Raw genomic sequence first — 56,541 nt, 5'->3', positions numbered from 1 at the left:
GAGGGTGCGGACCTGCTGGGCCTTGCCGTAGTAGGCGTCGTAGTAGCCCGAGGAGAGGGCATAGGTGCCGAGGATGATGCGGCGCTTCACCTCGGGGCCGAAGCCGGCCGCGCGGGTGAGGGCCATGACCTCTTCGGCCGAGTGGGTGCCGTCGTCGCCCACGCGCAGGCCGTAGCGCATCGCGTCGAAGCGGGCGAGGTTCGAGGACGCCTCGGACGGGGCGATGAGGTAGTAGGAGGACAGCGCGTAGTCGAAGGCCGGGCAGGAGACCTCGACGACCTTCGCGCCGAGCGACTCCAGCAGCTCGACGGTCTCGTTGAAGCGGTTGAGGACGCCGGGCTGGTAGCCCTCGCCGCCGAACTCCTTGACGACGCCGACGCGCAGGCCCGCCACGTCGCCCTGCTTCGCGGCGGCGACGACCGCCGGGACCGGCTCGTTGATGGAGGTCGAGTCGCGCGGGTCGTAGCCGGAGAAGGCCTCGTGCAGCAGCGCCGCGTCCAGGACGTTCCGGGCGAACGGCCCCGGCGTGTCGAGCGAGGAGGCGAAGGCGACAAGCCCGTACCGGGACGATCCGCCATAAGTCGGCTTCATCCCGACCAGGCCCGTGACGGCGGCCGGCTGGCGGATCGAACCGCCGGTGTCGGTGCCGGTGGCCAGCGGCGCCTGGTAGGCGGCGACGGCGGCCGAGGAGCCGCCGGAGGAACCGCCCGGGATGCGGGTGAGGTCCCAGGGGTTGCTGGTGGTCTTGTAGGCGCTGTTCTCCGTGGAGGAGCCCATCGCGAACTCGTCCATGTTGGTCTTGCCGAGGATCACCAGGCCCGCGGCGCGCAGCCGCTCGGTGACCGTCGCGTCGTACGGCGGCACCCAGCCTTCGAGGATCTTCGACGCGCAGGTGGTGGGCATGTCCTTGGTGGTGAACACGTCCTTGTGCGCGACGGGGACGCCGGCGAGCGGGCCCAGCTCCTCGCCCGCGGCGCGGCGGCGGTCGACCTCGGCGGCCTGCGCGAGCGCGGACTCGGCGGCGACGTGCAGGAAGGCGTTGACCTTGCCTTCGACCTGCTCGATGCGCTCGAGGTGCGCCTGCGTGACCTCGACGGAGGTCGTCTCACCGGACGCGATGAGGGCGCCCAGCTCTGCTGCGGTCTTGAAGATCATTAGTCCTCCTCCAGGATGCGCGGCACCCGGAACCGCTCGGCCTCGGCCGCGGGGGCGCCGGAGAGCGCCTCGGCGTTCCCGAGCGACGGGCGCACCTCGTCGGCGCGGAAGACATTGGTCAGCGGCAGCGCGTGGGTGGTCGGCGGGATGTCCTCGGCCGCCACCTCCTGCACCCGCGCGACCGCGGACACGATCGCGTCAAGCTGGACGGCGAAGTGGTCGAGTTCGTCGTCGCCGAGCGCCAGCCTGGAGAGCCGGGCGAGATGCGCGACCTCGTCACGGGTGATGGACATGAGTTGAGTGCCGTTCCGGAGTGATCGACTGGGATTCCCTCCCATCCTATGGCCACCCGGCCCGCGGCCCGGTGCGAACGGGCCTCAGCGCGGGGCGGCCGCCTCCGACAGCCGCAGGCGCCCCCGCATCCACTCGGTGGCCTCCGCGGGTTCCATCGGACGGCCCAGGTGCCAGCCCTGGCCGCTGTCGCAGCCCATCTCGGCGAGCCGTTCCGCGGTCTCGGCATCCTCGACGCCCTCGGCGACCGACCGGAGCCCGAGGGTGCGCACGAGGTCGATGATGGACCTGACGATGACCGCGTCCTCGGCCGAGTCGGTGAGCCGCCGGATGAAGGAGGCGTCGATCTTGACCTCCTTCACGGGCAGCCGCTTGAGCCGGACGAGCGAGGAGTAGCCCGTGCCGAAGTCGTCGAGGCTGAGGGGGATGCCGAGGTCGGCGAGGGACCGGACGGTCTCGGAGGCGTAGGCCGACTCGTTCATGAGGATCCGCTCGGTGATCTCCAGCCCGAACGCGGCGGCGGGCAGCCGCCGGGCCATGAGCTCGCCGGTGATGGTCTCGGCGAGCTGGCCGTCGAGGAGATCGCGGCCGGAGACGTTGACGCTGACCTGGACGGTGAGGCCGTCGGACCACCAGGCGTGCGCCTGGGCGAGGGCGTCGCGCACGACGGAGTGGGTGATCGCCTTCATCAGGTAGGTCTGCTCGGCGAGCGGCAGGAACTCCTCGGGGCCGAGGAGCCCGCGCTCGGGGTGGCGCCACCGCAGCAGGCCCTCCATGCCGAGGAGTTCCCCGTCCGCGAGCTGGACCTTGGGCTGGTAGTGCAGTTCGAGTTCGTGCCGGTCGATGCCGCGGCGCAGGTCGCCGAGCAGGCCGAGGCGGGCGGGCGAGTTGCGGTCGCTGGCCGGGGAGTAGATCTCGACGCCGGAGCGGGACTCCTTGGCGACGTACATGGCGACGTCGGCGCGCTGGAGAAGGAGTTCGAAGTCGGGGGCGTGGTCGGGGCTGAGCGCGATGCCGACGCTGCCCTCCAGGTCGAAGCTCATCCCGTCGAGCCTGACGGGTTCGCTGAGCGCGGCGCGGAGCCTGACGGCCACCTCGCGGGCGGCGTGCACGTCGCGGACCGAGGGGAGGAGGACGGCGAACTCGTCGCCGCCGAGCCGGGAGACGAGGTCGCCGGGCCGGACGCTGTGCGTGAGGCGGTGCGCGATGATCTGGAGCAGCCGGTCGCCGGTGGGGTGGCCGAGGGTGTCGTTGACCTCTTTGAACCGGTCCAGGTCGATGAGGAACAGCCCGACCTTCTGGAGCCGGTCGCCGCGCGCCTCGCGCAGCTGCCGGGCGGTCAGCGCCTCTTCGGCGCGCAGGAACAGCAGCTTGCGGTTCGGCAGGCCGGTGAGCCCGTCGTGCAGGGCCTGGTGCTCGCGCCGGACGGACGCGGCCGCGGTGAGGTAGACGGCGGTGAACGGCAGGATGATCAGCGGGATGAACGCCGGGGACCGGTCCACGACGACCACGACGATCGGGGCGAGGCCGAGCAGCGCGAGGTGGGCGAGCACCTGGTAGGCGAGGTCGCAGCGGAGCACCCGTACCAGGTCGACCCGCTCGTGCAGCGCGACGGCCCCGGCGACGAGGACGTCGTTGAAGAGGAAGTAGGTCATCCCGGCGAGCATCACCGGGGCGAGGTCGGAGCCGTGCGGCACCCACACGTTGGACGGGTCGGCGCCCAGGCCGAACCCCCACAGCACCGTCGCCGCGGCGGCCTGGGCGAGCGAGTACTGGGCGACGTTGAAGGCGGTCCGGTGCGGGGAGTGCCGGCGGAACACCCCGCAGATCACCAGTGCGACGCCCTGGAGCAGCAGGGACATCGGCAGGCCCGCGTACAGCAGGGTGGCGAAGGTGAAGGTGGTGGAGGTGGACGCGCCGTTGTTCTCGTTGGACCCGGGCGTGATGATCGGTTTCAGCTCGCCGAAGACGACGAACCCGGCGAGCAGCCAGAAGCGCGGCTCGGTGAGCAGCGTCTCCAGGTCGTGGCCGCTGAGCTGGGGCAGGGTGAACAGCAGCAACAGGGTGCCGGCGGCGGTGACCGCGGTCAGGTAGCTCCACAACGGCGAGCCGAGGCGGGGCCGCGTGTCCCGCGTGTTGTTCGGGTCCTTCATTCAGCTTCCTCAGGGACACACCGGATTGAGGTTCAAACAGGTGCTCATGAGGAGAGTACGGCTTTGACTCAGCTTTACGAAACCGGATGCGTACGTTCTGTTACTCACTGATTGATAGCGAAATCGGCATTTGTGCCGGTTTTTCGGCTATCCCCGGGCCCTTCCCCACCGTAATCCGGTTACTCCTTGTTCAGGGTTACGGCTTTGGCCGCATCCGGCCCCTGATTGATCAGAATCTGAAATCCCGCCTCGTCGAGGAGGGGAACGCCCAGCTCCAGGGCCTTGTCGTGCTTGGATCCGGCGTTCTCGCCGACGACGACGAAGGAGGTCTTCTTCGACACCGAACCCGCGGCCTTCCCACCGAGGGTCTGGATCGCCTCCTTGGCCGAATCCCGGCTGAAGTGCTCCAGCGAGCCCGTGACGACGATCGTCAGGCCCGCCAGCGGGCGTGGGAGGTCCTCGGCGGTGGTGTCCTCCAGCACGACGCCCGCCTCCCGCCACTTGTCGACGATCCCGCGGTGCCAGTCCACCTTCCACCACTCGGTGATCGAGTGCGCGATCGTCGGGCCCACCCCGCCGACGGCGGTCAGCTCCTCCTCGGTGGCGCTGAAGATCCGGTCGAACGAGCGCAGCTCCCGGGCGAGGTCCTGGGCGGCGCGCGGCCCGACGTGCCGGATCGACAGCGCGACGAGGAACCGCCACAGCGGCTTGGTCTTGGCCTTCTCCAGCTCGGCGAACAGGGTCTCGACGACCTTCTTCGGGCTGCCGTCCTTGTTGACGAAGAAGGTGACGACCTTGTCCTCACCCGTCTTCGGATCGACCTTCGGCGTGCCGGAGTCCTGGTCGAGGACGAGGCTAACGATGGGCAGGAGCTTTTCTTCCGTCAGACCGAACAGGTCGCCCTCGTCCTTGACGGGCGCGTCCGTGGGCTCCAGCGGCTGGGTGAGCGCGGTGGCCGCGACGTAGCCGAGCGCCTCGATGTCCAGGACGGTGCGCCGGCCCATGAAGAAGATCCGCTCGCGGAGCTGGCCGGGGCAGTGCTGGGAGTTGGGGCAGCGGATGTCCTTGTCGGCCTCCTTGGCGGGGGCCAGCTCGGTGCCGCACTCCGGGCAGTGCACCGGCATGACGAACTCGCGCTCGGTGCCGTCGCGCAGCTCCACGACCGGGCCGACGATCTCGGGGATCACGTCGCCGGCCTTGCGCAGCACGACGGTGTCGCCGATGAGGACGCCCTTGCGCGCCACCTCGTACTTGTTGTGCAGGGTGGCCCGCTCGACGGTCGAGCCCGCGACCGAGACCGGCTCCATCAGGCCCCACGGGGTGACCCGGCCGGTGCGCCCTACGCCGACCTTGATGTCGAGGAGCTTCGTGCGCACCTCCTCCGGCGGGTACTTGAAGGCGATCGCCCAGCGCGGGGCCCGGCTGGTGGAGCCGAGCCGCCGCTGGATCGCGAGGGAGTTGACCTTGACCACCACGCCGTCGATCTCGTAGGCGGGGTCGTGCCTGTGCTCGCCGTAGTAGGCGATGTACTCCTTCACCGCCGCGATGTCCTCGACGACCTTGTAGCGGTCGCTGACGGGCAGGCCCCAGGCCGCCAGCAGGTCGTAGACGGCGCTCTGGGCCTCGGGGACGCCCGGACCCCCCTGCCAGGCCCCGAAGCCGTGCACGATGAGCGTGAGGGGCCGCTGGGCGGTGATCCGCGGGTCCTTCTGGCGCAGCGCGCCCGCCGCGGTGTTGCGCGGGTTGCGGAAGGGCTCCTCCCCCGCCGCCGCGCGGGTGGCGTTCAGCTCCTTGAAGACCTCGACGGGCATGAACACCTCGCCGCGGATCTCCACGAGCTCGGGGACGTCCTCGCCGGCCAGCACCATGGGCACCGACGGCATGGTCTTGATGTTGTTGGTGACGTCCTCGCCCACGACGCCGTCGCCGCGGGTGACGCCCCGGACGAACCTGCCGTTCTCGTACGTCAGCGCGATGGCGAGGCCGTCGATCTTCAGCTCGCACAGGTAGCCGCCGACGGGCGCGCCCTCCAGGGACGCCTCAAGGCGCTCGGCCCAGACGGACAGCTCCTCGAAGTCCATCGCGTTGTCGAGGCTCTGCATCCGCTCCAGGTGCGCCACCGAGGTGAACTCGGTGGTGATCGGCGTGCCGACGTGCTGGGTCGGGGAGTCGGGCGTGAGGAGTTCGGGGAACAGGCGCTCGATCTCCTCGATCTCGCGCATCTTCAGGTCGTAGTCGATGTCGCTGAGCGTCGGGTTGGCGAGGATGTAGTACTGGTAGCTCGCCTCGCGCAGCTCCCTGGAGAGCTCCGCGTGCCGTTCGGCGTACTGCTCGGCGTCCATCCTGCGAACCTCCTGCTCGACATGCGGCGCCCGGCCGCGACCACACCCCTATCCTCTCGCCCGGGTCCGACAGTTTCCGCCGGTCACTCAGGGGTGTCGGCCAGTGACTTGGCGGCTTTGCCGCAGTGCGCGAGCGCCTGCCGGACATACCTGGGCGAAGCTCCGGCCATGCCGCACGCGGGCGTCACCACGACCTGGCCCGCGATCGACCCCGGCGGGAAGCCGAGGCGCCGCCACAGGTCGCGGACGGGCTCGACGGACCTCGCCGGTTCCGGCAGCCTCGCGTCCACCCCGGGCACGACCCCGAACAGGAACCCGATGCCCGCCTCGATCGCCTCGCCGATCACGTCGTCGTCGCGCGCGGGGATCGCCGAGATCTCGACGGACAGGGCCTTGGCGCCCGCTTCGAGCAGCACCCCGAACGGGACGTCCTTGGCACAGCAGTGCACGATCGGGAAGGCCCCGGACGCCTCGAGGACGGTGCGCAGGCGCTCCGCGGCGACGGGCCCGGCGATCGAGCGCAGGGTGCGGAAGCCGCTCGCGGTCGGGACCCGCCCGGTGAGCACGGCGGGCAGCGCGGGCTCGTCCACCTGGAGCAGGACCTCGGCGCGCGGAAGGCGGCGGCGCACCTCGGCGACGTGCCGTGCCACTCCTTCGGCGAGGGACTCCGTGAGGTCGCGGACGGCTCCGGCGTCGCGCAGCGCCCGCGCGCCGGACCGCAGTTCGATGGAGGCGGCCAGGGTCCACGGTCCGCACACCTGGATCTTGACGGGTCCCTCGGCCGCGTGCTCCTCCAGCAGGTCGAGGTCCCATTTGAGGAAGTCGTGGGCGCGGCGCAGGTCGAGGCCGGGACGGTCGGCGAACCGCCAGCCGGAAGGCTGGAGGTGGACCGGCAGCTCGACCAGCAGCCCCGCCGAGCGGCCGACCATGTCGGCGCCAGGCCCGCGTTCGGGCAGTTCGGGCAGATGGGGCAGTGACAGCTCACCGAGGGCGATCTTGGCGACCTCGGCGGCGTCGGTGCCGGGATAGGAGCCGACGCCGGTGGCGCTCGCCTCGGACCAGGGAAGACTCACCGCCCCATTGTGCCCGTCGTTCCGCGCGCCTCCGCCCTGCGTTCCACCAGGCCGGGCCCGTGCCCTATCCTGCGTCGCCATGCGCGCCTCCTGGCCCGGCTCGGCCCTTCGGACGGCCCTGCGGAGATCCTGCACGGCGATCTGCCTCGTCCTGGTGGCGGGGTGCGGCGGGTACACGCCCACCGGGCGGCTCGACGCCGCGCCCCTGCCGACCCCCGATATCTGCGCCGGGCTCCCCCCCGACCTGGTGAAGGCCACCTTGGGCGCCGCGCCCTCCGCCTGCGATTCGGGCACTGAGGGCGGCACGCACGGCGCCCGGTTCACCGCGGGGAAAGGCGCGAACGCCGTTGTGCTCGTCGTCTCCTACCTCAGCCGGTACGACGTCGACACGGGCCTGGACCTGTGGCAGGTCTACGGCTATGTGGAGCAGAAGCGGGTGTCGCTGATCGGGGTGGGCGAGGACGGCGTCTACGACCCTGAGACGGGCATCGCCTCGGCCGTCGAGGCGCAGTTCATCGTCCGGGTCGCCGTGCAGAGCTCCGCGGGCATGCAGAACCACGACGGCGAGGGCGAGAAGCTCATGCCCGTGCTGGAGGCCGCGCTGGGCCTGGGCCGCGCCTTCACCGCGGCGTCCACGCCGTCCCGGGGCCCGTCCGCTCCCGTAATAGTCCCGTAACGATGAGTTCTCATGTCCGTATCCTGCCTTATGCCGGACATGTGAATGTGACGCGGGTTACTCTCCTGGAACGGTCCCAATACTGGACAAGGCCGACGAAGGGAGTTGCGTGTCATGACGAGCCTCGGACTGCTCGCCGGAGCACTGACCACGGGTTGCTGGCTCCCCCAGCTGCTGCGCTCATGGCGCACCCGTTCCACCGATGACATCTCCTGGACGTATCTGGCGCTGCTCGGCACTGGCATCGTGCTGTGGCTCGCCTACGGCCTCCTCAGCGGCGACCTCGCCCTGATCGCCGCCAACGGCGTCACCCTGCTGTTCATCACGACCATCGCGGGCATGAAGTCCCGCGAGACCGCCCGGCCCCGCGTCGCCGACCCCTCGGCCGACACCCTCGCGGGCCCCTGACCCCGCCTTCTCCCCGCATCCCCGCCGCAGCGCGGACCGGACGACCCCGCCCGGTCCGCCCCCAGAACCCTCAGGAGACGGGTGCCGGGCGCGACGCGGAGACGATGGTGGCGGAGCCCAGGACCCGGTCGCCCGCGTACAGGACCGCGGCCTGGCCGGGCGCGACGCCCTGGGCCGGGGCCAGCAGGCGCAGCCGCAGTTCCCCGTCCTCCCGCAAGGGCTCGCACGGGTAGACCTCGCCGTGCGCGCGCAACTGGACAGCGCAGCGCTCGGGCAGCTCCCCTTCGAGCCCGATGATCCGGTCCGCGACGATCTCGGTGACGTCCAGGGCCTCGCGCGGCCCCACCCGGACCGTGTTCGTCACCGGCGAGATGTCCAGGACGTACCGGGGCTTCCCGTCCGGGGCGGGGGTGCCGATCCGGAGGCCCTTGCGCTGCCCGACGGTGAAGCCGAACGCCCCCTCGTGCTCACCCACGACCGTGCCGGACTCGTCCACGATCGGGCCCTTGGCGGCGCCGAGCCTGGCGGCCAGGAAGCCGCGGGTGTCGCCGTCGGCGATGAAGCAGATGTCGTGGCTGTCCGGCTTGTCGGCGACGAGCAGGTCGCGCCGGGCGGCCTCCGCGCGGATCTCGGCCTTGGTGGTGTCGCCGAGCGGGAACATCGCGTGGCGCAACTGCTCGCGGCTGCACACCGCGAGCACATAAGACTGGTCCTTGCCTTCGTCGACGCCCCGGCTCAGCACCCCGTCGGACACCTGCGCGTAGTGGCCGGTGCAGACCGCGTCGAAGCCCAGCGCCAGCGCCCGGTCCAGCAGCGCGGCGAACTTGATCTTCTCATTGCAGCGCAGGCAGGGGTTCGGGGTGCGGCCCGCGGCGTACTCGGCGACGAAGTCGTCGACCACGTCGGAGGAGAACCGTTCGGCCATGTCCCAGATGTAGAAGGGGATGCCGATCACGTCCGCGGCGCGCCGGGCGTCACGGGAGTCCTCGACGGTGCAGCACCCGCGGGCGCCGGTGCGATAGGACTGGGGATTGGCCGACAGGGCCATGTGGACGCCGGTCACGTCGTGGCCGGCCTCGGCGGCCCGGGCCGCCGCCACGGCGGAGTCGACGCCGCCGGACATGGCGGCGAGCACGCGAAGAGTCATGGTGTCTCAAGGATATCGGCGCCGTCCACCCGATTACCTGCCGAGCTTGGGCGAGGGCGCCCGCGGAGGCCTTAGCATGGGCGGCGATATGGGCATCTTCAAGCGTTCACGTGACACCTCCCCGGCGGCCGCGGCCATCGCCGAGTTCTGGGATCGGTGGCCTGAGCTGCGCGAGCGGATCGCGGCGGCGGGCGAGTCCCTGCCGACGGACCTGCACGAGGAGATCACCCTGCTGGTCCACCGGATCCACCCGGACCTCGTGTGGGAGATCGACCCCGAAGCACCCGCCTTCACCATCAGCGGGCAGGGCGCGGACGAGCTGCGCGGCCTCGCCGAGCGCTGGCGCAAGGGCAGGCCGCGGCGCGACCGCTGGACCTTCCACGCCGCCCGGCAGGCCGACCCCGAGGCGCTCGGCACCAAGCTCGCCCTCGGCGACCACGAGTTCGATCTCTCCTACGTCAAGCTCGGCATGCGGGTCGACCAGGGGAAGGCGCGGATCGACATCGCGGCCTACCACCCGGACTTCCTGTTCGTGGACGAGCAGACCCGGCTCCAGGTGGCCGGGACCGTCCTGGTGTGGGCGCTCGGCGAGGACGACGTGGCGCGCTGGATCGGCGATGTGACCATCGCGATCGAGGCCCCGATGGACGCGCTGCCACCGAACCTCCTGGCCTCCGTGGTGGAGCAGATAGCCGAGCCTTTTAGGCAAGGGGCGTGGCTCAAGGGCGAAGGCCGCACCCCGCGAGGACATCCCGCCCAGATCACCGTCAGGTTCCCGCTGCACCGGCAGGACCACCCGCTGTTCGACCTGCACGTGAGCATCACGCTCCCCTACGCCCACTCCGGGCCGGACCGGCTGCCGGTGGCGCCGTCGTCCGAGGCGCTGCGCGCGGTCGAGGAGCGGATCGAGAAGCTGGACGGCGCGGTGCTGTTCCTGCGCGAGACCGGCGACGGCCTGCGCGTCTTCCACCTGTACGCCGACCCCGACTCCGCGGTCGTGGCCGAGCTCGACCAGCTCGCGGCCGCCTGGCCGGAGGGCAAGGGCAAGGTCGAGTCCCGACACGACCCGGCCTGGCGGACGGTCCAGCCCTACCGCATCTGACGGTCCGGCTCATCGACGGCGAAGCCCGCCGGACGCGTGCGTCCGGCGGGCTTCCGCGGCTTCGCGTCCCCTGTGTCCTCGCCTCTTCGGCGGCTCCTGATCAGGTGAGGCCCGCGCGGCGGGCGCGCTCCACCACGGCGCCGATCACCGCGGTGAGCGCCCGCACGTCGTCCTCGGTGGAGTCGTGGCCCAGGGAGAAGCGCAGGCTGCCGCGGGCCTGCTCCGAGCTCATCCCCATGGCCAGCAGCACATGGCTCGGCTGGGCGATCCCGGCCGAGCAGGCCGAACCCGTCGAGCAGGAGACGCCCCGGGCGTCGAGCAGCATGAGCAGGGCGTCGCCCTCGCAGCCGGGGAAGGAGAAGTGGGCGTTGCCCGCGAGCCTGTCGGCGGGATCGCCGTTCAGCACCGCGTCGGGGACCTCGGCTCGCACCAGGTCCACGAGCAGGTCGCGCAGCGCGCCGACCCGGCGGACGGTCTCATCACGCCGGGCGACGGTCGTCTGGACCGCCGCGGCGAATCCGGCGATGGCCGGGGTGTCGAGGGTGCCCGAGCGCACGTCGCGCTCCTGGCCGCCGCCGTGCAGCACCGGGGTCGGGTCGACGCCCTTGGCCAGCAGCAGCGCCCCGACGCCGAGCGGACCGCCGAGCTTGTGCGCGCTGAGAGTCAGGGCGTCGGCGCCCTCGGCGAGGGAGACGGGCAGGAACGGGGCGGCCTGGACGGCGTCGGAGTGGAACGGGACGCCGCGGCCGCGCGCGTGCGCGGCGAGCGCGGCGATGGGCTGGACGGTGCCGACCTCGTTGTTGGCCCACATGATGGTGACGAGGGCGGTGTCGTCGGTGAGGGCGGCCTCGAGGTCGGCGGGGGCGACCCTGCCCAGGCCGTCGACGGGGAGGTGGACGACTTCGGCGGCCTCGTGCTCGGCGAGCCAGTGGACGGCGTCGAGGACCGCGTGGTGCTCGATCGCGCTGGTGACCACGCGGTGGTGGCCGAGGTCGCGGCGCTGCCAGTAGAGGCCCTTGATGGCGAGGTTGTCGGCTTCGGTGCCGCCGCTGGTGAAGATCACCTCGGACGGCCTGGCCTGGAACGCCTCGGCGATGATCTCGCGGGACTCCTCGACGACCCGGCGGGCGCGGCGGCCCGCGGCGTGCAAGGAGGAGGGGTTGCCCACGCGGCCCAGCTGCTCGGTCATCGCGGCGATGGCCTCAGGGAGCATCGGCGCGGTCGCCGCGTGGTCGAGATACGCCGCGTGATCTCCGTACGGCAACGGGGCTTCCTTCCTAGCAGTTCGCCTCATCCTATCCGCCGCCCGGAGGACCCGCATTTGCTTACTGTACCGTCCGGACGGTACAGTAAGCGGCATGAAACGGGATGCCCTCCTCGACGCCGCGGAGGCCGTGCTCTGCGAGCTCGGCAGCCAGGCGCTGACGCTGAACGCGGTCGCCGAGCGCGCCGCGGTCAGCAAGGGCGGGCTGCTCTACCACTTCCCCACGAAAGAGGCCCTGACCGGCGCGCTCGTCGGCCGGGTGATCGACGAGTTCGACGCGCTCGTCGCCGAGCACGCCGCCCGCGGGGGTTCCTACACCCGCGGTTTCGTCGAGGCGAGCTTCGAGATCCTCGCCGCCCCGTCCGGAGAGCGCACCGCGCGCCGGTGGGCCGCGATCACCGCCGCCGCCTGTTCGGCCGAACTGCGCACGCCGCTCTCCGAGGCCATGCACCGCTGGCACCACCGCGACCCCGGTGAGGAGCCCGACCCGCTGACCGCCTCGGTCGTCCGGCTGGCGGCCGAGGGCCTGTGGGAGGTCTCCGCGCAGGACCCCGGCGGGTACTCCGCCGAGCAGTACGCCGCCCTGCGACGACGGATGCTCGACCTCCTGTAAACCAGCGGCCCCCTCTTCCCTCTTCCAGCGCGTCCGGGTGATCCCGGTCGCGCTTTCGCGGGCTCTCCGCGTCCTCCCCCCGAAGCACCACGCATCATCACGTCTCGTCTTGCCAGGAGTCGCATCATGCTGTTCCGCGCCCGTTGGGGCACGTTCTCGACCTTCGCGCTCGCCGGACTGCTCTCGGGGGTGTGGGTCACCCGGATGCCCGCGCTGAAGGACACGTTCGACCTGGGCGCGGGCTCGGTCGGCGTCGTCCTGCTGGTGTGGGGGCTCGCCGCGATCGCCGCCATGCAGGGCCTGCGCGCCTTCATCACGCGGATCGGGAGCCGGGCCGTCCTGCGGGTGTCCACACCGGCCACCGCGGCGGCGGTCGCGCTGCTGGGCCTCGCGCCGAACTTCGGCACGCTGCTCGGCGCGGTCGCCCTGTTCGGCATGGCGTTCGGCCTCACCGACGTCTCCATGAACGCCCAGGGCTCGGTCGTCGAACGCGCGGAACGCCGTCCGATGATGAACCGGATGCACGCGGGTTGGTGCGTCGGCGCGATGTCCGGCGGCCTGCTGGGCGCGGCCACCGCGGCACTCGGCTGGTCGTTCGGCGCCGCGGTGCTGACCGTCGGGATCGTGGCGCTGCCGCTGGCGCTGGCGCTCGGCGGCACCTACCTGCCCGACCCGCCCGCCGAGGCCGCGGCGGGCGCCGGACGCCGCCGCCTGCCCGGCGTGGTCTACCTGATCGGCGCGATCACCTTCCTGGCGTTCATGGCCGAAGGCGCGGTCGCGGACTGGAGCGGGCTGCTCCTGCACGACGACCTGGGCGCGACCCAGGCCGTCGCGGCGCTCGCCTACCCGGCGTTCGAGGCGGCGATGCTGCTCGGCAGGCTCATCGGCGACCGCGCGCGGGTGGTGCTGGGCAGCCGCGGCCTGCTCACCGCGGCCGGGACCGGCACGTTCGCCGGCATGCTCGTGGTGCTGTTCGCGCCGGGCGTCCCGGTGGCGCTCGCCGGGTTCTTCCTGACCGGGCTCATGGTCAGCGTGATCGTCCCGACGATGATCTCGCTCGCGGGGACCGCGGCGCCCGGCCGGTCGGCCGCCTCGGTGGCCCAGGTCGGCGCCATGGGCTACGGTGGCCTGCTGCTCGGCCCGGTGCTGATCGGCGGGATCGCCGAGGGCACCTCGGTGCACGCGGGCATGGCGATCGTCCTGGTCCTGTCCGTCGCCATCGTGCTCGCCGTCCGGCGCGTCCCGATGCGCGCCTCCGCCGACATCGCCGCCGCGCCCGCGCCCCGATCGGACGCCGAACTCCAGGCGGCTTGACGGGACGCCTGAACCGGGTGGACGCCCGGGGGCGCGTCTTGGCAGGATTCCGAACGGAACTCACCCGTCTGCGGAGGCCGTCTTTGAATCTGCGTCCGATCGGCCCCGGCGACGACCGGCTGCCCACCGCCCGTCGCCGGGACACCCCCGTGCCGTCCGCGCAGGGCGCGCCCGTGCACCGGGCGGAGCCGCTCGGGCTCGGCGGCACCCGGCTGCGCGACGCGTGCTGGGAGGCCCTCAGCCCCAAGGTCCGCGCGCTCCTGGAGCAGAGGGCGGGGTCCACCCTGGCCTGGTTCGCCTCCGACGACCCCTCGGACGCCGACGGGCGGCCCATGGCCGTGGTGTTCGGGGAGTCGGCGCTGTGCATCGCCCGGCCCCGGCTCAACGCCGACCACCGCCCGGTCTACACGCTGTCCTCCTACCGCCTCGGGCCGATCCGGCACCGGGACGTCGACCACAGGCCGCCGCCCGCCCACCCCCGGGCCGGCGCGGCGGGTCCCGGGCACGGCGGCGCCCCGGCGGGCCCCGTCGGCCTCTCCGCCGCGGCCCGCGGAGTCCTCGGGAACCTCCCGGAGAAGGCGCAGACCCTTCTCCAGAGCCCGTTCTCCGACTCCCCCGTCTCCTTCCACGACTGGTACTACCAGGGCTACGACCACCATCTCGAGGTCTTCGTGCTGGTGCTCGCCGGGGCGCGGGACCTGACGCTCGCGGCGGGGTCGAAGATCGTCCCGGCGGGGCACAGCGACGCCACCGCGCACTGGGCCCTGCGCTGCTACCGGGCGCCGGTGGTCGGCCGCGTAGGCGCTTGATGGCCCGCGGCTTCGCCGACCTCGCGGGAAACGACGCCTATGCCGTCCTCGGCCTCGCCCCGGACGCCACCGAGCGGGAGATCCACGCCGCGCACCGCGGCCTCGTCTTCCGCCACCACCCCGACCGCAACGGCGACTCCCCCGCGGCACGCGAGCTGACCGCGCTGCTCAACACGGCGCGGCGGATCCTCACCGAGGACCGCGCCGCCTACGACCGCTGGCGGGCCTCGGCCGACGACGGGTCCGCCGCGGGCCCCGCGGACACGGGACCCGCGGACGACGACCCCTGGGACGAGGATCCCTGGGACGACCCGTCCTTCGGGGCTGCGGACTCGGACGCCCCGCCCGGACAGGCCGATGCGCGCGCCGCCCACGACCCTTGGGACGACGACCTCTACGACGATCCCGATGACGACCCGCCGGACGACCCGTGGGACGACGCGGTCTCCTCGCCCTACTCGGCCCCGTTCGTCCCGCCGTCGTACGTGCCCCCCTCGTATCCTCCCCCTCCTTACGCCCCGCCGTATGTCCGCCCGGCTCCGCCCTACCACCGGGTTCCTCCGCACCGCCCTCCCGCCGCGAAGCACCGGCTGCGCCTGTGGCAGAAGACCGCGATCGCGTTGGCCGCCCTGTTCCTCGGCGGCCCCGTGGTCGTGAGCCTCCTGGACGGCTCCGGGTCCCCCGACCCCGCCCCCGAAGTGCCCGCCGAACTCCAGGGCACCTGGACCGGGACGATCCGCGATATCTCCGACAAAGAGCGCGACCCCTGGAAGATGCGGGTGACCCTCACCCGGGACGGGGGCTCGACCTCCTATCCCGGGCACAAGTGCACCGGGACCCTGTCCGTCAGGGACGTCGCCGCGCGGAAGGCCCTGATGGACGAGCGCACGCCCAGCGGCACCTGCACCGACTCGGTGATCCGCTTCGGCGCCAACGCCGCGGGCGATCTCCGCGTGGACTTCTGCACGGACACCCGATGCTCCGCCCTCACCTGGACCGGCGTACTGAAACCCGCCTCGTAAGACGCGAAGAGGCCCCCGCCCCTCCAGAGGGAGGCGGGGGCCTTCGGGGACCGGCGCAGACTACTTGCGCTTGCCGATCTCCTCGGTGAGCTGCGGGACGACCTGGAACAGGTCGCCGACCACGCCGTAGTCGACCAGCTCGAAAATCGGGGCCTCAGGGTCCTTGTTGATCGCGATGATCGTCTTGGACGTCTGCATGCCCGCGCGGTGCTGGATCGCGCCGGAGATGCCGGCGGCGATGTACAGCTGCGGCGAGACCGTCTTACCGGTCTGGCCGACCTGGAACTGGTGCGGGTACCAGCCGGCGTCGGTCGCGGCGCGAGAGGCGCCGACGGCCGCGCCGAGGCTGTCGGCGAGCCCTTCAATGATCTTGAAGTTCTCGGCGCCGCCGACACCGCGACCGCCGGAGACGACGATCGAGGCCTCGGTCAGGTCGGGGCGCTCGCCCTTCTCCTGGACGACCCGGTCGGTGATCTTCGCGGCCTTGGCCGCGTCCGACAGGGCCACCGAGACCTGCTCGACGGCCGGGCTGCCGGCCTGGGCCGCCAGCGCGATCGCGTTCGGGCGGACCGCGATGATCGGGGTGCCCTTGGTGACCTTGGCGTGCGCGATGACCCCGCCACCGAAGATGGAGTGCTCGGCGACCAGGTCGCCGGTCACGCCCACCACGTCGGTGAGGACACCGGAGTCGAGCCGCACGGCCAGCCGGCCCGCGATCTCCTTGCCCTCGGCCGTGGCCGGGACGAGGATGGCGCCGGCACCCGCGGCGAGCTGCTGGAGCACCTCGACCTTGGGGGCCGCGACGTAGTCGTTGAGCTCGGCGTCGGCGGCCACGTAGACCTTGGCCGGGCCGTACTCGGCGATCTTGTCGGCCGCCGCCTCGTAGCCAGGACCGATCCAGACCGCGGACGCCTCACCCAGGGAGCGGGCGAGGGTCAGGAGCTCGAAGGTGACCTTCTTGACCTCGCCGTTGGCGTGGTCGACGAGGACCAGAATCTCTGCCATGTGCCTACTCCCCTTACACGAACTTCTTGCTGGCGAGGAAGTCGGCGATCTTCACGCCGCCGTCACCCTCGTCGCCGACGACCTGGCCCTTGGCGCGCGCCGGCGCGTCGGCGTGGTCGACCACGGCGGAGTAGGCGTTGGCGACGCCGACCTGGCCCGCGTCGATGCCCGCGTCCGCGACGGACAGGGACTCGACCGGCTTCTTCTTGGCCGCCATGATGCCCTTGAAGGACGGGTAGCGCGGCTCGTTGATCTTCTCCACGACGGAGATGACCGCGGGCAGCGAAGCCTCGACCTTGTCGAAGCCGGTGTCCGTCTGCCGCTGGATCGTCACCGCGGTGCCGGCGATCTCGACCTTGTTGGCGAGGGTGAGCTGCGGCCAGCCGAGACGCTCGGAGAGCATCGCGGCGAGGACGCCGGTGCGGGCGTCGGTGGACTCGGAGCCCATGATCACCAGGTCGGCGCCGGCGCGGCCCACGAGCTGCTGGAGCGCGTAGGAGGTCTGGAGCGCGTCGGAGCCGACGAGGGCGTCGTCCACCAGGTGGACGGCCTTGTCGGCGCCCATGGCGAGCGCCTTGCGGATCGACTCGGTGGCCTTGTCCGGACCCATGGTCAGGACCGTCACCTCGCCGCCGTGCGCCTCCTTGATGAGCAGCGCCTCCTCGATGGCGTACTCGCAGAGCTCGTTGATGACGCCGTCCGCAGCAGCGCGGTCGAGAGTGTTGTCATCGGACTTCAACTTGCGCGGGCTCTCCGTGTCGGGAACCTGCTTCACGCATACGACGATGTTCATGGCCGCTGGCCGACCTCCCTGCAACTTCATCTGTGGGGCTGACTGGATCCTTGTTGGCTACAGCCTGCCAAACGCCCGAACGTCCTTCGGATCCGGGGGTCAGTCAGACCGTACCCCGATGTTACTCACCGGTAGCACGCGCCCGGCACCCAGGGGCCCCCGTACAGGGGATCTCGCGCCTACAGGTGGCGGGGATCACACTAACGTGTGCGCGCGAGTACCCGCGGATCTTGCCCGTCCCGTGGGATCCCCGGGCCTAGCCGAAGTCCTCCACCCAGCCCTTGACCGTGCGCCAGGCGTCCTCCAGCCAGTCCGCGAACGGCCCGAACGCGCCGGGGTCGGGGGCGCTGTCATAGACCATGAGGGCGAGCACGGCGACCGCGGCGCCGACGCACAGCACCGCGATCAGCGCGGGCTCGCGGCGCGGCAGGACGCCGCCCCAGATCCGGGCGAGCTGCCGCCGCGAGCCGGTGCCGCCCATCCCCCAGAACTGGAGGAAGACGGCGAGGACCACGCCGATCGTCACCGCGGTGTTGCCCCGCTGCCCGGCCACCACGAGGCCCGTGGCGACCAGCATGCCGAGCAGCAGGTTCGCCAGCGTGATCACGGCGGTGCCGATCAGGGTGCCCGGCAGGTGCAGCGGGGTGCGCAGCAGGGTCCCGGCGAGATCGGAGTCCCGCTCGCCGCGCCGGACCCGGCGCGACTCGGTGCCCTGCGCGGCCTTGTCGCCCGCGCGCAGCAGGGTCGCCGCGACGAACGCGATGACGAACGCCGTCGACGGCACCGCCCACGCCAGCGCCAGGATGCCCGCCAGCAGCAGGAACCCGAGCGCCTGGTAGAGGCCGAAGGGCTTGGGCTCCGGAGGCCGCTCGGCCCGGTCGGGGTCGGGTCTGGTCTCCGGCCCGCGCGCCTGGTCGGCCCACGGCTGGGGCTGCTGAGGCTGCTGGGGCTGCGGCGGATACTGCGACGGGTAGGGCTGGCCGCTCCCGTACGGGTTCTGGTGACCGCCCTGCGGCCCGCCCCACGGCGGGTCCGCCTGCGTCGACGGCGGCCCGTACAGGGCGGACGACGGAGGCGGCGGCGCGTACGGGCGGTCGTCGGTCGTGGCATAGGGATCAAAGGGGTTGGTCCCGGTGAACCGCCGGGTCCCGTGCGGATCCTGCTGCCCCGGGTAGGGCTCGGGCGGCGGCGGGGCCACCGGAGGGATCTGCCCGATGAAGTCGCTCGGCTGCGGCAGGCGCGCGTCGCCCGCCGGCTGGCGCGGGATCTCCCGCACGTCGCGCGGCGGCGACACCGGCGGCGGAGGCTGCGGGCTGCGGGCGGGCCGGTCGTCCAGTAGCGTCTGGTCGAACATGGTCATCTCGAGGTCGATCCGCTCGACCAGGCCCGCGACGTGCTTGGCGGTGGGGCGCTCCGCGGGGTGCTGCGCCATCGCGCTGCGCAGCAGCGGGAGCAGCGGCGCCGGGACGCCGTCGAGGTCGGGCGTGCCCTGGATGATCTTGGCGAAGATCTGCTCGAACGTGCCGTTGCCGAACGGCGGACGCCCGGTGGCCGCGTAGATGACCGTGCCGGCCCAGGCGTGGACGTCGGCGGGCGCCCGGAAGTCGTCGCCGCTCAGCAGCTCGGGCGCGAGGTAGCCGGGCGTGCCGATCACCATCCCCGCCGAGGTCAGCCGGGTCGCGTCGACGGGCTGGGCGATGCCGAAGTCGATGAGGATCGGGTCGCCGTTCCCGGCGAACATGACGTTGCCGGGCTTGAGGTCGCGATGCACGATGCCCGAGGCGTGGATCGCCGCGAGCGCCTCCGCCAGGCCCCAGGCCAGCCGCTTGAGCGCGAAGCCCGCCAGCGGTCCCGAGTCGTCGATCGTCTGCTCCAGGGTCTTGCCCTGGACGTACTGGGTGACGATGTAGGGCGGCTCGTGGGTCACGTCCGCGTCGATGATCTGCGCGACGAACGGGCTGCGCACGCGCCGCATCGTGTCGACCTCGCGGGCGAGGCGGCGCAGCGCGGTCTCGTCGGAGCCGCCGCGCAGCAGCTTGACCGCTACCGACCGGCCCGCCGGGTCGGTTCCCCGGCGCACGACTCCCATGCCGCCCTCGCCGAGCACCTCGGCGAGCCGGTACGGGCCGATGGTGTCCCCGGACGTGGCACTACTCCGATCGCTTCGGCCTTGCTCACTTCGGCCTTGCCGACTCATCGCGGCCAACCCTACCCCCGGAACATCACGGCCGGGGTGGCACGGACGAGGCCCCGGCACCCGTCTCCTCAGTGAGACGAAGCGCCGGGGCCTTTGGTTTCGTCGCGTCCCGATCCCGCGGGAACCGGGAGGTCAGCCGCGGGCGGCGATGCGGGCCCGCCGGGCCTCGCGGCGCTCCTCGAACTTGGTCGCCGCCTCGTCGAGGGCGGTCATGAACTCGGAGAGCTCCTCACGGGCCTTCTCGCCCTCGCCGTCCAGGCCCTCGATCTCGAAGACGCCCCACTTGCGCAGGACCGGCATGAGCACCTCGTCGTGGTGCAGCCGGAGGTCGTAGATGCCGGCGTTGGCGATCGCGACGGACTTGCGGAGGAATCCGTCGATCGTGTAGCCGGGCATCTGGAAGCCCTTGACGACGTCGGCGACGGCCCGCATGGCCGCGTTCGGCGCGACCTCGAAGGAGGCGCCGAGCACGTTGCGGTAGAAGATCATGTGCAGGTTCTCGTCGGCCGCGACGCGCTGCATCATCTGCTCGCACAGCGGGTCCTCGGACGCCCTGCCGGTGTTGCGGTGCGAGACGCGGGTGGCCAGCTCCTGGAAGGAGACGTAGGCGACGCCGTGCAGGACCTTCTCGCCGTGGTCGGGCTCGTAGCCGATCTCCATGTGCTGCATCCGGGCCTTCTCCAGCACCACCGGGTCGACGGCCCGGGTCACGGTGAGGAAGTCGCGGATGACGATGCCGTGGCGGTTCTCCTCGGCGGTCCAGCGGTTGACCCACGTGCCCCAGGCGCCTTCACGGCCCATGATGCGGGAGATCGCCGAGTGGTAGCCGGGCAGGTTGTCCTCGGTCAGCAGGTTGACCAGGAGCGCCTCGCGCGCCGCGTCGCTGACCTTGGAGTCCTCGGGCACCCAGTCCTCGCCGCCGAGGAAGGCATAGTCACGGCCCTTGCCCCACGGCACGTACTCGTGCGGGAACCACTCCTTGGCCATCGACAAGTGCCGGTTCAGCTCTTTCTCCACGACCGGTTCGAGCTCGTTCAGCACCTGAATGTCAATAGCTTCCGGCATACCTGGACCTTTCGGATCTCGTTGATCGGCCAGGGCGGGGACCCCGGGCCCGGGCGCCCTCGCGCCAAGGCGCCCCGACGACAGCGTCGGATGTGACGACGGTCAACATGCTAGGGCGGCGGGCGGCGCACCGATATGAGCGGCGGCTACAAGTCCTCCGGGCAGGGTTTGGGGGTAGCTCACAAGTCTCGCCGCCGCTCGGCCTCGAGAAGCCGCCGCCACAGAACACCAGAAACCGTGCGGCGCAGGCCCGCCGGCACCAGGGCGAGCACCGGCACCAGCGCACGGTACTGCGCGCCGGGCACGCACCTGTCTTTGCCCCGCTCGACGGCGGCCAACCCCGCGGCGGCCACCTTCTCCCGGCCGAGCCAGACGAGGCCGGTCGGGGCGCCGTCCTCGGTCCGGGTGAAGCCGGGGCACAGGGCGGTCACGTGGACCCCCGCGGCCTTCGCCTCCACGTGCAGGCTCTCGGTGAACGACACGACGAACGCCTTGGACGCCCCGTACACGGCGCTGCCGGGCGAGGGGGCGTAGGCGGCGACGGACGCGACGTTCAGGATGCCGCCGCGTCCCCGGGCCGCCATCGCGCCGAGCGCCGCGTGACTCAGCTCCATGAGGGCGGTCACATTGAGCGTCACCTGCCTGCGGTGGTCGTCGGCGGGCAGCTCGGCGAATCCGCCGAAGGCCCCGAACCCGGCGTTGTTCACCAGCAGATCCACTTCCGCCGCCCGCGCGCGCACCCGGGCGAGATCATCCGGCAGCGTCAGGTCGGCCGCCAGGACCTCCGCCCGCACGCCTCGTCCGCGCAGCTCCGCCGCCAGCGCCTCGAGCACCTCACCGCGCCGCGCCACGAGCACCAGGTCCGCGCCGCGCGCCGCGAGCAGCCGCGCGAAGGACTCCCCGATCCCGCTCGACGCCCCGGTCACCATCGCCGTCCGCCACATGCGCCCGCACCCTAGTCCCCGCGGACCTCCGGCAGAAGACCCCGAACGTCCCGACGCGACCCCGCGGGCTCGGGCGGAACCGGCAGGGGCCGCGCCGCCCTGCCGGTTCTGTCGGAGGGCGCTGGTAGCTTCGCGGGCATGCTTGTGGCGCACGGGGTGTGGCATGGCGGGGCGCTGTGCCTGTGGGCCGAGCACGACGGGGAGCGGGCCGCCGCCGTCGGCGTGCATCCGTTCGCGACGCGGGAGTTCGGCGGGACGGCGCTGGAGGGGCGGGTGCGGGGGGCCGCGCGCGTCACCCTGGAGATGCTGCTGCCCAGTGCGGAAGGGGTGCCACTGCCTTCGGGCGAGCTGGGGGTCTCCGCCGCGGCGGACTCTCCGGCGCTCGCGGTGTGGAAGGTGCCCGCGCTGGTCCTCGATCCCTTCGCGGCGATGGGCGTGCTGAACGCGCCGTTCTGGCGCGCGGCCTCCGCGGAAGACGGCGACGAGGACGAGGGCGGAGAGACCGGGGAAGACGGCGCGGGACCGAGGCTGGTGGCCGGGACCGATCTGCGGTTCCTCGCGGTCGTCGCCGAGGACGCGCTGGCGCTGGCGCGGCGCGGCAGGGTGCTGCCCGCGCTGCGCGAGGAGGACCGCGAGTTCGTGGCGCACTGGCGCGCGGTCGCCGATCCGGGACGGCTGGCGCGGCTCGCCGCGGCGATGCCCGCCGCCTGCCGGGCCGCGGTGCCCGGCGGTCCGGCCGCCCGGGTGCTCGCCGAGGCGCTGGACGGGCTGGTCGACACCGCGGTGCGGGCCGCCGCCCCGCATCCGCTGCTGCCCGCCCGCACCGGGAAGGCGCCCGAGCACATCCCGCTCGCCGAACGCTGGGTCGAGGCGCTGACCGGGCCGTCCGGGCTCGTCGCGCGCGAGCCCGGCGACGACCCGGCCGACCTGCGCGCCGAACTCGACTCCTGGTTCCGCGCCGCCCGGCCCGCCGAAGGACTGCTGCGCCTCACTTTCCGGCTGGTCGAGCCCGCGCCCGACCCCCTGGGGTCCGCGCCCGCGTCCGCCCCGCCCGGACCCGAGCGGCGATCCGGGCTCTTCGAGGCCGCGCCGACGACGCTCGCCGAGTCCGAGCCGCCGTCCGGGCGGCCCGTCGAGGAGGATCCGGGGGACGGCGCGGCGTGGACGCCGTGGCGGGTGGAGTTCCTGGTGCAGGGCACCGAGGATCCGAGCCTGCTGGTGCCCGCGGCGCGGATCTGGGACGGCGACACGTTCCTCGAAGGGGCCGAGGAGACGCTGATGGCGGGGCTCGGCCGCGCGCTGCGCGTCTTCCCCGATCTCGCGGCGGCGCTGGACTCCCCCGTCCCGGCCGAGCTGCCGCTGGACGTCGCGGGCGCGTTCCGGTTCCTCAAGGGCGCGGCGCCGCTGCTGGCGGCCGCCGGGTTCGGCGTGCTGCTGCCGACGTGGGCGGGCAAGGAGCGGCTCGGCCTGAAGCTGCGCACCGAGGACCCGGGCGCCGACAATCCCGACGGCGCGTCCGCCAAGTCCGGTTTCGGGCTCGGCGACCTCGTGGAGTTCCGGTGGGAGGTGGCCGTCGGGGAGGAGACCCTCGCCGAGGACGACCTCGCCGAGCTGGCCCGGTTGAAGACGCCGCTCGTCAGGCTGCGCGGCCGCTGGGTGGAGCTGGACTCCGAGCAGCTCGACACGGCCCTGGAGTTCCTGCGGCACGGCGGCTCCGGCGCGATGACCGCGGGCCAGGTCGTGCGCGCGGTCATCCACGCGGGCGAGCAGTCGCTGCCGCTGGTGGCGGTCGAGGCCGGAGGCGCGCTCGGCGACCTGCTGTCGGGCGAGGCCGACCGGCGCGTCGCCCCCGTCCCGACGCCCGAGGGCATCGCCGCGACGCTGCGCCCCTACCAGGAGCGCGGGCTCGCGTGGCTGGCCTTCATGGAGGGCCTCGGCCTCGGCGCGCTGCTGGCCGACGACATGGGCCTCGGCAAGACCCTGACCGTCCTGTCCCATCTGGTGCGGGCCGTGGAGTCCGGGCAGCAGGCGCCGACCCTCGCGGTCGTGCCGATGTCGCTGGTGGGCACCTGGCGGCGCGAGGCCGCCAGGTTCGCGCCGAAGCTGCGCGTCCACGTGCACCACGGCGCGGGCCGGCACAAGGACGCCGAGGCGCTCGCCGCCGCGGCGGCGTCCGCCGATCTCGTCCTCACCACCTACGGCACCGCCGCGCGCGACGCCGACGCCCTCGGGTCCGTCAAGTGGGCGCGGCTCGTGTGCGACGAGGCGCAGGCGCTCAAGAACAGCGCGACGCGGCAGGCCAAGGCGCTCAGGTCGATCCCCGCGCCGAGCCGGATCGCGCTCACCGGCACTCCGGTGGAGAACCACCTCGGCGAGCTGTGGTCGGTGATGGACTTCGCCAATCCCGGGCTGCTCGGCCCCAAGCAGGCGTTCCGTGAGCGGTTCGCGGCGCCGATCGAGGCCGAAGGCGACGAGGTGGCTGCCGCCGCGCTCCAGCGCGCTACGAGGCCGTTCATCCTGCGCCGTCTCAAGACCGACAAGTCGATCATCACCGATCTGCCGGAGAAGCAGGAGATGAAGGTCTACTGCACCCTGACGGTCGAGCAGGCCTCCCTCTACCAGGCGACCGTGGAGGACATGCTGGAGCGGATCGCCGAGGCCGATCCGCGCAAGAAGCGCGGCCTGGTGCTGGCCACGATGGCGCGGCTCAAGCAGGTCTGCGACCATCCGGCGCTGCTGCTGAAGGACGGCTCCCGCCTCCAGGGCAGGTCGGGGAAGCTGGAGCGGCTGGAGGAGCTGTGCGGGCAGATCCTCGAGGCGGGCGAGAAGGTCCTGGTCTTCACCCAGTACGCGGAGTTCGGCACGATGCTCCAGCCGTACCTGGAGGCGCGGCTGGACCGTCCGGTGCTGTGGCTGCACGGCGGCACCACGCGCGACCAGCGCGACGCGATGGTCCAGCGGTTCCAGGGCGAGGAGGGGCCGTCGGTGTTCCTGCTGTCGCTGAAGGCCGCGGGCACCGGGCTGACCCTGACCGCCGCCAACCACGTCGTGCACTTCGACCGGTGGTGGAACCCCGCGGTGGAGGACCAGGCGACGGACCGGGCGTTCCGGATCGGCCAGACCCGTGACGTCCAGGTGCGCAAGTTCGTGTGCGCGGGGACGATGGAGGAGCGCGTCGACGAGATGATCGAACGCAAGAAGGCGCTGGCCGAGGCCGTCGTCGGGGCGGGCGAGGACTGGCTGGGCGAGCTGTCGGTCGCCGAGCTGCGCGAGGTGCTGACGCTCTCGCCGGACGCGGTGGGCGGCTGATGGCCAGGCCGATCCGGGTCCGCAAGGTGACCCCGCGCGCCGCCGCCTCCCCGGAGGACACCTGGTGGTCCCGGCGGTTCCTGACGGCGCTGGCGGGCTTCACCGGCACCGGGCCGCTCGCCCGCGGCGTGGCCGCCCGCGACCGCGTGCTGCGCCTGGACGTCCGCGCGTACGAGGTGACGGGCCTGGTGCAGGGTTCCCGCGAGGAGCCCTACCAGGTGACGCTGGGGCTTCCGGAGATCGAGGGCTGGGACGAGATCGAGGGCGAGCTGGCGCGGCGCTCGGTCGTCCGGGCGCGGATCCTCGGCGGTGAGCTGCCGCGCGAGGTGGAGCGGGTGTTCGCCGACTGCGGGGTGCCGCTCTTCCCCGAGTCCGCCGAGGACCTGCACGTCATGTGCGACTGCCCGGACTGGGGCGGCACCTGCGACCACGCGCTCGCCGCGCTGGCGATGCTGGCCGAGGCGTTCGACGACGACCCGTTCCTCATCCCGGCCTGGAACGGCAGGACCGCCGAGGAACTGCGCACCGCGCTGCGCCGCCGTCCGGCGGAGTCCGCCGCGGCGACCGAGCCGGCGGGCCCGCCGCTGACCGCGGAGGGCTTCTGGGCCCCGCCCGCGGGCCTCGCCGCGCTGCGCGAGGGCCAGGCGGCGCCGCCCGCCCCGCCGGACCTCCTGCTGACCCTCCTGGACCCGCCAGAGGTGCGGGTGCGACGGCGCAAGCTCACCGAGGTACTCGGGCCGCTGTACCGCGCGTTGGGCGAGTGACGTCCCGGGCGCACCCGAGTGACGGCAGTGAATCCCAACAAGATCCACCAAATCACAGCAAATACGAATAGCCACACATCACGACCAGATCCGGACGTGATCCACTTTTTCCGGCGCGATTTACCTGCTCACTCCGGGTTCGCCGGACGTCTTCAAGATCCGTACGAAGATCTGTCCCCGGCGTCATATACCGATTCCTGCGGGAATGCACAGTGCCGATCCCCCCTTGCGCTAGGCCACCACGCATTCAAGTGACGAGTCAGGGGCCCCTGCACGCCCGAAATGTGCACGGCATACCACCATCAACCGCCCATTTCCATAACACCGGGGGCTACCAACCCGTTGTAGTCGACCCCTGACTGTCCGCATGGATCCGCTGGTCGTAGGATGGCCAACGTCACCTAAGGGATGGCCTTCCGCGTACATCTGAACATCATGAGGGTGGCCTACATCAAACAGAGCAGATACCCACTCCGCACGGGGGCCCTCATGAACACCCAGCACTCCCTCGGGCCGGCGATGCTGTCGCAGACCGCCCGGCGCAACCGGCTGGATCTGTCCAGGCGGCGGACCCAATGGCCCACGGTCACCGCCGTGATCCCTACTCTCAATGAAGCCGACAATCTCCGATGGCTGCTGCCACGGCTGACCGCGGTGGACGAGGTCGTCATCGTCGACGGGGAATCGACGGACGGCACCGTGGAGATCACCCGGCTGCTGCGGCCCGACGCGGTCATCATCGTGGAGCCCCCGACGGGGAAGGGCACCGCGATGCGCACCGGAATGGCCGCGGCCACCAGCGAGGTCATCATCATGCTCGACGCGGACGGGTCGATGGACCCGGCCGAGTTCGACAGCTTCCTGTCCCTGCTCTGCCGGGGCTTCGAGTTCGTGAAGGGCTCCCGCTACAACTGCGGCGGCGGCTCCGACGACCTCACGTGGCTGCGCGACAAGGGCAACCTCTGGCTCACCCGCACCGCCAACATCCTCTACGGCCAGAAGTGGACCGACCTGTGCTACGGGTACGTCGCGATGCGCCGCAACGTGGTCGAGAAGCTCCAGCTCCAGTCGACGGGCTTCGAGATCGAGACCGAGATCTGCGTCAACGCGGTCCGGGCCGGGCTCAAGGTCGCCGAAGTGGCGAGTCATGAGTCCCATCGGCGATTCGGCGAGTCGAACCTCAACACCTTCCGGGATGGTTGGCGGGTGCTGAAGACGATGTTCAAGCTCCGGTTCGCCGGCAAACTCGACAATTCCCACCTGAACACATCTTTCGAGCCGGTCTCCGTCGGCAGTCTGGCGGCGGCGAGGGCCAAATGAGGACCCACGTCGTCCGGCCCTCCGAGCTGGGCGAGCCGGAGCTGCGAAGGTGGCGGGAACTGCGCGGAGCGGACCCGTCCCTGAGCAACCCGTTCCTCGCCCCGGAGTTCACCCAGGGCGTCGCGCGGTTCCGTGACGACGTGCGGGTGGGGGTCGTCGAAGACGGCGCGGGGGTCGCCGCCTTCTTCCCGTTCGAACGCCACCGGGGCGGCGTCGGCCACCCGGTGGGGTTCGGGCTGACCGACCTCCAGGGCATCATCGCCGATCCCGCCTTCGACCTGCCCGCGAGCGAGCTGCTGCGCGCCTGCGGGCTCGGCGTGTGGGACTTCGACCACCTCATCGCGGCGCAGCGCGTGTTCGCCCCGTACCACCAGGTGGTGCGGGTCGAGCCCATCATCGATCTGGCCGCCGGCTTCCCCGCGTGGGAGGCCGAGGCCAGGGCGATGGCCCCCAAGACGCACAAGACGATCCGCTACAAGGAGCGCAAGCTCGGCCGGGAGGTCGGCGAGCTGAGTTACGACTTCGCCTCCGCCGAGCCGGACGACCTGCGCCTGCTCATGCGCTGGAAGTCCGCCCAGTACCAGCGGACGGGGCGCACCGACAGGTTCACCCGGCCCTGGATCGTCGGCCTCATGCGGCACTTCCACGAGACGGGCTTCGGCGTGCTGAGCGTGCTGCGCGCCGGGGGCCGTCCGGTCTCGATGCACTTCGGACTGCGGGACGGGGCGTCGATGGCGGGCTGGTTCCCCGCCTACGACACCGAGTTCGCGCGCTACTCGCCGGGGATGATCGGCCATCTGCGGCTGGCCGAGGGCGCGTCCGGATCCGGCCTCGACGAGATCTGGATGGGCCGCGGCGGCAAGGAGTTCAAGGAGTGGCTGAAGAGCCGTGAGATCCCCATCGCCGAGGGCCGGGTGGCCCGTCCGTCGGCCGGGGCGGCCCTGCACTGGGTCCGGCACGTGCCGCTCAACCGGCTGCGCGACAAGGCGCTGGACAATCCGAAGTTCTACCGGCAGGCCGACCGGGTACTGAAGGGCTACGCCAAATTGCGGGGGCGGTCGGCATGACGACACCCGGCGCCGGGACCGGCATCTCGGTCGTGATCTGCGCCTTCACCGACAAACGCTGGGACGACGTCCTCGCGGCCGTGGAGTCGGTCCGCAGGCAGCGGCATCCGGCCCACGAGATCATCCTGTCGGTCGACCACAACACCGAGCTGTACCGGCGGCTGAGCGAGGCGCTGCCCGACGTGCGGGTGGTGGAGAACGCCGAGGCGCGCGGCCTTTCCGGTGGCAAGAACACCGGGGTCTCCCTGGCCGAGGGCGACGTGGTGGCCTTCCTCGACGACGACGCCGTCGCGGCGCCCGGCTGGCTCGCGGCGTTCGCCGCGGCCTACGCCGCGGACCCGAAGGTGCTGGGCGTCGGCGGCCGGACGCTCTCGCTGTGGCCGGGCTCGCCCGGCTCCGCGGAACTGCGGACGCACCTGGAGAAGGGGAGGCCTCTGCGGATCCAGACCGGAGACCCCCATCTTCACCCCGACTCCGCAGAGGCCTTCACCGTGCAAACGGGGAAAAGGCCGCGATGGTTCCCGGACGAGTTCGAATGGACCGTCGGCGGAACCTACCGGGGCATGCTGCCCGGACCCGTACGCAACGTCCTCGGTGGCAACGCCTCGTTCCGCAAGGAGGCGTTCGAGGTCGCGGGCGGCTTCTCCAGCGACATCGGCCGCACCCACGCCATCGACCGGCCGCTCGGCTGCGAGGAGACGGAGTTCTGCATCCGGCTCGGCCAGCGCAGGCCGGACGCGGTCCAGCTCTTCGAACCCGAGGCCGTCATCTGGCACCGGGTCCCGGTCGAGCGCACCCGCTTCGCCTACTACCGGTCGCGCTGCTACGCCGAGGGCCTGTCCAAGGCGCTGGTGGCCTCGATGGTCGGCAGCCAGGACGGCCTGTCGAACGAGCGGGCGCACGCGTTCAAGACCCTCCCCAAGGGGGCGCTGCGCGGCGTCGGCGAGGCGGTGCGCGGCGACGTCGCCGGGCTCGGCAGGGCCGCGGCCATCACCGCGGGCCTCGGGTTCACCGCCACCGGGTACCTGGTGGGCAGGCGCGCCGTCCGCAAGGGGGGCTGAGATGCCCGGCGTCCCGATCCTCATGTACCACTCGGTGCGCGCCGACCCGCCGCCGGAGACCGCCGGACTGTCCGTGGACCCCGGCATGTTCGCCGAACAGCTCGCCGTGCTGCGGGACCGGGGGTTCACCCCGGTCCCGCTGTCGGGACTGGCCGGCCTGCACGCGGCGCCCGGCAGCGGCCCGTACGCCGACGCGCCCAAGCCGATCTGCATCACCTTCGACGACGGTTACGCCGACTTCCACGCCGAGGCCCTGCCCGTCCTGGAGTCCTTCGGGTTCCCCGCGACGGTGTTCGTCACCACCGGGTGGCTCGACGACGCCGGGCCGGACGCGGCGGGCCGTCCGCTCGACGCGATGCTCTCCTGGGCGCACGTGAAGGAGATCGTCGCGCACGGGATCGAGGTCGGCGCGCACAGCCACAGCCATCCGCAGCTCGACCAGCTGCCCGACGGCGCGCTGCACGACGAGCTGACGCGCAGCAGGCTCCTGCTGGAGGACAGGCTCCAGCAGCAGGTGGCCACGATGGCCTATCCCTACGGTTACTCCAGCGCCCGCGTGAGGCGGGCCGTGGCGCGCGCCGGATACGCCTCGGCGTATGTGGTCGCCAACGACATCGCGCAAGTGCGCTCCGGCTACGCGATCCCCAGGCTGACGGTGCAGCGGTCCACCTCCCTTGATCTTTTCGGGAAGATCGCCGAAGGGGGGCATGGGTTCTTCCGGGAGAAGGCACTGACGAAGGGGTACGCGCTCGTACGCCGGTCCAGGTACCTCTACCGGAAGACGATGCACCATGGCTGACCCGAAGGCCGTCGACGCGGCCGCGGCAGGATCTCCCGCGCCGGAGACGGGCGAGGACGTCACCGGGCTCCTCGGGCCCGAGCACCTCGGCCCCGCCCCGCGCGGGCCGCGGCTGGCGTGGCTGCGCGGGGAGCTGGGCAACCCGCTGTTCCGCAACGCCTACGCGCTCATGCTGAACGGCGGGCTCACCGGCGTGCTCGGCCTCGGCTTCTGGATCGCGGCCGGGCACTTCTACGGGCCCGCGGACTTCGGCCGCAACGCCGCGGTCATCCAGGCGGTCATGTGCATCGGCGGCATGACCACGCTGAACTACGTGCTGATGCGGTTCATCCCGCAGGCGGGCCGCTCGTCCGGGCGGCTCATCCTCGCCACGTACCTGTTCGGCGCGGTGCTCGCGGTGCTGCTCGGCGTCGGCTTCGTGCTGTCGCTCGCCTGGTGGGACAGCCCCAACTACGACCAGCTCGCCGATCCGGCGCACGCGATCCCGTTCATCGTCTTCATCGCCGCGTGGAACGTCTTCACCCAGCAGGACGCGGCCCTGACGGGGCTGCGGCACGCCGGGTGGGTGCCGGTGAAGAACACCGCGTACGGGCTGGTGAAGTTCCTCGTCCTCGCCGGGCTCGCGTGGACGTTCGCGCCGTCCGACGGCATCCTGCTCGCCACGATGATCCCGGTGATCTTCCTGGTGCTGCCGATGGACTGGCTCGTCTTCCGGCGGCTCCTGCCCGAGCACGCGGAGCTGACCAAGGACCGCCACCACACGCCGACGCCCGGTGAGATCGGCCGCTACCTCCAGGGCGACTTCATCGGCACCGTCGCCTCGCACTCGGCCATCAACTTCATCCCGCTGCTCGTCGCGGCGAAGGTCAGCGAGGCGGCCAACGGCTACTTCGCGATGGCCTGGATCTTCGGCCTGATGCTCGACCTGCTCGCGCTCAACATGGCGATGTCGCTGACCGTCGAGGGCTCGCACGCCGCCGATGACCTCGCCGGGACCACCCGCGACGCGCTGCGCCGCACGCTCATGCTGCTGGTACCGGTCTCGCTGCTGGTCGCATTGGCCGGGCCGTACCTGCTGAACCTGCCGTTCCTGTTCGGCCCGCACTTCGGCGACGAGGCGGGGCTCGTGCTCGTCCTGCTGGCGCTGTCGACGCTGCCGAAGGCGCTCATCGAGCTCTATGTCGGCGTGCTGCGGGTACGGTCGCGGACCCGGCTCGTCGCGCTGATCCAGGTGTTCAGGTTCGTCGGCGTCGTCATCGGCGTCGGCGTCTTCGTGCACGACGACCACCTCGCGGCCGTCGGCTGGTCGGTGCTGCTGGTGCAGACCGCGGTGGCGCTCGCGGTGCTCCCGCCGCTGCGCCGGGCGGCCAGGGCGGGCGCGCCGGGCAGGCCGCCCGCGCCGCCGGCGCAGGCGCAGTCCCCGGATCCGGTAGGGCCGCAGGGCCCCGACGCGCCGCAGGCCGCGGCGCCGCGGTCAGCCACGGAAGGTGGAAAGTGAGCGTGACGACGACCCGCTCGGCCGCCGAGCCAGAAGTCCTGCCGTCCGATCCGCTGGAGAAGCTGCCCGTCGTCCTGCTGAGCCTGTGCGTGGGGCTCGGCGCGGTCCTGTACTGGGTGCCGCTGCGCGGGGTCACCCCGCGCGACGCGACGGGCCTCGGCCTCATCAGCGTGCTCCCGCTGCCGACGCTGATCGGCGCGGCGGTGCTCACGCTCACCTTCGTCGCGACGCTCGCCCAGCGCAGGTCGTCGCGGCTGCTGCTCGGCGCGCAGGTCGTCCTGGTGGTCGTCGCGCTGCACACGCTCGCCCAGATCATGGAGCCGATGGCCCGGTTCCCGACGGTCTGGCAGCACGCGGGGTTCATCGAGTTCATCACCCGCACCGGCAGCATCGGCACCAACCTCGACGCCCGCTTCTCCTGGCCCGCGTTCTTCGCGTTCGTCGGGTTCGTGGCCAAGGCCGTCGGCGTCACCGACCTCGACCCGGTGTTCAAGTGGTCGCCGGTCATCATCCAGCTGCTGTACCTGCTGCCGCTGGCGATGATCGTCCGGGTGATGAAGGCCAACTGGCGGGCCAAGTGGTTCGCGGTCTGGCTGTTCCCCGTCGCCAACTGGGTCGGCCAGGACTACCTGGCCCCGCAGGCGTTCGGGTACCTCGTCTACCTGTTCTTCCTGGCGATCCTGCTCACCTGGTTCCGGCCCGCGGTGCTGCGCACCAGGATCGGCGGCAGGCGCGGCAAGGGCGACGAGCCCGGCAAGCTGTACTCGTTCTTCTTCGGGCCGAAGACGACCGGCGAGGAACCCGTCCGCGAGGTCGGCCTGTGGGAGCGGCGGTTCCTCGTCGTCCTGCTCGTGGTGCTGCTGCTCGTCGGCACCGCCGCGCACCAGCTCACCCCGTACCTGCTCATCGCCTCCTCTGCGGCGCTGGCGCTGGTCGGCCGCAACGAGCTGCGCGGGCTGCCGATCATCGGCGGGGTGATCTACCTGGCGTGGATCTCCTTCATGGCCTACGGCTACTGGCGCTACGACCCGGGCGGCACCCTGTTCGCGGGCGGCGGCAACCCTCTCCAGACGCTCCTGGAGAGCACCTCGGGACGGATCGGGTTCGGCGATCCCGACCTCGGCAAGATCCAGCGGCTGCGGATCGTCATCGTGCTCGTCGTCATGGCGCTGACCGTCATCGGGCTGCTGCGCCGCAGGTTCCGCGGCATCGACGACAGGGTCGCGCTGATCCTGCTCATCGTCCCGATCAGCTCGTTCGGCCTCCAGTCCTACGGCGGCGAGATCGCGCTGCGCACCTACCTGTTCATGCTGCCCGGCGCGGTGTTCCTCGCGGCGTACGCGTTCTACCCCGACCCCAAGCCGGTGCCGGTGGTGCGCTCGGCGCCGCGCCGCCAGCGGCTGCGCCGGTGGGGCCCGACGCTCATGGCGAGCACGTTCGCGGTGCTGCTCATGGGCGGGTTCCTCGTCGTGCGGTACGGCAACGAGGCGTTCGAGCAGGTGCGCCCCGGCGAGCTGCGCGCGCTCGACGCGATGCTCGACGACGCCAAGGGCAAGCCGATCACGCTGGTGTGGGTGTCGGGCGAGGTCGTCACCGAGCCCGCGGCGGCCAGCGCGACCCCGCAGGGGCCATGGGGCTACCGGAACTTCGAGAGTTTCAGCTACACCGCGACGCACTTCGCCCAGGAGCCGTACCGGACGGGACTGCTCCAGACGCCACCGGTCGCGCCGACCAAGCAGGAGGCGCGCGACCGCCGCCCGAACGTCGCCGAGATCATCTCGGCCATGCAGGAGGAGCCGGGCAGCTACCTGTACTCCTCCCGGATGAACGACACCTACCAGGTGCTCAACTTCGGGCTCGCCCCCGACTGGAACCAGCGGCTGGTCGGGGAGGTGAAGGCGTCCGGCAAGTTCAAGGAGGTCTACGCCGGCCCTGACGCTTCGGTCTACAAGCTCGTCGAGCAGGTCGGCGAGCCGGCCGAGCGGCCGACGCCGACCGGGCTCATCGTGGGCATCAGCAACTGGACCCCGGCGGGCCTGATCTACCTCCCCGTCCTCATCGGCGTGCTCACCGCCCGTGAGCTGCGCCGGATCCGCCTCTCCCCCGACCAGTGGACACGGCTGCGCCCGTACACGGTGGTGGCGTTCCCGCTGTTCGTCGGGTTCGTCGCCATCGTCGTCGAGCGCTTCCTCACCCTCAAAGGAACGCAGTGACGGCTCCCCCTCCCCAGACCGCGACGGCCTCCCCCTCGGTGGGGATCGTCATTCCGACCCTCGATCGGCCGCTGCTGCTCCGGGAGACCCTGGACTCGGTGCTCGGGCAGGACTACCCCGGGGTGGTCAAGGCGGTCGTCGTGTACGACCGGAGCGAGCCGGACACGTCGCTGGCTTCCGACGATCCGCTGCGGCCGGTGCGGGTGCTCGCCAACTCCCGGACGCCGGGGGCCGCGGGGGCGCGCAACACCGGCGTGCTCGTGGCGGAGACCGACTTCGTGGGGTTCTGCGACGACACCGACCTGTTCCTGCCGGGCAAGATCGCCGCGCAGGTCGCGGTGCTGGCCGCGGAGCCGGAGACCGAGGTGGTGTGCTGCGGGCTGCGCCTGTTCGGGCGGACCATCGAGGACACCGAGCGGGGCATCCCGCGGCCCCGGGTCACCCGGCAGGACCTGCTCGGCGGCCACAACCCCAACCTGCACCCGTCCGCGCTGCTGGTGCGCGGGTCGGCGGGGCTGCTGTTCGACGAGGACATCCCGGGCAGTTACGGCGAGGACTACGAGTTCGTCCTGCGCGCGGCCGGGCGCGCGCCGATCCGGCAGATCCCGTTCGTCGGGCTCGGGCTGCGCTGGCACGAGGGCTCGTACTTCTCCGTGCTGAACAATGCGCCGCTCATCTCCGAGGCCGCGCAGTGGATGCTCGACAAGCACGAGTTCCCCTGCGGCGGCTACGCGCACTGGGCGGGCAAGGTGGCCTTCGCCGAGGCGGTCAGCGAGCGCAGGTCGTCGGCGCTGAAATGGATCGGCCGGACCATGGCGGCCCGCCCGCTCGACCCGCGGGCGCTGCTGGCGCTCGCGGTCACCGCGGGCGTCCCTGCCGCCTTCATCATGAAGAACCTCGATCGGATCGGACGGGGCGTGTGACGGCACTGCTGATTCTTGTGATGATCGCCGTTCCGGCGGCCTGCTTCGCCTGGCTGCTGCGCGGCCTGGACCCGCTCGGCCGGGCGACGGCCGGGGTCGCGGCGTCGCTGTGCCTGCTGATCCTGGTCCCGCAGACCATGATCATCGTCCGGGCCTGGTCGCCCGTGGGCGGCCTCGCGGTCGTCGCGGGGATCTGCGCGCTCGTCGCGACGGCGGCCTGGCTGCGGCGTCCGTCGGCCGGCGCGGAGGCCGCGGTGCCCGCCGCACGACAAGATGATGAAGACTGGATTTTCGACGAATGACACGAACCCGACCAGGGCTGTAATACTCCAAAAGCTGGGGTGGGAGAGACCCGCCACCATCGACGGGAGCAGCTTTGTCAGAGTTTGCTGTGGTATCGGAGTTCCAGCGGAGAAGACCGGCCGGCAAGGCCCTGCGCGCGGGCCTCGCGGTCGCGGTCGCGGCCGGAGGCGTCCTCGCCGTGTCCGCGCTGCCCGCGGCCGCCGCGCCGAAGAAGTGCTACGCGGGCCAGTGGGTGAGCACGGGCCTGACCGCGAAGATCAGCGGCAGGTCCAACGAGACCGGGAAGATGCAGAACGTCAAGTACCAGGGCATGGCCGGCATCAAGCTGAAGCTGCACCCTGTCGACGGCCTGGTCTACAACTTCACGGGCTCCAAGCGCGAGACCTTCGCGGGCACCAACGTCGAGGGCGAGCGCACCGAGGGCTGGGAGAAGCTCACCGGTGTCCTGTACCTCCCGGCGAAGATCACCGGTGACAAGAAGGGCGTCATCACCAGCAAGAACAAGAAGGCGAAGGGCCCCGCGACGGGCACCGGCCAGAACACCAAGCCCGAGATCGCGTCCTGGGGCACCTGGAAGGTCGCCGACCACGCCAAGATCGGCCATTTCGACACCCCCGTGGTGAAGAAGGCGACCTTCACCTGCACCCCCGGCAAGAAGCTCGTGATCAAGGACGTCCGCAAGTGGGACACCTTCACCGAGACGCTGACCATGAACTTCAAGCCGAAGAAGAAGAAGGCCTAGCTCCGGCCCGCTGTCACCGGCCCGCCCGTACCCGGGCCGTCCCCGCCGACCGAAGGCGCCCTCATCGCCGAGGGCGCCTTCGGCGTTTCCGTACCCCTTGACGCGGAGCGTGCCGCGGCCTATGTTTAACATATCGGTTAATTAACCGAATGGCTAAATACAAGCGGGAGGAGGGGACGGCATGGCCGAGGACAGGCTGAGCTTGATCTTCTCCGCGCTCGCCGACCCCACCCGCCGCGCGATCCTCGCGCGGCTCGCCGAAGGGGACGCCACCGTCTCCGAGCTCGCCGAGCCGCATCCGATCAGCCTTCCGGCGATCTCCCGGCACCTGAAGGTGCTGGAGCGGGCCGGCCTGATCACCCGCTCCAGCACCGCGCAGTGGCGGTCGAGCAGCCTGAACGCCGAACCCCTGCGCGAGGTGCAGGGGTGGATGGAGCACTACCGCCGCTTCTGGGACGTCAACCTCGACAGGCTCGACGCCCACCTGCGCCGCGTCCAGCGCGCACAGGCCGAGCAGGCGGAGCGGCGGGAACCGCACGACCCGCAGGACGCACCGACACCGAACGAGAAGAGGAATCGACCATGACTCAGCTCATCGTCAGCCGCGTGTTCGACGCTCCCCGCGAGCTCGTCTACCGCGCGTTCACCGACCCCGACCAGCTCGCCCAGTGGTTCGGCCCCGTCGGCTTCCACGTGCCGCGCGAGACCGTCGAGCTCGACGTGCGGGTCGGCGGCAGCGAGAAGTTCACCATGGTCCACGACGAGGACCCGTCGTTCACCTCGCCGGTCAGCGCGACCTTCAGCGAGGTCATCGAGAACGAGTTGATCGTCGGCTACGAGGACGTCACCGGCATGCCCGGATTCGAGGGCACCGTCAGGTTCGAGTCGCGGATGGAGTTCCACGACGAGGGCGACGGCAAGACCCGGCTCGTCATCACCCAGGGCCCGCACAACCCGGAGATCCTCGCCGACGCCGAAGCCGGCTGGGAGAGCTCCTTCACCAAGCTGGACGCGCTGCTGGCGGTGTGACCCCGTCCGCCGCCCCGTGGTCCCGAGGTGGGACCCTTGACCCTGTGAGCACGGTCATCACCGGCATCGGGGAACTCCTGACCAACGCGGGGCGGCAGGGGGAGCCGGAGATCCTGACGGACGCGGCGGTCGTCATCGACGGCGGCCGGATCGCCTGGGTCGGCGACGCGCGCCGGGCCCCCGACGCCGACGAGCGCTTCGACGCCGGGGGCAGGGCCGCGCTGCCCGGGTTCGTCGACTCCCACGCGCACCTGGTGTTCGCCGGGGAACGCGGGGCGGAGTTCGCGGCGCGGATGGCCGGCACCTCCTACGGCGCGGGGGGCATCCGCACGACCGTCGAGGCGACCCGGGAGGCCGAGGACGACGTGCTGCGGGCGAACGTGGCCCGGCTCGTCGCGGAGATGGCCAGGCAGGGCACGACGACCGTCGAGTGCAAGTCGGGGTACGGGCTGACGGTCCGGGACGAGGTGCGGTCGCTGCGGATCGCCGGGGAGATGGCCGACGAGGTGACCTTCCTCGGCGCGCACGTCGTGCCCGAGGGCATGGACACCGACTCCTATGTCTCCCTGGTCTGCGGCGAGATGCTGGAGGCCTGCGCGCCTTACGCGGACTGGATCGACGTGTTCTGCGAGCGCGGCGCGTTCGACGGGGACCAGACCCGGGAGATCCTGCGCGCGGGCGTCGCGGCGGGCCTCCAGCCCCGGCTGCACGCGGGCCAGCTCGGCCCGGGTCCGGGCGTGCAGATAGCCGTCGAGTTCGACGCGGGCTCGGCCGACCACTGCACGTTCCTCACCCCCGGCGACGTCGACGCGCTCGCCGCGTCCCGGACCGTCGCGACCCTGCTCCCGGCGGTGGAGTTCTCCACCCGCCAGCCCTACCCGGACGCGCGGGGCCTGCTGGACGCGGGCGTCGCGATCGCCCTGGCCACGGACTGCAACCCGGGCTCCTGCTACAGCTCCTCGATGCCGTTCTGCGTCGCCCTCGCCGTCCGTGAGATGGGCCTGACCCCACTCGAAGCCGTCCAGGCCGCCACCCTGGGCGGCGCCCGCGCCCTGCGCCGCGACGACATCGGCCGCCTCGTCCCCGGCGCCCGCGCCGACCTCCAGATCCTCGACGCGCCCTCCCACCTCCACCTCGCCTACCGCCCCGGCGTCCCCCTCACCGTCGCCGTCTGGAGCGCGGGACTGCGCATGCGCTAGTGCTACCGGTAGCGGCGGTTGACGCGGATGAGCGGATCTTCACGGGTGATGTAGTCAACATTGGTGACTTCGGCGACGAAGAGGACGTGATCGCCCGCCGGGATGCGGAGGCGGGTCTCGCATTCGAGGGCGGCGACGCCCTCTTCGATGATCAGGGCCTCGGAGCGGCGGCCGCGGTGGTGGGGCTGGCCGCCGAGCAGCAGCCGCGCCGAGGGTCTGCCCTCGGCGGCGAACCTGCCCGCGAGGGCCCGCTGGGCGGTGCTCAGCACGGTCACGGCCCATCCGGGCCTGCGGTGCAGGACCTCGCACAGGTAGGACTCCGCGGACACGCCGATCAGCAGCATCGGCGGGTCGAGCGAGACCGAGGCGAACGAGCTGACCGTCGCGCCGATGTCGTCGCGGCCCTCGCTGACGGTGACCACGGTGACGCCGGTGGCGAAGGAGGCCAGTGCCGAGGTGAAGTCCTGGGGCGCGATCACCAGCGCAGGTCTCCGTACCCCGGCATGACCAGGGGGCCCGCGGTCGGGAAGCCGAGCCTGGCGGCGGCGCCCGCGAGGGAGCCCCACGCCTCGAACCGGGTGGACGCGGCGGTCCTGTCGTCGCTGGACTCCGGCGGGCGGAACCTGTCGAGCGGGGAGACGTGCGGGAACGACCGGACCGGGGCGTCAGCGGGCAGCTTCGCCTTGCGCCGGGCCAGGTCGAGGGTGTGGTCGAGGCCGCCGAGCTCGTCGACCAGGCCGCGTTCCGCCGCGTCGGCGCCGGTCCAGACGCGGCCGCGGGCCAGGTCCTCGATCTTCTCGAGCTCCATGCCGCGGCCTTGGGCCGCCTTCGCCGTGAAGTCGGCGTAGATGCGGTCGAGCGAGGTGTTGATCCGCGCCCACTCCCCCTCGGAGAAGTCCCGGACCGCGCTGTGCATCCCGGCGTGGTCGCCGAACGCCGCGGCGCCGAACCCGACGCCGAGCCGATCGAGCAGGCCGGTGACGACGGGCTTGCCGGTGTAGACGCCGATCGAGCCGGTGAACGTGCCGGGCTGGGCCACGATGGTGTCGGCGGCCATCGCGATGAAGTAGCCGCCGGAGGCCGCGACGTTGCCCATGGAGACCAGGACGGGCTTGCCCGCGCGGCGGGCGAGGATCACCTCGCGCCAGATCACGTCCGAGGCCACGTAGGAACCGCCGGGGCTGTTGACCCGCAGCACGATCGCCTTGGTCTTCGGGTCGCGCACCGCGGCGCGCAGTGCGGCGGCGAGGGTGTCGGACCCCACCGCGCTCCCCTGGCCCGGCACGGGGCCGCGGCCGGAGCGGCCGAGCCGGATCATGCCCTGGGCCTGGATCAGCGCGATCCCGTCGACCGGCTTGCGCGGCACCCGGTCGGCCAGGCCGGCGCGGGCGTAGCGGGCGACGTACAGCAGCCGGGCGTCGGGCCCTGCGGCCTCGCGGACACGGGCGTAGACCTCGTCGCGGTAGCACAGCTCGTCGACGAGGCCGGCCTCCAGCGCCTCGGACGCCAGCAGGGGCGCCCGGTCCACCAGGGCGCGGACCTCGGACTCCGCCAGCCCGCGCGAGGCGGCGACGCCGCCGGTGAACTGCTCGCCGACCGAGGCGACGAGCCGCTCCGACGCCTCGGCGTGCTCGCTCGTGTAGCTGTTCTCCAGGAACATGTTCGGCGCGGTCTTGTACTCCGCGCGGCGCCCGAACCGGAAGGCGATGCCCGCCTTGTCCAGGGCGTCCTTGACGAACGGCTCGGACAGCGCGAACCCGGTGATGCCGACGTCGCCGGACGGCTGGAGGCATACCCGCTCGAACGCCGAGGCGAGGTAATACGCGGGGGTGCCTTCGCCGGACTCGCCGAAGGTCTCGGTCCAGGCGACGGTGAGCTTGCCGGCGGCGCGCAGCCCCGCGACGGCGTCGCGCAACTCCTGGGCCAGCGCGACCCCGACGGGCCCGTTGATCCGGGCGACGAGCGCCTTGACGCGCGGGTCGGTGCGCGCCTTGCGCAGGCCGTCGAGGACGTCGCGCAGGTGGGTCCGCCGGATCGACATCAGCGCGCTGACGGGATCGGGCGGCGATCCCTCGACCAGGCCCTCGGACAGATCGAGTTCGAGGATCAGCGGACCGGTGCGCCGGTCGCGCAGTTCCTTGACCGGGCCGAGTGCCGTGAGCGTGTCGAGTCCTTTGAACGCCATGGCTCAAACCCTACGCGCCGGCGGCACCCTCCAGACCGCGCTCGAACGCCTTGTTGGGGGTGGTGCTGGCCGTCGCGGAGGCCGCGAGGGCGCCGTCGGGGTCGACGAGCCGGGCCGCGCAGACCGTCCTGCGGCGGCCGTGGTGGGTGACGGTTCCGATGACCCGGTAGGGCACGCCCTTCTCGACGGTCCGCAGGTAGTCGACGTTGAGGTTCAGGGTGAGCTGGGGGACGAAGCGCTCGCCGAGGCTGGCGGCGGCCAGGCCCACCGCGTTGTCGAGGACGAGGGCGATGAAGCCGCCGTGGGCGGTGCCGCCCGGGTTGCACAGCTTCTCCTCGGGCGTCCAGCCGAGCACCACCCGGCCGGGGTCCGCCTCCAGGACACGGTCGCCGACGTACTCCGAGACTCCGCCGAGGCCCCGGCCGATCCGCCCGTCGGCCAAGGCGCGCAGCACCTCGGCGCCCGACAGGGTCTTCCACAGTTCGAATTCGTTGGGCACAGGTGAAGCGTAACTTTCCACTTACCTGACTGCGCAGACGGGGTGCGGCCGGGCGCCCGGTCAGGAACCGCGCCGCACCGAGCCGTCGCCGCCCGCGCCGTCCTCGCCGGTGTAGGCGAGCTGCGCGGTGCCGTCGGCGGTCACCGTCATCGCCAGGGTACCGGCCGGGCAGGTCCCCGCGGCGTGACTCAGCGCCAGGTCGACGCGCTCGGCCGCGGCGTCCCGCACGGTGACCGTGCCCGAGCACAGGGCGCCGTTCTCCAGCTCCGACTGGCCCGAGTCCTGGCCCTGGAAAAGGGTGATCTTGACCCGGTAGTACGTCTCCCCCACGGACCCCTTGACCGTCAGGCCGCCCTCCCAGTTGCCCGCGAGCGCGGCGGGCACCACCGCGCCGCCGGGGTCGCCGCCCGCCCCCGTGCCCTCCGGGGCGCTGAGGGCGTTGTAGGCGAAGTAGCCCCCGGCGGCCAGGAGCCCGGCGCCCAGCACCCCCGCCACGGTCCTGCCGACCCAGCGAGAGCCCGAGCCCTCGCCGGTGCGGGAGGCGGGGTGCGGGGGGAACGGCTGCGGCGTCGCGATCCCGATCGGGGTGGGCGGGAACGTCGCGGCGGACGGGCGGAGCAGGGGCGTCCCGTCGACGGTGATCGAGGGCGGCGGCACCACGCCCGGGTGGAAGGCGCCGGGCGGCGTCATCGGGGGCGCGAAGGGCAGCGGCCCGGAGGAGTCTCCGTGCGGGACGTCGGCCTCCAAGGCGGACTCCAGCCTGTCACGGAGCTGGCGGGCGGTCGGGCGGCGCAGCGGATCCTTGTCCAGGCAGGCCAGCAGCAGCGGCGCGAACTCCTCGAGGCCGTCGCCGAGGCGCGGCTCGGCGTGCATGACCCGGCCGAGGATCGCCGCGACGTTGGAGCCGTCGTCGTCGAACGGGCCGAACGGCGGATGGCCGGTCGCCGCGAAGACCATCGTGCAGGCCCACGCCCAGACGTCGGACGCGCGCGAGGCCTGCTCCTCGCGCAGCAGCTCGGGGGCGAGGTAGGAAGGGGTGCCCATGAGCTGCGGGCGGGTGTGGTGGTCGACGTGGCGGGCGATGCCGAAGTCGACCACGCGCGGCCCGTCACGGCCGAGCAGCACGTTGGCGGGCTTGAGGTCGCGGTGCACGATGCCCGAGCCGTGGATGGTCACCAGCGCCTGCGCGGTGAAGATCAGCAGCCGTTCCAGGTCGCCGCCCCGCAGCGGGCCCACGTCGGCGACCCGGTCGAACAGCGAAGGGCCGTCCACGTACTCGGTGACGATGTAGGGGCGCGTCCCGTCGAAGTCGAAGCCGATGACCCGGGCGATGCAGTAGCGCAGCCTGACCTGGAGCGCGGCGTTCATCTCGCGTTCCAGCCTGCCGCGGGCCTCGGCGTCGGTGGCCTTGAGCACCTTGACGGCCACGGGCTCCGGCGAGTCCGCCGAGCGCCCGAGATAGACGATGCCCTGCCCGCCCTCGCCCAGCCGTTCGAGCAGAGTGAATCGCCCGAGTTCGCGTGGATCGTCGGGCCTGAGTGCGTCGCCCATGGTCCCTCCCGGTTTGCAGGTATCCAACCAAGCGATCGAGGGGGCCGCAACCACCCGACGCTACTCCGTGATCAAGCCGGTGCCCTGCCCGTCACCCTTACGCTGCCGACATGCGCACCGTGCTTATCGTCGACGCGGCGAACGTCATGGGATCCCGGCCGGACGGGTGGTGGCGGGACCGGCTCGGCGCCGCGGGCCGGCTCCGGGACGCCCTCGCGGGGCTCGGCCCGGTCTCCTTCGGCGGCGAGGAGCCCGCCGAGGCCGAGATCGTCCTCGTGGTGGAAGGGGCGGCGCGGAGCCTTCCGGCGATCGAGGGCGTCACCGTGGTGTCCGCGCCGGGCAGCGGCGACGACACGATCACCGACCAGGTCGGCGCCTTCGGCGATCCGGACGGCGACCCGCCCGTCCGGTACGTCGTCGTCACCGCCGACCGGGGGCTGCGCGCCCGCGTCCAGGCGCGCGGCGCCGAGGCGGTCGGCCCCCGCACGCTGCTCGGCCTGCTCGGCTGACCGCGGTCCGTCGCACTACAGGTCGATCGCGTAGTCGAGCACGACCCGGTCGGCCGGGATGACGATGTCGCGGCACACCTCGAGGACCCGGTCCCCCGCCATCATCCGCCGGGTGACGGTGATGACGGGCACGCCCGCGCCCATCCGGAGCGTCTCGGCCTCGTCGCGCGTGGGCATCCGCGACCGCACCGCCTCCTCCACCCGGGTCGCCGGATGGCCGAGGTAGGCCAGTTGGGCGGGGGTCCCGCCGGGCCACGGCTCGCGCGCGGGGTCGGCGACGGGCGTGCCGTCGACGAGGTCCCACGGCAGGTAGTTCACCGAGATCTGCTGCGGCTCCTCGCGGGCGAAGAACACGAACCTGCGGCGCAGCAGCGCGGTGCCCGCGGGCAGCTCGAACAGCGCGGCGAGCTCGGGGTCCGCGGCGACCCTGCGGTACCGCCGCTCCAGCCGGTAGTCCGCCCACCCGATCCGCTGGTCGTGGGTGAAGGAGGTCGCGGGCTCCGCGCCCTGGGCCTGGGCCTGGGGCTCGGTCTCCACCCGGTAGCGGTCCATCGCGATCCGGCGGACGGTCGGGCGGACGCGCACGACGGTGCCGCCGCCCCGTCTCGTCTGCACCAGGCCCTCGGCGCCGAGCACCGCGACGGCCTGGCGCACGACGATCTGGGAGACCCCGTGGCGGGCGGCGAGCTCGACCAGGGTCGGCAGTCTGGTGCCCGGGGGATACGCCCCGGCACGAATACCGTTGCGCAGTTCGTCGGCGATCTTGAGATATGCGGGCCGCGGCACGCGAAACCTCCCCACTGCCACCGCCTCACCCCGGGGAAACGTTCCGGTTACCTGTGGCTTGACGGTTCTACTGGCGCGTATCACTTTTGTATACGGAATGTATTGATCGGGGAAGGGACCGGGCGATGGGAGACTTCGCGGATCTGAAAGCGCTCATCGAGGCGGCCCATCCGGGCTGGCAGGTCTGGCGGAGCGACGCCGGACGGTGGTACGCGACGCGCACGGGGGACCTCTCCGACGCGCAACTCCAGGCGGGGCTGGCCATGACGCTCGCCTCCGACGACGAACCGGGCCTGCGGGCACTCCTCGCCGACCAGGCGACAAAGAAAGAGGAAGAGGGCGAAGCCTAAGAAAAACGGCCACATCCGGCTCGGGGTGCGGGGGCCGGTATGGGTGATCGCTTTCCGGGAAGACTCTCGGTACCGTGGGTAATTGAACCGTACTTCCCGGGTAAGCCATTCCGGCTGTGAATCCGGGTGAACCAGGGCGGCGGTCCGGCGTTCATACACGGGGAGAGCACAATCCGACTCTGGAGGCACCGTGCAAGGCCACCCTTCGCCGCCGCAGATCCGCACCGCGACATCGCCCCGGCGCGGCCGGCACGGGCGCAGGAGACCGCTGTGGATGATCGCCCTCGCCGCCCTCGTCACCGGTGCCGTCATCGCCGCCCTCGTCCTCTACGTCCTCGGTGACGACGAGGAACCCCCGCAGAGCCCCGGCGGCGCGGACGTCACCCAGGTCGGCCAGATCAGCGCCGGACTGCCCGGCGACTGGACCAACTGGGGCTTCACGCACACCCAGACCAGCCTGGAGACCACCCCCGCGGCCAAGGCCATCGTGCGCGAGGTGCCGATGCTCCAGGTGCAGCACATCATGGGGTTCGGCGCCGACAACCCCCAGCTGACCCCCGGCCGCTACGACTGGAGCTCCCTCGACCGCCGGATGAAGGACATCCGGGACACCGGCGGCGTCCCGATGCTGACCCTGTGCTGCGCGCCCGACTGGATGAAGGGCGGCCCCTCCGGCACCACCGACTGGAACCACCTGGAAGACTCCCCGCTCCCCCAGTTCTTCGACGCGTTCGCCGCCCAGGCCGCCGACGTCGCCCGGCGCTACCCCGACGTCAAGTACTACTTCGTCTGGAACGAGTTCAAGGGCTTCTTCAACCAGGACGCCAACCGCTGGGACTTCGAGGGCTACACCCAGCTCTACAACAAGGTCTACACGGCACTGAAGAAGGTCGACTCCGACATCCAGGTCGGCGGCCCCTATATCCCGGTGAACTCCTACGCCGACGCGCACTCCGCGGCGTCCAAGAACCTGCGCGGCGCGTGGGGCGCGGCCGACCAGCGCGCGCTGACGGCCATCGAGTACTGGCTCGAGCACAAGAAGGGCGCCGACTTCGTCGTCGTCGACGGGTCGTCGCTGCCCGAGGACCGCACCGCCCACGAGGACCCGTTCCGCGACAACGCCAAGTTCAGCGCGGTCACCGAGTGGCTGCGCGCCAAGACCGACCTGCCCGCGGTGTGGGCCGAGTGGTACACCGAGCCGGAGAACTCCGGCTGGACCGCGCCGAAGCTCGGCGCCGTCCAGGCCGACGCGATGATCAGGTTCGCGGCGTCCGGCGCGGCGGGCGCGCTGTACTGGAGCCCGCAGGGCATCGACAACTGCACGAGCTGCCTGTGGGGCGCCAAGGGCCAGGCGCTCCCGCCGCTGGAACTGCTGCAGAACTTCGTGCGGGTGTTCCCGCCGGGCACCGAGCTGCGCCGGGCCGAGGTGTCCGACCCCAAGGTCCGCACGCTCGCGTCCGGCACCGACGTGCTGGTGGTCAACACCTCCGAGGCCGCGGTCAGCGCCACCGTGGACGGCTCGCCCGTGGACCTCCAGCCCTACGAGATCAGGTGGATCAACCGATGACGACAGCCGCGGACCTGGTGGGCACCGAGTTCTGGGCGCGCCCGCACACCGAGCGGCACGCCGAGTTCGCCCGTCTCCGCGCCCTGAACGCGCCGGTCTACTACGCCGAGCCGCGCATCCCCCTCGTCCGCGCGGGCAAGGGGTTCTACGCGCTGGTCGGGCACGCGGACGTGGTGGCGGCGAGCCGCAACACCAAGGTGTTCTCCAGCGAGCCCGCGGCCACCTCGCCCGAGCCGCCTCCGTGGATCGCCGCGCTGTTCGGCAGGCCGATGGTGAACATGGACGACCCACGGCACGGGCGGCTCCGCCGGATCGTCTCGCGCGCGTTCAGCCCCAAGATGCTCGCCGACCTCGCCGACGACATCCAGGCGACCGCCACGAAGATCGTCGACGAGGTGCTGCGCGACGGGCCGGAGGACTTCGTCGCGCAGGTCGCGGCCCGCCTGCCCATCGAGGTCATCTGCGCGATGATGGGCATCCCGCCCGAGCGGCGGCCTTATGTGCTCAAGCGCATCGACGTGATGACCGAGTACTCCGGGGTCCGCGGCTCCCTGTTCCACCCGCGCACGCTGCGGCTGCTCGCCGGGAACCTCAAGGCCATCGTGGACCTGCACCGGCTGGTGGCGCGGATGGGCCGGGAGCGGCGCGGGAACCCGCGCGGCGACCTCGTGTCCGCGCTGGTCAACGCGAACGTCGACGGCGAGGCGCTGACCGTCAGGGAGCTCGGGTCCTTCTTCGACCTGCTGCTGGTCGCGGGCAACGAGACCACCCGCAACGCGCTCTCGCACGGGCTGCGGCTGTTCACCGAGAACCCCGACCAGCGCGACTATCTGCTGGCCGACTATGACGCGCGGATCGGCCCGGCGATCGAGGAGATCGTCCGTTACGTGTCGCCGATCATCCAGTTCCGGCGCACCCTGAAGGAGCAGTACACGCTCGGCGGCCACACCTTCCAGGCCGGCGAGAAGGTCGTGCTGTTCTACCAGGCCGCCAACCGCGATCCCGCGGTCTTCACCGACCCGGACGCCTTCGACGTCTCCCGGTCGCCCAACCCGCACGTCGGCTTCGGCGGCCCCGGCGCGCACCTGTGCCTGGGCGCCAACCTGGCCCGGATGGAGTTGAAGATCATGTTCCGCGAGCTGTTCACCCGGCTCCCGGACATCCGCACCAAGGGCGACCCCGAACTCCTGCTCTCGAATTTCGACAACGGCGTCGTCAAGCAGGCGTTCACCTTCTGACCGAACGCCACCGCTCCTGATTGAACGCCGCCGCGCCGGAGGCGGGCCTAGAAGCACGCGTGGACGGCTGCGGCCAGGTCGGCTTCCAGGTGGGGCAGGAGCAGGTGGCGGCCGTCGCGGACGACGGTGCGGCCGGAGACGACCACGTGCTCGATGTCGGACGGGGTCGCGGCGAAGACCACGGTGTCCGTCGCGGTCGCCGGGGCGGTCCCGGCGAGCGCCACCGAGTCCAGCGCGACGGTGACGAGATCCGCGCGGGCGCCGGGCTCCAGCCGGCCCGCGTCGGGCCAGCCGAGCGCCTCGTGCCCGGTGGAGGTGGCCGCGGTGAGCAGCTCGAAGCCGGTGAAGGAGCCGCGCTTCCCGCTTTTCAGGCGCTCGCCCCACTCCACCGCGCGGGCCTCGGCGAACATGTCGACGAGCGCGTGCTGGTCGGTGCCGAGGCTGAGGTCGCAGCCTCCGTCACGGAGCGCGGCGGCCGGGCCGATCCCGTCGGCGAGGTCCCGCTCGGTCGTCGGGCACAGGCACACCCCGGTCGACGTGCCCGCCAGCAGGTCGAGGTCGGCGGCCGTCACATGGGTGGCGTGCACCGCGACCGTCCGGGGGCCGAGCGCGCCCGCCTCGGCCAGCAGCCGCGCGGGTGAGATGCCGTGCTCGGACAGGCACTCCTCGTTGTCGGCGCGCTGCTCCGACAGGTGCAGGTGCAGCGGGGCCGCGTGGTCGCGGGCCCAGGCCGCGGCGATCGGGATCTGCTCACGCGGGACCGCCCGCACCGAGTGGACCGCCGCGCCGATCCTGGCGTGCGGCCGGGACAGGGTCCGCGCGCGCAGCGCCGACACCCGCCGGGCCCAGATCCGCGCGTCGCCGTCGCCGAAGCGCAGCTGGGCGCCGCTCAGCTCGCTGCCGTATCCGCCGCGCAGGTAGAGCGCGTCGAGCAGGGTGATCCGGATGCCCGCCTCGGCCGCCGCGTCCAAGAGCGCCTCCCCCATCACGTTCGGGTCGGCGTAGGGCGTCCCGTCCGGGGCGTGGTGGAGGTAGTGGAACTCCCCCACGCAGGCGATCCCGGCCCGCGCCATCTCACCGTAGACGGCCCGCGCCAGCGCGAAGTACGTCTCGGGCGTCAGGCGCTCGGCCACGGAGTACATCAGCTCGCGCCAGTTCCAGAAGGTCCCCGCCCCGTGCTGCGCCCTGCCGCGCAGCGCCCGGTGGAACGCGTGCGAGTGGGTGTTGGCGAAGCCCGGGAGGGTGAGGCCGGGCAGCGGGTAGGCGTCCGACGGCCGCGGCGTGCCGGCCCTGACCGCGGTGAACCTGCCGCCCGAAGCCTCGATCAGGACGTCGGCGGCCAGACCGTCCCCGGTCCAGGCGAGTTCGGCGTGCCAGCGCATCACGGGGCCGCCAGATCGCGCAGGACCGCGGCGAGCGCGGCCACCCCGGCCAGGCAGTCCGCCTCGGTGGCGTGCTCCTCCGGGGCGTGCGAGACGCCCGTCGGGTTGCGCACGAAGAGCATCGCGGTGGGCAGCCGGGCGGCGAGGATGCCCGCGTCGTGCCCGGCCGCCGTGGGCAGCACCGGGGCGCCGCCGAGCGCCGCGACGATCCGCTTGCGCAGGTCGGCGTCGAAGTCCACGAGAGAGGTGTAGGACTCCGCGGAAAGGCCGAAGTCGACCCCGTGGAAGGCAGCGGCCAGGGACACCCGCTCCCTGATCTCCGCGACGGTCGCGCGCACCACCTCGTCACCGGGGCCGCGCGCGTCGAGCCAGGCGGTCACCTGCGAGGCGATGACGTTGGTGCCGCCCGGCAGCGCCCTGACCCGGCCGACGGTCGCCCGCGCGCCGTGGCGCTCGGCGGCCTCCCGCGCGGCGATGACCGCGTGCGCGAACGGCTGCATCGGGTCGTGCCTGTCCTCCAACCGGGTCGATCCAGCGTGGTCGCCGCGCCCGGCGAAGTCCATCCGCCAGCGCCCGTGCGGCCAGATCGCCCCGGCCACCCCGACCGGGACGTCCAGGGCCCGGCCCTGCTCGACGTGCAGCTCCACGAAGGAGCCGATCCGGCCGAGCAGGTCGTCGTCGCGGCCGATCCGGTAGTCCTCCGGCGGCTCTGGGCCCAGGTCGCCCGAGACCGCCTCGGCGAACGTGGTGCCCTCGGCGTCGGTGAGGCCGGCCGCCCGGTCGGGGTCGATCTCCCCGGCCAGCAGCCGCGAGCCGAGGCAGGAGACGCCGAACCTGGCGCCCTCCTCCTCCACGAACGCGGCGACGCCGATCGGATGTCCGGGCCGGAACCCTTCGGCGCGCAGCACGTCGACCGCGGCGAACGCCGAGACGATGCCGAGGGGGCCGTCGTAGGCGCCGCCGCCCGGCACCGAGTCGAAGTGGCTGCCGGTCAGCACGGCCTGCCCCTTGCCTTCCGCCCACCACGCGAACAGATTGCCGTTGCCGTCCCGTTCGACGGCCATGCCGCGCCGCTCGGCCTGGTCGGTGAACCAGGCGCGGCAGCGCAGCTCCGGCTCGGTCCAGGACTGGCGGAAGTAGCCACCGGTGCCGTCGTCGCGGCCGATCGGCAGCAGCGACTCCCACAGCTCCGCGAAAGTCGCCATTCACCCCTCCATCGGAAGACGCACACCGCGCTCGGCGGCGACCTCGCGGGCCCGGTCGTACCCGGCGTCGGCGTGCCTGACGACGCCGATGCCCGGGTCGTTGGTGAGCACCCGCTCCAGCTTGCGCGCGGACAGCGACCCGCCGTCGGCGACGCACACCTGGCCCGCGTGCACCGACTTGCCTATGCCGACGCCGCCGCCCTCGTGGATCGACACCCACGAGGCGCCGGACGCGGTGTTGAGCAGGGCGTTGAGCAGCGGCCAGTCGGCGATGGCGTCGGAGCCGTCGGCCATCGCCTCGGTCTCGCGGTAGGGCGAGGCGACCGAGCCGCAGTCGAGGTGGTCGCGGCCGATGACCAGCGGCGCGGTGATCTCGCCGCGCGCGACCAGCTCGTTGAACCGCAGCCCGGCCTCGGCCCGCTCCCCGTAGCCCAGCCAGCAGATGCGGGCGGGCAGCCCCTGGAACCTGACGCGCTTGCCCGCCATCCGGATCCACCGGCCGAGCGCCTCGTCGTGCGGGAACAGGTCGAGGACGGCCCGGTCGGTGACGGCGATGTCGGCGGACGACCCGGAGAGCGCGGCCCACCGGAACGGGCCCTTGCCCTCGCAGAAGAGCGGCCGGATGTAGGCGGGGACGAACCCCGGGTAGTCGAACGCCCGCGCGCAGCCGCCCAGTTCCGCCTCGGCGCGCAGCGAGTTGCCGTAGTCGAACACCTCGGCCCCGGCGTCCTGGAACCCGACCATCGCCGCCACGTGCCGGGCCATCGACGCGCGGGCGCGGTGGGTGAACCCCGCCGGGTCGGCCTCGCGCAGCGCGGCCATGTCCTCGAACAGGACGCCCTCGGGCAGGTAGCGCAGCGGGTCGTGCGCCGAGGTCTGATCGGTGACGATGTCGACGGGCGCGCCCGCGGCGAGCAGTTCGGGCAGCACCTCGCAGGCGTTGCCCAGCACCCCGATGGACAGTGCCCTGCGCTGGTCGCGCGCCTCGACGGCGAGGTCCATCGCCTCGGCGACGGTGAGGACCTGGACGTCGCAGTAGCCGCCCTCGACCCGCCGGTCGATCCGAGACGGGTCGCACTCGACGCAGATCGCCACCCCGCCGTTCATGGTGACGGCGAGGGGCTGCGCGCCGCCCATCCCGCCGAGCCCCGACGTCAGCGTGATGGTCCCGGCGAGGGAGCCGTCGAAGCGCTTGCGGGCGACGGCCGCGAAGGTCTCGTAGGTGCCCTGGAGGATGCCCTGGGTGCCGATGTAGATCCACGACCCGGCCGTCATCTGGCCGTACATGGTGAGGCCGAGCGCCTCGAGCCTGCGGAACTCCTCCCAGTTCGCCCAGTCGGGCACGAGGTTGGAGTTGGCGATGAGCACGCGCGGCGCCCACTCGTGCGTCCGGAACACCCCGACGGGCTTGCCGGACTGCACCAGCAGGGTCTCGTCCTCTTCCAGGTCGGTCAGCGACCGGACGATCCCCTCGTAACAGGCCCTGTTGCGGGCCGCCTTGCCCGTGCCGCCGTAGACGACGAGGTCGTCGGGGTGCTCGGCGACGTCGGGGTCGAGGTTGTTGTCGAGCATCCGCAGCGCCGCCTCCTGGGGCCAGCCCTTGGCGGTCAGTACCGTGCCGCGCGCTGCGCGCACGGGGAAGTGGCTCATCGCGTCCTCCTTAGGGCAGCGGGCCGGTGACGGCCTCGGCGGCTTCGAGCAGGGCGCCCCGCCTGACGAGCCGCACGGCGGACTCGATCTCGGGGGCGAGGAAGCGGTCGGGGCCGGGCGGGGGCACCCGGGTCCGCAGCAAGGCGACCGCGGCGGCGGTCGCGGGCGCGGCCCGCAGGGGCGCGCGCAGGTCGAGCGCGCGGGCCGCGGTGAGGATCTCGACGGCGAGCACCCGGGTGAGCCCGTCGAGGGCGCGGCGCAGCTTGCGCGCGGCGTTCCAGCCGAGCGAGACGTGGTCCTCCTGCATCCCCGAGGACGGGAGGGAGTCGACCGACGCGGGGGCCGCGAGCCGTTTGAGCTCCGCGACGATGGACGCCTGGGTGTACTGGGCGATCATCATCCCGGAGTCGACCCCGGGGTCCTCGGCGAGGAACGGGGGCAGGCCCGCCGACCTGGCGCGGTCGAGCATCCGGTCGGTGCGCCGCTCGGACATCGAGGCGAGGTCGGCGACGGGGACGGCGAGGAAGTCGAGCACGTAGGCCAGCGGGGCGCCGTGGAAGTTGCCGTTCGACTCCACCCGGCCGTCGGCGAGGACCACGGGGTTGTCGACGGCCGCGGCGAGCTCCCGCTCGGCGACCGCGACGGCGTGCGCGAGGGTGTCGCGGGCGGCCCCGGCGACCTGCGGGGCGCAGCGCATCGAGTAGGCGTCCTGGACCCGGTTGCAGTCGGGGCCGCGGTGCGACTCCATGATCATCGAGCCGGAGAGCAGCGCCCGGAGGTTCGCGGCGGAGACCGCCTGGCCGGGGTGCGGGCGCAGCGCCTGGAGGTCGGCGGCGAACGCACGGTCGGTGCCGAGCAGGGCCTCGACGCTCATCGCCGCGGCGAGGTCGGCGGTGCGCAGCAGCAGCCCCAGGTCCTCGGCGGCGAGCGCGAGCATGCCGAGCATGCCGTCGGTCCCGTTGATGAGGGCGAGACCCTCCTTGGCCGCGAGCTCCACCGGCCGCAGGCCCGCGGACTCGAGCGCCGCGGCGGCCGGGAGCACCGCGCCGGCCGCGTCCCGCACGTCGCCTTCGCCGGTGAGCGCCAGCGCGCAGTGCGCGAGCGGGGCGAGGTCGCCCGAGCAGCCGAGCGACCCGTACTCGCGGACGACCGGGGTGATGCCCGCGTTGATCATCGAGGCCAGGGTGAGCGCGATGCGCGGCCGGACGCCGGTGTGCCCGGTGGCCAGCGTGGAGAGCCGGAGCAGCATCATCGCGCGGACCACCTCGCGCTCGACCTCGGCGCCGCTGGTCGCGGCGTGCGAGCGGACGAGGGAGATCTGGAGGCGCACCCGCTGGGCCGGGTCGATGTGCCGGGTCGCCAGCGCGCCGAATCCGGTCGAGATACCGTAGACCGGAGTGGATCGGGCGGCCTGCTCCTCCACCATCGTGCGCGCCGCGGCCATCGCGGCGAGCGCGTCGGCGGTCAGGCCGACCAGCGCGCCGCGCCGGGCCACGGCGACGACCTGCGTCAGGGCGAGCGGGCCCGTGCCGACCTCGATCAGCGGGTCCCCGGCCCGCGCTGCCCCCATGTTCCTTGTCCTGCCCGGATGGGCCGACCCGACACACTGACCTGTCCGAAGGATGCTCGAAGCCGACGAAAAGAAGCTAGAAAAGTCCTGTCCTGTTCACTTATGCCCCACCGAGCGACCATAGTTAGGCGGGTGGATCGGAAGGTGGCGCAGCGGGCCCCGGCCGACGACGTCGAACTCTCGGCGGCGGTCGGCGCGGCGCAACAGGGAGACGAGGCGGCTTTCCGGTGCGTCTATCAGGATCTCCAGCCCAGACTGCTGCGCTATCTGCGCGCACTGGTCGGCGAGGACGCCGAGGACATCGCGTCGGAGGCGTGGCTGCACATCGTGAAGGACCTCCCGTCCTTCCGCGGCACCTACGACGGATTCCGCGGCTGGGCGACCACCATCGCCCGCAACCGCGCCCTCGATCATGTGCGGATGCGGCAGCGGCGGCCGCGTGCGGACACGCAACTGGAGGAACTCGCCGGAATGGCGAGCGACGAGGACACCGCGCTCAGCGCGCTGGACGGACTCGGCACCGAGCGGGCCCTGGGGCTCATCATGCGGCTGCCGCGCGACCAGGCCGAGGCGGTGCTGCTGCGGGTCGTCATCGGGCTCGACGCCAAGACCGCGGGCCTGGTCCTCGGCAAGCGCGCCGGGGCGGTGCGGACGGCCGCCTACCGGGGGCTCAAAAAACTCGCCGGAGAACTCCAGTGACACTTTCGACCACGCCGACGCTGAGAGAAGTGAGATGAACGCCAAACGGATCAGCCGGAGGGCCGCCGAGCAGATGCTCGGCGGTGGTTCGGCAGGCCATCAGGGTCCTCTCGCCGATCTGCTCGCCGCGGCGGCCGCACCTGGCCGCACCGAGGAACTGGTCGGTGAGGCCAAGGCAGTGTCGGCCTTCCAGGAGGCGTTCACCGACGGACCGAAGATCGACCTCGGCTCCGCCGCACAGCGGCGGGGCGCGCACGGAGGGGTGAAGTCATCATCGCTGTCAGCCGTACTCGGCCGCAGGAAGGCCCGGGCCTGGAGTATCCGGGTCTTCGGGACCGTCCTCGTGGTGGGCGCGGTCGGCGGGGTGGCGATCGCGAGCAACGGGGTCTCCGGCCGCAATCCGGCGTCCGCCCCGAAGACGCCCACCCCCACGATGACCGCGCCGCACCTCACCCGCAAGCAGGCCCCGACGCCCGTGCCGCATGCCACCGCTCCGCCGTCGCTGGTGGAACTGTGCCGGGCGCTGATCGACGGCAAGCCGCGCAAGCAGCTCGACCCGTTCATCAAGGCCGCCGACGGCAAGCAGAAGGCGCTCGCCCTCTGCAAGGCGCTGGTCTCCGGGCAGCCGGTCCAGTGGCCGGAGGACTGGCCGAACATGAAGAACTGGTCCGACGGCCTGCCCACCGCGTGGCCGACCTGGCCGCAGAACTGGCCGGAGGACTGGCCGAACGGGACGAGAACAGATCATCCCAAGAAGCCGAAGCACGGCAAGCCGCACAAGGACGAACCCCTGTGGCAGGTCACGCCCCGGCCGGGAGCCGAAGACTGACCCCATGAACCCGGGCCCGTCCGCGGGCCCATGACCACAACTGAAGACTCCGGACACCCACGACGGGTTCTGCCCCCGTTCCCGTCAGCCCGGGGTGTCCGGTACCGCCGGAGATCTCCTAGCGCCCTCCGGTCCGGGTGGTGCAGCGTTCCCTTGTGCGAGCGGCCACCCGGTCGCGCGAAGGATCGCCGGCGGAAGGAAGCCGTGTTCGCGGACTTTGCCCGGGTCCGCGAACACGGCTCACCATGCTCAGCCGGTCGGCCGATCTGGGGTGGTCCGCCGACCGGCTGTACCTTTTCCGGCCGTGACCTCCCCGGGCGTCCGCCCCGGCGCGCACGCTTCGCGGGGAGGACCCTTCGGCCCTCCCCGCACCTCACTGCGAAATCGGCGAGACCGTCACAGGTTGGCGGTCAGCCACTCCTTGGCCACGACCGCGGGGTCGGTCTTGTCGGTGGCGACCTTGTTCATCATGTCCAGCAGGCCCTGGGTGGTGAGCTTCGCCGAGACCGCGTCCAGCGCCTGCTGTCCCGCCGCGGGGACGCCGTCGGCGCTGACCAGCGGAGTGACGTTCTGGCGCCCGAAGACACCCTTGGGGTCCTCCAGCACCACGAGCTTGTCGAGCACGATCGCGGGGGTCGTGGTGAAGACGTTGCCGACCTGGACGTCGCCGTTCTTGAGCCAGGTCGGGATGTTGCCGCCGCCGGAGCGGTCCGGCTTCCACTCCTTGAAGGTGAGCCCGTAGGCCTCGTTCAGCTTGTCCTTGTAGCGCTTCTCGAACGGGGCCGGGCCGCCGACGGTGAAGTCCTTGGCCACCGGGGCGAGATCCGCGATCGTCTTCAGGTTGTTCTTGGTCGCGGTGTCCGCGGTGACGGTCAGGGAGTCGTTGTCCTCCGCGGCCGCCGAGGTGAGGATCTTGAGCGAGCCGGGCAGCTTCGCGGTGATCGCGGCATTGGTCTCCTCGGTGGTGGCCGGCAGCGCCGCCTCCGGGTCGAGGTAGGCCAGGAGGGCGCCGTTGTACTCCGGCAGGACGTTGATGTCGCCCTTCTCCAGCAGCTTGTAGTACACCTCGCGCTCGCCGATGCTCAGCTTCCGCTCGACCTTCACGTCGGCGGCCTCCAGGGCCCCGGCGTAGATCTCGGCGAGCAGCACGCTCTCGGGGAACGCGGCGGAGCCTACGGTGACGGTCTCGCCGCCGCCCGACGAGGAGGCCCCCGAGTCCAGGGGGTTGTCGGTGGAGCCGCCGCCGCAGCCCGCGGCGGCGAGGGCGAGCAGCGCGGTTCCGGCGATGATCCGCAGGGATCTCATGAGGTGGTGTCCTTTCGCAGTCCCCTGGGGGTGACCAGGCGGGTGAGGAGGGTGAAGATTCCTTGGACGGCGATCGCGAGCAGCACCACGAGCACCGAGCCGCCGACGGCCTCGCCGTACTCGCGCAGGAGGATGCCGTCCATGATGTAGCCGCCGAGGCCGCCGAGGTTGATGTAGGCGGCGACGGTGGCCGTGGCCACCACCTGGACCGCCGCGGTGCGGACGCCGAGCAGGATGAGCGGGGTCGCGATCGGCAGCTCGACGCGCAGCAGCACCTGGCGCCCGGTCATGCCCATGCCGCGCGCGGCGTCCCGCACCTGTGGCTCGACCTGCCGGACGCCCTCGTACACGTTGATGAGGATCGGTGGGACGGCCAGCACGACGAGCGGGATCAGCGCCGCCACCGAGCTTCCGGTGCTGAGCAGGAAGATGAGCACGAGCAGGCCCAGGGTGGGCAGCGCGCGGGCGCCGTTGGCGGTGTTGATCACCGCGAACGCCCAGCGCGGCCCGGCATGCGCGATGAGCAGGCCCAGCGGGAGCCCGATGAGCAGCGAGACGGCGAGCACGAGCAGGGTGTAGCCGACGTGTTCCGCCAGGCGCACGGGGATGCCGTCCGCGCCGCTCCAGTTCGCGGCGTCCGTCAGCCACGCCCACCCGGCGTTCACCGCGCCGCCCAGGGGGTGAGGAGGCGCTGGAGGAGCACCAGCGCGAAGTCGAAGACCACGGCCAGCGCGATGATGAGCACGATCCCGGCGAAGACGGGGGTGGTGAACTGGAGGTCGAAGCCGTCCTTGAACAGCCTGCCGAGGCCGCCGATGCCGATGAGCGCGCCGACGCTGACCAGGCTGATGTTGGCGACCGTGGCGACCCGCACCCCGGCCATGATCACCGGGACGGCGATGGGCAGCTCGACCGCGAGCAGCCGGCGCAGCGGGGTGTACCCCATCGCGATCGCGGCCTGCCGGGTGCTGTCGGGGACCTGGCGCAGGCCGTCGACGACGTTGGGGACCAGCACCGACAGGGTGTAGAGGGTGAGCGGGATGACGACGGTCCAGATCGTCAGGCCGGTGAAGTCCAGCAGCACCAGGAACAGCGCCAGCGACGGGACCGCGTACAGGATGTTGGCGATCGTGAGGACCGGCGGGTAGAGCCAGCCCCACCGCACGCACAGCACGCCGAGCGGCACCGCGACGACCAGGCCGAGCAGGACCGGGAGCAGCGACAGCTTTAGATGCTCGACGGTGAGGTCGCCGAACAGGCCGAGATGGCTCTGGATCCAATCCCAGCGGACCAGGGGCTCCGCTTCATTCACCCGCGGCCTCCGGATCGTCGGGCGTCCCGGGGTCCTCGGGGCGGTCGGCCTCGGGGGTGGCGTCGAGTTCGGCGAAGAACCGCAGCTTGCGCAGGCCGCGCTCGCCGCCGAGGAACTCGGTGACGAACCCGGGCTCGGGCGCGGCGAGCAGCTCGCGCGGGGCCGCGTACTGGGCGACCCGGCCGCCCTTGGCGAAGACGGCGATGCGGTGGCCGAGCCGGACCGCCTCGTCGATGTCGTGGGTGACGAACACGATCGTCTTGTGCAGTTCGGCCTGGAGGCGCAGGAACTCCTCCTGGAGCCC

Annotated in this window: 51 protein-coding genes and 1 pseudogene (2 of these 52 cut by a window edge); 27 read left to right on the top strand and 25 right to left on the bottom strand. The window is 72.2% G+C overall.

The genetic code is table 11. The features are described from left to right. From gatA to EDD29_RS03880, 5 genes are all read right to left on the bottom strand, one after another. A protein-coding gene (gene gatA / locus EDD29_RS03900) for an Asp-tRNA(Asn)/Glu-tRNA(Gln) amidotransferase subunit GatA (RefSeq protein WP_123662363.1) crosses the window boundary here: on the bottom strand, positions 1-1,155 show its 5' portion. 330 nt of this gene lie to the left of the window's left edge; 1,155 of the gene's 1,485 nt are visible here — the first part of the coding sequence; the start codon lies at positions 1,153-1,155; its stop codon lies beyond the left edge, outside the window. After that, positions 1,155-1,493 (bottom strand): Asp-tRNA(Asn)/Glu-tRNA(Gln) amidotransferase subunit GatC, encoded by a 339-nt coding sequence (gene gatC / locus EDD29_RS03895; protein ID WP_211359549.1) that lies wholly within the window; start codon positions 1,491-1,493, stop codon positions 1,155-1,157. The genes gatA and gatC overlap by 1 nt, the downstream gene beginning before the upstream one ends. A gap of 39 nt (positions 1,494-1,532) precedes the next feature. Then, the gene (locus EDD29_RS03890; RefSeq protein ID WP_123662360.1) at positions 1,533-3,599 is read right to left on the bottom strand and encodes a putative bifunctional diguanylate cyclase/phosphodiesterase; all 2,067 of its coding nucleotides are present in this window, start codon (positions 3,597-3,599) and stop codon (positions 1,533-1,535) included. Between the two features lie 179 nt (positions 3,600-3,778). Beyond that, on the bottom strand, positions 3,779-5,941 hold the full coding sequence (gene ligA, locus EDD29_RS03885; protein ID WP_123662358.1) for an NAD-dependent DNA ligase LigA: 2,163 nt from the start codon (positions 5,939-5,941) through the stop codon (positions 3,779-3,781). An 83-nt stretch (positions 5,942-6,024) separates the two neighbouring features. Next, positions 6,025-7,014, bottom strand: a complete 990-nt coding sequence (locus tag EDD29_RS03880) for a methionine synthase (protein ID WP_246052496.1) — start codon at positions 7,012-7,014, stop codon at positions 6,025-6,027. Between the two features lie 79 nt (positions 7,015-7,093). Between EDD29_RS03880 and EDD29_RS03875 the strand changes: the two genes are divergently transcribed. Continuing rightward, complete coding sequence (locus tag EDD29_RS03875) at positions 7,094-7,690, top strand: hypothetical protein (RefSeq protein ID WP_148085870.1); 597 nt, start codon at positions 7,094-7,096, stop codon at positions 7,688-7,690. Positions 7,691-7,804: 114 nt separating this feature from the next. Continuing rightward, the gene (locus EDD29_RS03870; protein ID WP_123662352.1) at positions 7,805-8,098 is read left to right on the top strand and encodes a SemiSWEET family sugar transporter; all 294 of its coding nucleotides are present in this window, start codon (positions 7,805-7,807) and stop codon (positions 8,096-8,098) included. 70 nt (positions 8,099-8,168) lie between these two features. Here EDD29_RS03870 and mnmA read toward each other — a convergent pair whose 3' ends face one another. Further along, positions 8,169-9,245, bottom strand: coding sequence for a tRNA 2-thiouridine(34) synthase MnmA (mnmA, locus tag EDD29_RS03865; RefSeq protein ID WP_123662350.1), 1,077 nt, complete (start codon positions 9,243-9,245; stop codon positions 8,169-8,171). A gap of 88 nt (positions 9,246-9,333) precedes the next feature. Here mnmA and EDD29_RS03860 point away from each other — a divergent pair, with 88 nt between their 5' ends. After that, on the top strand, positions 9,334-10,347 hold the full coding sequence (locus tag EDD29_RS03860) for a DUF695 domain-containing protein (protein ID WP_123662348.1): 1,014 nt from the start codon (positions 9,334-9,336) through the stop codon (positions 10,345-10,347). Between the two features lie 100 nt (positions 10,348-10,447). Here EDD29_RS03860 and EDD29_RS03855 read toward each other — a convergent pair whose 3' ends face one another. After that, positions 10,448-11,611, bottom strand: a complete 1,164-nt coding sequence (locus EDD29_RS03855; protein WP_281280838.1) for a cysteine desulfurase family protein — start codon at positions 11,609-11,611, stop codon at positions 10,448-10,450. A 94-nt stretch (positions 11,612-11,705) separates the two neighbouring features. Between EDD29_RS03855 and EDD29_RS03850 the strand changes: the two genes are divergently transcribed. The 4 genes from EDD29_RS03850 to EDD29_RS03835 all read left to right on the top strand — a co-directional run bounded on the left by EDD29_RS03850 (position 11,706) and on the right by EDD29_RS03835 (position 15,369). Continuing rightward, the gene (locus EDD29_RS03850; RefSeq protein ID WP_123662344.1) at positions 11,706-12,224 is read left to right on the top strand and encodes a TetR/AcrR family transcriptional regulator; all 519 of its coding nucleotides are present in this window, start codon (positions 11,706-11,708) and stop codon (positions 12,222-12,224) included. A gap of 126 nt (positions 12,225-12,350) precedes the next feature. After that, positions 12,351-13,538 (top strand): MFS transporter, encoded by a 1,188-nt coding sequence (locus tag EDD29_RS03845; RefSeq protein ID WP_123662342.1) that lies wholly within the window; start codon positions 12,351-12,353, stop codon positions 13,536-13,538. 83 nt (positions 13,539-13,621) lie between these two features. Next, on the top strand, positions 13,622-14,347 hold the full coding sequence (locus EDD29_RS03840; RefSeq protein WP_123662340.1) for a hypothetical protein: 726 nt from the start codon (positions 13,622-13,624) through the stop codon (positions 14,345-14,347). Further along, the gene (locus EDD29_RS03835; protein ID WP_123662338.1) at positions 14,347-15,369 is read left to right on the top strand and encodes a J domain-containing protein; all 1,023 of its coding nucleotides are present in this window, start codon (positions 14,347-14,349) and stop codon (positions 15,367-15,369) included. The genes EDD29_RS03840 and EDD29_RS03835 overlap by 1 nt, the downstream gene beginning before the upstream one ends. Positions 15,370-15,429: 60 nt before the next feature. On the opposite strand, the gene EDD29_RS03830 is transcribed toward EDD29_RS03835, so the two are convergent. From EDD29_RS03830 to EDD29_RS03810, 5 genes are all read right to left on the bottom strand, one after another. After that, complete coding sequence (locus EDD29_RS03830) at positions 15,430-16,374, bottom strand: electron transfer flavoprotein subunit alpha/FixB family protein (RefSeq protein ID WP_123662336.1); 945 nt, start codon at positions 16,372-16,374, stop codon at positions 15,430-15,432. 13 nt (positions 16,375-16,387) lie between these two features. Next, positions 16,388-17,167 carry an electron transfer flavoprotein subunit beta/FixA family protein gene (locus EDD29_RS03825; RefSeq protein WP_123662334.1) on the bottom strand — a complete coding sequence of 260 codons (780 nt, stop codon included), beginning with the start codon at positions 17,165-17,167 and terminating at the stop codon, positions 16,388-16,390. 256 nt (positions 17,168-17,423) lie between these two features. Beyond that, complete coding sequence (locus tag EDD29_RS03820) at positions 17,424-19,364, bottom strand: serine/threonine-protein kinase (protein WP_123662333.1); 1,941 nt, start codon at positions 19,362-19,364, stop codon at positions 17,424-17,426. A gap of 132 nt (positions 19,365-19,496) precedes the next feature. Then, positions 19,497-20,405, bottom strand: coding sequence for an acyl-ACP desaturase (locus tag EDD29_RS03815; RefSeq protein ID WP_342774393.1), 909 nt, complete (start codon positions 20,403-20,405; stop codon positions 19,497-19,499). A 203-nt stretch (positions 20,406-20,608) separates the two neighbouring features. Further along, on the bottom strand, positions 20,609-21,373 hold the full coding sequence (locus EDD29_RS03810) for an SDR family NAD(P)-dependent oxidoreductase (RefSeq protein ID WP_123662329.1): 765 nt from the start codon (positions 21,371-21,373) through the stop codon (positions 20,609-20,611). Between the two features lie 138 nt (positions 21,374-21,511). Here EDD29_RS03810 and EDD29_RS03805 point away from each other — a divergent pair, with 138 nt between their 5' ends. The 14 genes from EDD29_RS03805 to hutI all read left to right on the top strand — a co-directional run bounded on the left by EDD29_RS03805 (position 21,512) and on the right by hutI (position 37,600). Next, entirely contained in the window at positions 21,512-24,682 is a 3,171-nt protein-coding gene (locus EDD29_RS03805) for a DEAD/DEAH box helicase (RefSeq protein ID WP_123662327.1), read from the top strand. Further along, positions 24,682-25,446, top strand: a complete 765-nt coding sequence (locus EDD29_RS03800) for an SWIM zinc finger family protein (RefSeq protein WP_246052495.1) — start codon at positions 24,682-24,684, stop codon at positions 25,444-25,446. Before EDD29_RS03805 ends, EDD29_RS03800 begins: the two co-directional genes overlap by 1 nt. A gap of 489 nt (positions 25,447-25,935) precedes the next feature. Then, positions 25,936-26,766, top strand: a complete 831-nt coding sequence (locus EDD29_RS03795; RefSeq protein ID WP_246052494.1) for a glycosyltransferase family 2 protein — start codon at positions 25,936-25,938, stop codon at positions 26,764-26,766. After that, a complete protein-coding gene (locus EDD29_RS03790; RefSeq protein ID WP_123662325.1) occupies positions 26,763-27,833 on the top strand; it encodes a GNAT family N-acetyltransferase in 1,071 nt (356 codons plus the stop codon). The genes EDD29_RS03795 and EDD29_RS03790 overlap by 4 nt, the downstream gene beginning before the upstream one ends. Continuing rightward, positions 27,830-28,894 (top strand): glycosyltransferase family 2 protein, encoded by a 1,065-nt coding sequence (locus EDD29_RS03785; RefSeq protein ID WP_123662323.1) that lies wholly within the window; start codon positions 27,830-27,832, stop codon positions 28,892-28,894. Before EDD29_RS03790 ends, EDD29_RS03785 begins: the two co-directional genes overlap by 4 nt. Position 28,895: 1 nt before the next feature. Continuing rightward, the gene (locus EDD29_RS03780; protein ID WP_123662321.1) at positions 28,896-29,693 is read left to right on the top strand and encodes a polysaccharide deacetylase family protein; all 798 of its coding nucleotides are present in this window, start codon (positions 28,896-28,898) and stop codon (positions 29,691-29,693) included. Then, a complete protein-coding gene (locus EDD29_RS03775; protein ID WP_123662319.1) occupies positions 29,686-31,191 on the top strand; it encodes a lipopolysaccharide biosynthesis protein in 1,506 nt (501 codons plus the stop codon). The genes EDD29_RS03780 and EDD29_RS03775 overlap by 8 nt, the downstream gene beginning before the upstream one ends. Continuing rightward, positions 31,188-33,404 (top strand): hypothetical protein, encoded by a 2,217-nt coding sequence (locus EDD29_RS03770; protein ID WP_148085869.1) that lies wholly within the window; start codon positions 31,188-31,190, stop codon positions 33,402-33,404. The genes EDD29_RS03775 and EDD29_RS03770 overlap by 4 nt, the downstream gene beginning before the upstream one ends. After that, positions 33,401-34,327, top strand: coding sequence for a glycosyltransferase family 2 protein (locus EDD29_RS03765; protein WP_170201277.1), 927 nt, complete (start codon positions 33,401-33,403; stop codon positions 34,325-34,327). The genes EDD29_RS03770 and EDD29_RS03765 overlap by 4 nt, the downstream gene beginning before the upstream one ends. 20 nt (positions 34,328-34,347) lie before the next feature. Then, complete coding sequence (locus EDD29_RS03760; protein WP_148085868.1) at positions 34,348-34,629, top strand: hypothetical protein; 282 nt, start codon at positions 34,348-34,350, stop codon at positions 34,627-34,629. A 74-nt stretch (positions 34,630-34,703) separates the two neighbouring features. Next, entirely contained in the window at positions 34,704-35,372 is a 669-nt protein-coding gene (locus EDD29_RS03755) for a hypothetical protein (protein ID WP_148085867.1), read from the top strand. Positions 35,373-35,553: 181 nt separating this feature from the next. Beyond that, on the top strand, positions 35,554-35,958 hold the full coding sequence (locus tag EDD29_RS03750) for an ArsR/SmtB family transcription factor (protein WP_123662308.1): 405 nt from the start codon (positions 35,554-35,556) through the stop codon (positions 35,956-35,958). Continuing rightward, complete coding sequence (locus EDD29_RS03745; protein ID WP_123662306.1) at positions 35,955-36,401, top strand: SRPBCC family protein; 447 nt, start codon at positions 35,955-35,957, stop codon at positions 36,399-36,401. Before EDD29_RS03750 ends, EDD29_RS03745 begins: the two co-directional genes overlap by 4 nt. A gap of 44 nt (positions 36,402-36,445) precedes the next feature. Next, a complete protein-coding gene (gene hutI / locus EDD29_RS03740; RefSeq protein ID WP_211359548.1) occupies positions 36,446-37,600 on the top strand; it encodes an imidazolonepropionase in 1,155 nt (384 codons plus the stop codon). A 2-nt stretch (positions 37,601-37,602) separates the two neighbouring features. On the opposite strand, the gene EDD29_RS03735 is transcribed toward hutI, so the two are convergent. The 4 genes from EDD29_RS03735 to EDD29_RS03720 are packed head-to-tail and all read right to left on the bottom strand — an operon-like array spanning position 37,603 to position 41,835. Further along, a complete protein-coding gene (locus EDD29_RS03735) occupies positions 37,603-38,079 on the bottom strand; it encodes a flavin reductase family protein (protein WP_123662304.1) in 477 nt (158 codons plus the stop codon). Further along, on the bottom strand, positions 38,076-39,785 hold the full coding sequence (gene sppA, locus EDD29_RS03730) for a signal peptide peptidase SppA (protein WP_123662301.1): 1,710 nt from the start codon (positions 39,783-39,785) through the stop codon (positions 38,076-38,078). Before sppA ends, EDD29_RS03735 begins: the two co-directional genes overlap by 4 nt. 10 nt (positions 39,786-39,795) lie before the next feature. After that, positions 39,796-40,284: a PaaI family thioesterase gene (locus EDD29_RS03725; RefSeq protein ID WP_123662299.1), complete on the bottom strand. Its 489-nt coding sequence runs from the start codon at positions 40,282-40,284 to the stop codon at positions 39,796-39,798. A 60-nt stretch (positions 40,285-40,344) separates the two neighbouring features. Beyond that, positions 40,345-41,835: a serine/threonine-protein kinase gene (locus EDD29_RS03720; RefSeq protein ID WP_123662297.1), complete on the bottom strand. Its 1,491-nt coding sequence runs from the start codon at positions 41,833-41,835 to the stop codon at positions 40,345-40,347. Positions 41,836-41,945: 110 nt separating this feature from the next. Here EDD29_RS03720 and EDD29_RS03715 point away from each other — a divergent pair, with 110 nt between their 5' ends. Continuing rightward, positions 41,946-42,344 carry an NYN domain-containing protein gene (locus EDD29_RS03715; protein WP_123662295.1) on the top strand — a complete coding sequence of 133 codons (399 nt, stop codon included), beginning with the start codon at positions 41,946-41,948 and terminating at the stop codon, positions 42,342-42,344. Positions 42,345-42,359: 15 nt separating this feature from the next. Here EDD29_RS03715 and EDD29_RS03710 read toward each other — a convergent pair whose 3' ends face one another. Continuing rightward, positions 42,360-43,130, bottom strand: a complete 771-nt coding sequence (locus EDD29_RS03710; protein WP_123662293.1) for a GntR family transcriptional regulator — start codon at positions 43,128-43,130, stop codon at positions 42,360-42,362. Positions 43,131-43,255: 125 nt separating this feature from the next. Between EDD29_RS03710 and EDD29_RS03705 the strand changes: the two genes are divergently transcribed. The 3 genes from EDD29_RS03705 (at position 43,256) to EDD29_RS03695 (ending at position 46,285) form a co-directional block, all read left to right on the top strand. Then, on the top strand, positions 43,256-43,480 hold the full coding sequence (locus EDD29_RS03705) for a hypothetical protein (protein WP_123662291.1): 225 nt from the start codon (positions 43,256-43,258) through the stop codon (positions 43,478-43,480). 274 nt (positions 43,481-43,754) lie between these two features. Then, entirely contained in the window at positions 43,755-45,047 is a 1,293-nt protein-coding gene (locus tag EDD29_RS03700; protein ID WP_123662289.1) for a glycoside hydrolase family protein, read from the top strand. Next, positions 45,044-46,285, top strand: a complete 1,242-nt coding sequence (locus EDD29_RS03695) for a cytochrome P450 (RefSeq protein ID WP_123662287.1) — start codon at positions 45,044-45,046, stop codon at positions 46,283-46,285. The genes EDD29_RS03700 and EDD29_RS03695 overlap by 4 nt, the downstream gene beginning before the upstream one ends. Before the next feature lie 47 nt (positions 46,286-46,332). Here EDD29_RS03695 and EDD29_RS03690 read toward each other — a convergent pair whose 3' ends face one another. Genes EDD29_RS03690 through hutH form a run of 4 tightly spaced genes read right to left on the bottom strand, consistent with a single transcriptional unit; the run spans position 46,333 to position 52,092 of the window. Beyond that, positions 46,333-47,667: a formimidoylglutamate deiminase gene (locus tag EDD29_RS03690; RefSeq protein WP_123662284.1), complete on the bottom strand. Its 1,335-nt coding sequence runs from the start codon at positions 47,665-47,667 to the stop codon at positions 46,333-46,335. After that, positions 47,667-48,872: an allantoate amidohydrolase gene (locus EDD29_RS03685; RefSeq protein ID WP_123662282.1), complete on the bottom strand. Its 1,206-nt coding sequence runs from the start codon at positions 48,870-48,872 to the stop codon at positions 47,667-47,669. The genes EDD29_RS03690 and EDD29_RS03685 overlap by 1 nt, the downstream gene beginning before the upstream one ends. Then, a complete protein-coding gene (hutU, locus tag EDD29_RS03680) occupies positions 48,873-50,522 on the bottom strand; it encodes a urocanate hydratase (RefSeq protein WP_123662280.1) in 1,650 nt (549 codons plus the stop codon). Between the two features lie 10 nt (positions 50,523-50,532). Further along, the gene (gene hutH, locus EDD29_RS03675; RefSeq protein ID WP_123662278.1) at positions 50,533-52,092 is read right to left on the bottom strand and encodes a histidine ammonia-lyase; all 1,560 of its coding nucleotides are present in this window, start codon (positions 52,090-52,092) and stop codon (positions 50,533-50,535) included. A 132-nt stretch (positions 52,093-52,224) separates the two neighbouring features. On the opposite strand from hutH, the gene EDD29_RS03670 reads away from it, so the two are divergent. After that, complete coding sequence (locus tag EDD29_RS03670) at positions 52,225-52,791, top strand: RNA polymerase sigma factor (protein ID WP_246052493.1); 567 nt, start codon at positions 52,225-52,227, stop codon at positions 52,789-52,791. 34 nt (positions 52,792-52,825) lie between these two features. Continuing rightward, positions 52,826-53,620, top strand: coding sequence for a hypothetical protein (locus EDD29_RS03665; protein WP_123662274.1), 795 nt, complete (start codon positions 52,826-52,828; stop codon positions 53,618-53,620). 396 nt (positions 53,621-54,016) lie between these two features. Here EDD29_RS03665 and EDD29_RS03660 read toward each other — a convergent pair whose 3' ends face one another. The 4 genes and pseudogenes from EDD29_RS03660 to EDD29_RS03645 form a co-directional block, all read right to left on the bottom strand. Then, positions 54,017-54,925: an ABC transporter substrate-binding protein gene (locus tag EDD29_RS03660; RefSeq protein WP_123662272.1), complete on the bottom strand. Its 909-nt coding sequence runs from the start codon at positions 54,923-54,925 to the stop codon at positions 54,017-54,019. Next, positions 54,922-55,590 (bottom strand): ABC transporter permease, encoded by a 669-nt coding sequence (locus EDD29_RS03655; protein ID WP_123662270.1) that lies wholly within the window; start codon positions 55,588-55,590, stop codon positions 54,922-54,924. The genes EDD29_RS03660 and EDD29_RS03655 overlap by 4 nt, the downstream gene beginning before the upstream one ends. Then, on the bottom strand, positions 55,587-56,237 hold the full coding sequence (locus EDD29_RS03650; RefSeq protein ID WP_123662268.1) for an ABC transporter permease: 651 nt from the start codon (positions 56,235-56,237) through the stop codon (positions 55,587-55,589). Before EDD29_RS03650 ends, EDD29_RS03655 begins: the two co-directional genes overlap by 4 nt. 73 nt (positions 56,238-56,310) lie before the next feature. Then, positions 56,311-56,541: pseudogene (locus EDD29_RS03645) on the bottom strand (ABC transporter ATP-binding protein); its annotated part runs 516 nt beyond the window's last position; the annotation flags it as partial.

It is taken from the genome of Actinocorallia herbida, assembly GCF_003751225.1.
Taxonomy (GTDB): domain Bacteria; phylum Actinomycetota; class Actinomycetes; order Streptosporangiales; family Streptosporangiaceae; genus Actinocorallia; species Actinocorallia herbida.
The sequence above is the reverse complement of the archived record's forward strand: the minus strand, read 5'-3'. Positions and strand labels throughout refer to the sequence as shown.

What these genes read in the sequence shown, in the direction of transcription:
- EDD29_RS03830 (WP_123662336.1), bottom strand. Translation starts at nt 16,374, where the DNA reads ATGGCAGAGATTCTGGTCCTCGTCGACCACGCCAACGGCGAGGTCAAG.
- EDD29_RS03760 (WP_148085868.1), top strand. Translation starts at nt 34,348, where the DNA reads ATGATCGCCGTTCCGGCGGCCTGCTTCGCCTGGCTGCTGCGCGGCCTG.
- EDD29_RS03685 (WP_123662282.1), bottom strand. Translation starts at nt 48,872, where the DNA reads ATGGCGACTTTCGCGGAGCTGTGGGAGTCGCTGCTGCCGATCGGCCGC.
- EDD29_RS03850 (WP_123662344.1), top strand. Translation starts at nt 11,706, where the DNA reads ATGAAACGGGATGCCCTCCTCGACGCCGCGGAGGCCGTGCTCTGCGAG.
- EDD29_RS03745 (WP_123662306.1), top strand. Translation starts at nt 35,955, where the DNA reads ATGACTCAGCTCATCGTCAGCCGCGTGTTCGACGCTCCCCGCGAGCTC.
- EDD29_RS03810 (WP_123662329.1), bottom strand. Translation starts at nt 21,373, where the DNA reads ATGTGGCGGACGGCGATGGTGACCGGGGCGTCGAGCGGGATCGGGGAG.
- EDD29_RS03660 (WP_123662272.1), bottom strand. Translation starts at nt 54,925, where the DNA reads ATGAGATCCCTGCGGATCATCGCCGGAACCGCGCTGCTCGCCCTCGCC.
- EDD29_RS03820 (WP_123662333.1), bottom strand. Translation starts at nt 19,364, where the DNA reads ATGAGTCGGCAAGGCCGAAGTGAGCAAGGCCGAAGCGATCGGAGTAGT.
- EDD29_RS03780 (WP_123662321.1), top strand. Translation starts at nt 28,896, where the DNA reads ATGCCCGGCGTCCCGATCCTCATGTACCACTCGGTGCGCGCCGACCCG.
- gatC (WP_211359549.1), bottom strand. Translation starts at nt 1,493, where the DNA reads ATGGGAGGGAATCCCAGTCGATCACTCCGGAACGGCACTCAACTCATG.
- EDD29_RS03860 (WP_123662348.1), top strand. Translation starts at nt 9,334, where the DNA reads ATGGGCATCTTCAAGCGTTCACGTGACACCTCCCCGGCGGCCGCGGCC.
- hutU (WP_123662280.1), bottom strand. Translation starts at nt 50,522, where the DNA reads ATGAGCCACTTCCCCGTGCGCGCAGCGCGCGGCACGGTACTGACCGCC.
- EDD29_RS03805 (WP_123662327.1), top strand. Translation starts at nt 21,512, where the DNA reads ATGCTTGTGGCGCACGGGGTGTGGCATGGCGGGGCGCTGTGCCTGTGG.
- EDD29_RS03790 (WP_123662325.1), top strand. Translation starts at nt 26,763, where the DNA reads ATGAGGACCCACGTCGTCCGGCCCTCCGAGCTGGGCGAGCCGGAGCTG.
- EDD29_RS03700 (WP_123662289.1), top strand. Translation starts at nt 43,755, where the DNA reads ATGATCGCCCTCGCCGCCCTCGTCACCGGTGCCGTCATCGCCGCCCTC.
- EDD29_RS03795 (WP_246052494.1), top strand. Translation starts at nt 25,936, where the DNA reads ATGAACACCCAGCACTCCCTCGGGCCGGCGATGCTGTCGCAGACCGCC.
- EDD29_RS03890 (WP_123662360.1), bottom strand. Translation starts at nt 3,599, where the DNA reads ATGAAGGACCCGAACAACACGCGGGACACGCGGCCCCGCCTCGGCTCG.
- EDD29_RS03785 (WP_123662323.1), top strand. Translation starts at nt 27,830, where the DNA reads ATGACGACACCCGGCGCCGGGACCGGCATCTCGGTCGTGATCTGCGCC.
- EDD29_RS03715 (WP_123662295.1), top strand. Translation starts at nt 41,946, where the DNA reads ATGCGCACCGTGCTTATCGTCGACGCGGCGAACGTCATGGGATCCCGG.
- EDD29_RS03800 (WP_246052495.1), top strand. Translation starts at nt 24,682, where the DNA reads ATGGCCAGGCCGATCCGGGTCCGCAAGGTGACCCCGCGCGCCGCCGCC.
- EDD29_RS03825 (WP_123662334.1), bottom strand. Translation starts at nt 17,167, where the DNA reads ATGAACATCGTCGTATGCGTGAAGCAGGTTCCCGACACGGAGAGCCCG.
- EDD29_RS03695 (WP_123662287.1), top strand. Translation starts at nt 45,044, where the DNA reads ATGACGACAGCCGCGGACCTGGTGGGCACCGAGTTCTGGGCGCGCCCG.
- EDD29_RS03835 (WP_123662338.1), top strand. Translation starts at nt 14,347, where the DNA reads ATGGCCCGCGGCTTCGCCGACCTCGCGGGAAACGACGCCTATGCCGTC.
- EDD29_RS03750 (WP_123662308.1), top strand. Translation starts at nt 35,554, where the DNA reads ATGGCCGAGGACAGGCTGAGCTTGATCTTCTCCGCGCTCGCCGACCCC.
- EDD29_RS03705 (WP_123662291.1), top strand. Translation starts at nt 43,256, where the DNA reads ATGGGAGACTTCGCGGATCTGAAAGCGCTCATCGAGGCGGCCCATCCG.
- EDD29_RS03720 (WP_123662297.1), bottom strand. Translation starts at nt 41,835, where the DNA reads ATGGGCGACGCACTCAGGCCCGACGATCCACGCGAACTCGGGCGATTC.
- EDD29_RS03690 (WP_123662284.1), bottom strand. Translation starts at nt 47,667, where the DNA reads ATGCGCTGGCACGCCGAACTCGCCTGGACCGGGGACGGTCTGGCCGCC.
- sppA (WP_123662301.1), bottom strand. Translation starts at nt 39,785, where the DNA reads ATGGCGTTCAAAGGACTCGACACGCTCACGGCACTCGGCCCGGTCAAG.
- EDD29_RS03665 (WP_123662274.1), top strand. Translation starts at nt 52,826, where the DNA reads ATGAACGCCAAACGGATCAGCCGGAGGGCCGCCGAGCAGATGCTCGGC.
- EDD29_RS03775 (WP_123662319.1), top strand. Translation starts at nt 29,686, where the DNA reads ATGGCTGACCCGAAGGCCGTCGACGCGGCCGCGGCAGGATCTCCCGCG.
- EDD29_RS03845 (WP_123662342.1), top strand. Translation starts at nt 12,351, where the DNA reads ATGCTGTTCCGCGCCCGTTGGGGCACGTTCTCGACCTTCGCGCTCGCC.
- mnmA (WP_123662350.1), bottom strand. Translation starts at nt 9,245, where the DNA reads ATGACTCTTCGCGTGCTCGCCGCCATGTCCGGCGGCGTCGACTCCGCC.
- EDD29_RS03875 (WP_148085870.1), top strand. Translation starts at nt 7,094, where the DNA reads ATGCGCGCCTCCTGGCCCGGCTCGGCCCTTCGGACGGCCCTGCGGAGA.
- ligA (WP_123662358.1), bottom strand. Translation starts at nt 5,941, where the DNA reads ATGGACGCCGAGCAGTACGCCGAACGGCACGCGGAGCTCTCCAGGGAG.
- hutH (WP_123662278.1), bottom strand. Translation starts at nt 52,092, where the DNA reads ATGGGGGCAGCGCGGGCCGGGGACCCGCTGATCGAGGTCGGCACGGGC.
- EDD29_RS03870 (WP_123662352.1), top strand. Translation starts at nt 7,805, where the DNA reads ATGACGAGCCTCGGACTGCTCGCCGGAGCACTGACCACGGGTTGCTGG.